Source organism: Streptomyces sp. NPDC052107 (genome assembly GCF_040680215.1).
Lineage (GTDB): Bacteria > Actinomycetota > Actinomycetes > Streptomycetales > Streptomycetaceae > Streptomyces.
Genome location: NZ_JBFAWG010000012.1, coordinates 166,423 through 223,644 on the forward strand (window position 1 = coordinate 166,423; position 57,222 = coordinate 223,644).

The window sequence follows — 57,222 nt, forward strand, 5'->3', positions numbered from 1 at the left end:
CGCCAACAAGCAGCGTCCGCTGTGGGCGTCGACCGGCGTGAAGGACCCGGCGTACCCGGACACGCTGTACGTCACCGAGCTCGTCGCGCCGAACACGGTCAACACCATGCCGGAGGCCACGCTGGAGGCCACCGAGGACCACGGCGAGATCAGCGGTGACACCATCGCCGGCACCTACGACCAGGCGCGCGCCGACCTCGACGCGCTGGAGAAGCTCGGCATCTCGTACGACGACGTCGTGCAGGTGCTGGAGGACGAGGGCGTCGAGAAGTTCGAGGCGTCCTGGAACGACCTGCTGAAGTCCACTCAGGCGGAGCTCGAGCGCCTTGCCCCTTCGGAGGGCTGAGTTGTCACCCCTTTCCGGTTCCGGAGCGAACCCGCTTCGTGACCCGGCCGACCGACGGCTCCCGCGTATCGCGGGGCCGTCGGGTCTGGTCATCTTCGGTGTCACGGGCGACCTGTCCCGCAAGAAGCTGATGCCCGCGGTGTACGACCTCGCCAACCGGGGTCTGCTGCCGCCGGGCTTCTCGCTCGTGGGCTTCGCCCGCCGCGAGTGGGCGAACGAGGACTTCGCACAGGAGGTCCACGACGCGGTCAAGGCGCACGCCCGTACGCCGTTCCGCGAGGAGGTCTGGCAGCAGCTCATCCAGGGGATGCGCTTCGTCCAGGGCACCTTCGACGACGACGACGCGTTCGAGCGGCTGCGCTCCACCATCGACGAGCTGGACAAGGCACAGGGCACGAGCGGCAACTTCGCCTTCTACCTGTCGGTGCCGCCGCGTTCCTTCCCGGTGGTCATCCAGCAGCTGAAGAAGCACGGGCTGGCCGACCAGTCGGGCGGTTCCTGGCGGCGCGCGGTCATCGAGAAGCCGTTCGGCCACGACCTGAAGTCGGCCGAGGAACTGAACGCGATCGTGCACGAGGTGTTCGAGCCGGACCAGGTGTTCCGGATCGACCACTACCTCGGCAAGGAGACCGTCCAGAACATCCTGGCGCTGCGCTTCGCCAACACGATGTTCGAGCCGATCTGGAACCGGTCCTTCGTGGACCACGTGCAGATCACCATGGCCGAGGACATCGGCATCGGCGGCCGTGCCGGTTACTACGACGGCATCGGCGCCGCCCGTGACGTCATCCAGAACCACCTGCTCCAGCTCATGGCGCTGACCGCCATGGAGGAGCCCGCCTCCTTCGACGCGGACGCGCTGGCCGCGGAGAAGGAGAAGGTGCTCGGCGCCGTACGGCTGCCGAAGGACCTGGGCCGCAGCACCGTGCGCGGGCAGTACGCGGGCGGCTGGCAGGGCGGCGAGAAGGTCATCGGCTACCTCGAAGAGGACGGCATCGACCGGAAGTCGAAGACCGACACCTACGCGGCGATCAAGCTGGAGATCGACAATCGTCGCTGGGCGGGCGTCCCCTTCTACCTGCGCACCGGCAAGCGCCTCGGCCGCCGCGTGACGGAGATCGCCGTCGTCTTCCAGCGGGCCCCGCACTCCCCCTTCGACACCACCGCGACGGAGGAGCTGGGCCAGAACGCGATCGTCATCCGCGTCCAGCCCGACGAGGGCGTCACCGTCCGCTTCGGCTCCAAGGTGCCGGGCACCTCGATGGAGATCCGGGACGTCTCCATGGACTTCGCCTACGGCGAGTCCTTCACGGAGTCCAGCCCGGAAGCGTACGAGCGCCTCATCCTGGACGTGCTGCTGGGCGACGCCAACCTCTTCCCGCGCACGGAGGAGGTCGAGCTGTCCTGGAAGATCCTCGACCCGATCGAGGAGTACTGGGACAAGCACGGCAGGCCCGCGCAGTACCAGTCGGGCACCTGGGGCCCCGCCGAGGCGGACGAGATGCTCGCACGAGACGGACGGAGCTGGCGCCGCCCATGAAGATGGACCTCACCGACACCACCGCCGGCGACATCAACAAGGCGCTCGTCCAGGGCCGCCGCGCCATCGGCACCCCCGCCGTCGGCATGGTCCTGACCCTCGTCATCGTCACCGACGAGGAGAACGCCTACGACGCCCTGAGGGCCGCCAACGACGCCTCGCGCGAGCACCCCTCGCGCACGCTGGTGGTCATCAAGCGGGTCTCCCGCAGCCCGCGCGAGCGCACCTCCTCGCGTTTGGACGCCGAGGTGCGGGTGGGCGCGGACGCGGGCACCGGCGAGACGGTCGTGCTGCGGCTGTACGGCGAGGTCGTGGGCCACGCCGACTCGGTCGTGCTGCCGCTGCTGCTGCCGGACGCGCCGGTGGTCGTGTGGTGGCCCGTGAACGCCCCGCTGGACCCGGCGAAGGACCCGCTGGGCGCGCTCGCCCAGCGCCGGGTCACCGACAGCTACGCCGCCGAGCAGCCGGTGCGGGAGCTGTCCGCCCGCGCCGAGGCCTACACGCCCGGCGACACCGACCTGTCCTGGACCCGGATCACGCCATGGCGTTCGATGCTCGCGGCGGCCCTGGACCAGGTCACCTGCCGGGTGACGGCCGTCGAGGTGGAGGGCGAGGAGTTCAACCCGAGCTGTGAGCTGCTGGCGATGTGGCTCGCGGACCGGCTGGACGTACCGGTGAAGCGGTCGCTGTCGGGCGGCCCGGGGCTCACCGCCGTCCGCATGGACACGAGCTGCGGCCCGATCGTCCTGGACCGCGCGGACGGCACGCTGGCCACGCTGTCCATCCAGGGCCAGCCGGCCCGCGCGGTCGCGCTGAAGCGGCGGGACACCGCCGAGCTGATCGCGGAGGAACTGCGCCGGCTCGACCCGGACGACACCTACGCGTCGGCGCTGCGCTACGGCGTGGAGCGGCTGAACACGGTTCCGGAACAGTCCGTTCAGGAGCCGGTGGCCGAGCTCCAGCCCGAAGAGGAAGCGGCCAAGGCACCGGCCACGAGGGCGGCGGCCAAGACCGCGAAGAAGGTACCTGCGAGGAAGGCGGCGGCGAAGTGAGCACTCCGCAGCTGGTCGTCCACCGCGACAAGGAACTGATGGCACAGGCCGCCGCGGCCCGCCTGATCACGAAGATCGTGGACGCGCAGGCCTCGCGGGGCACCGCGTCCGTGGTCCTCACGGGCGGCCGCAACGGCAACGGCCTGCTGGCCGCGCTGGCGGCGGCCCCGGCCCGGGACGCCATCGACTGGGGCCGGCTCGACCTGTGGTGGGGCGACGAGCGCTACCTCCCCGAGGGCGACCCCGAGCGCAATGTCACGCAGGCCCGCGAGGCCCTGCTCGACTCCGTCCCGCTGGACCCGGAGCGCGTGCACGCCATGCCCACCTCCGACGGCCCGTACGGCACGGACGTCGACGCGGCGGCGGAGTCGTACGCGGCGGAGCTGGCGAAGGCGGCCGGACCCGAGAACCACGGCTCGGTGCCCACCTTCGACGTCCTGATGCTGGGCGTCGGCCCGGACACCCACGTGGCCTCCCTCTTCCCGGAGCATCCGGGGGTACGGGAGACGGACCGCACGGTGATCGGCGTCCACGGCGCCCCCAAGCCGCCGCCGACCCGGATCTCCCTCACGCTCCCCGCGATCCGTTCGGCCCGCGAGGTCTGGCTCCTCGCGGCCGGCGAGGACAAGGCGGAGGCCGCGGCCATCGCCCTGTCGGGCGCGGGCGAGATCCAGGCCCCCGCGGCGGGGGCGTACGGCCGCTCGCGCACGCTGTGGCTGCTGGACGCGGCCGCGGCTTCGCAGTTGCCGAGATCGCTGTATCCGCCGGCTTCACCGTGAACCGGTGAACGGGTGAACTGCTGAACCCGCTCAAGAGCGAGGGCGGCAAGGGACGACGACTCCCCTGCCGCCCTCGTCGTGTGTCCTGACTCCCCCTCAAGCAAGTCCTTCACGATTTCCACGAAATATTCATATAGCACTCAACTTTTGTGTAAGCTCCTGGGCGCACCGATCGCACCACTGAGGGGGGACCTCATGCGCATACGCTTCGCGTTGGCCGCCACCGCCGCTGCCGGAACGCTCGCCGTCGCCGCCGCCGCACCGGCCCAGGCCACCGAGTACTCCTCCGCCCTGAAGATCACGGGCGTCCAGTACGACGCTCCGGGGCGGGACTCCAACAACTGCCGTACCGGCAACACCCGGGACGAGTACCTGACGATCAAGAACTACTCGCGCACCGCGACCGTCAACCTCAAGGGCTACTTCGTCAAGGACGCCACCGGCAACCGGTTCACGTTCGGCTCGAACCACTACCTCCAGCCCGGCGACTACGTGAAGCTGCGCGGCGGCAACGGCACCGACTCGGACGCGAACAACGTCGTCTACCGCCAGAACTGCAACTTCATCTGGAACAACGACAAGGACACCATCTACCTGTACAAGCCGTCCGGCGCCCACGCGGACACCCACGCCTACACCAAGTCCGGCAACGACCGGGACGGCAACGGTTACATCACCTTCCACGGCTGACGCCGCGCCGTTCCGGGAGGATGACCGTGAATCCGTACAACACCCCGCGGCGACCGGCCGACACCCGGCCGCTGCACCGGCGCAAGCGCGTGTGGGCCGCTGCGGTCGCCCTGTTCGCCGCGGGAGCGATCGGCGGGACCCAGTCGGCGCACGACGAGGCGGTCGCGAAAGCGACACCGGCGCCGCGGCCGACCGTGACCATGACCGTCACCGCCACGGCCACCGAGACCGCGCGGCCGAAGCCGGCACCGACGGTCACCAGGACCAGGACCGTGCACAGGCCCGGGCCGACCGTCACCGTCACCGAGGCCGCCTCCGGCACCGTGCGCAGTGACGACACCGGCAGCGGCAGCGGCACCTGCTCCATCGTCTCCAACGCCGGCAACTGCTACCAGGCGGGCCAGTTCTGCCGCAGCAGCGACCACGGGGCGACGACCAACACCGCGAGCGGTACGCCGATCACGTGTTCCTACAGCGGCAGTGCCTGGCGCTGGACGTACGCGTGAGCCGGGCGGGCTCGGTCACTTGACCGAGCCCGCCATCACGCCCTGGACGAAGTGCCGCTGGAAGGCGAAGAACACCGCCACCGGCACGATCAGGGACAGGAACGCGCCCGGGGCCAGTACGTCGATGTTGCTGCCGAACTGGCGGATCTGGGACTGGAGTTCCACGGTCAGGGGCTGGGAGGAGCTGTCGGCGAAGAGGAGGGCGACCAGCATGTCGTTCCAGACCCAGAGGAACTGGAAGATCGCGAGCGAGGCGATCGCCGGACGCCCCACCGGCAGGACCAGGCGGGTGAAGATGCGCCATTCGCTGCCGCCGTCCATCCGGGCCGCCTCCAGCATCTCCTTCGGCATCTCCGCGAAGTAGTTGCGGAGCAGGAACACGGCGAAGGGGAGGCCGTACGCCACGTGGAACAGGACGACTCCGGGGATCGTCCCGAACAGGCCCAGCGCGCCGAAGAGTTTGGCCACCGGCAGCAGCCCGATCTGGACCGGCACCACCAACAGGGCCACCACCAGCAGGAAGAGGGGCTCCCGGAAGGGGAAGTCCAGCCAGGCGAAGGCGTATCCGGCGAGGGCGGCGATGACCACGACGAGGGTCGTGGCCGGTACCGAGATCAGGACCGTGTTCCAGAAGGCCTGCGTCATGCCGGAGTTCTTCAGCAGGGCCGAGTAGTTGTCGAAGGACAGCCGGCCAGGGCCGGTGAGCGCCGTCCACCAGCCGCCCTTCGCGGTGTCCTGCGCCGAGCGCAGGGAGGACACGAAGAGGCCTGCGAGCGGAGTCAGCCAGACCAGGCCGACCACCACCAGGAAGGCCTGCACCAGGCCGTTGCCCAGGCCCCGCCTGATCGCGTTCATGGCCGAGTTCATCGCTGGCTCCTCATCGTTGACTGCGGCGGAAACGGCGGACGTTGAAGACCATCGCCGGGATCACCAGGAGCAGGAGCAGCACGCCCAGCGCGCTGCCGAGGCCCTGGTTGTTGCCGCCGCCGAAGGACACGAGCCACATCTGGGTGGCGAGCACCGTGGCGTCCTCCTGCACCGGTCCGGGCGCGATGATGTAGACGAGGTCGAAGACCTTCATCACGTTGATCACGAGGGTCACGAAGACGACCGTCAGCACAGGGGCCAGCAGCGGGACGGTGATCCTGCGGAAGATCTGCCACTCGTTCGCGCCGTCGATCCGCGCGGCCTCCAGCGCGTCCCGGGGCAGGGTCGACAGGCCCGCGCCGATCAGCACCATCGCGAAACCCGTCCAGATCCACAGGTACGCGCCGATGATCGCCGGGGTGACGAGGGTCGGGCCGAGCCAGGAGACGCCCTGGTAGGGCGGGGCGAAGTTGGACTGCGGGAGTTTCACCGTGTACGAGCCCGCGCGCAGCCCGGAGAGGCGGAAGGAACCGTCGGCCGCGGTGGTCGTGCTCGCGACCGTCCGCCCGTCGCGCACCGCCTGGACCTTCATTCCGGGCAGGCCGCTCTCCTTCGCGTCGACCTTGCCCTGCCTGCCTCCCCCGCCGGGCGTGAAGTCCAGGTAGACGACGCCCCGCAGCTCGCCGGGCGCGGCCTTGCGAGAGGCCGCCGCATCGGCGGGCTCGGCTCCCTTCGGCAGGTCCTTGGGCAGTACGCCGACCATAGGGAGCGTCACCGAGTGACCGGCGGAGGCGGTCGTACGGTAGGAGCCGTCGCGGTCCTGGGTCAGCAGGCCCTGGCGGCCGCGCGCCGTCGGGTACGACGAGGTGCCCTTGAAGGCGTCGTGCACGGAGACCACGGCCGCGTTCAGCACGCCCTTGTTCGGGTCCTCGTCGTAGGCGAGCCGGAAGATGATGCCGGCGGCCAGGAAGGACACCGCCATCGGCATGAAGAGCAGGAGCTTGAAGGCGGTGGCCCAGCGGACCTTCTCCACCAGCACGGCCAGGATCAGGCCGAGGCCGGTCAGCAGGGCCGGGGCCACCACCACCCAGATGGTGGTGTTGCGGATGGCCTTCAGGGTGGCCGGGTCGCGGAACATCTCGGCGTAGTTGCCGCCGCCCACGAACCGGGTGCCGGAGGCGTCGAAGAAGCTGCGGCCGACGGAGAACAGCACCGGGTAGACGACGAGCGCGCCGAGCAGGAGCAGCGCGGGGAAGACGAAGAGCAGGGCGATCAGCCGGGCGCGCCGCCGGCTGCGGCGCCCGCGCGCCTCGCCGGCGGCCCGCGGGCCCGCCTGCCGTTTCACAAAGGTGGTGGCGGTCATGATCGCTGCCGGTCAGCCCTGGTAGGCCTTGGCCGCCGCCGCTTCCAGCTTCGCCGCGGTGCCCTTCGGGTCCGACGGGTCGCGCAGGAAGTCCTGGAGCAGCTTCCACTCGCCGGCGCCCTTGGTGCCGCCGAAGGCCGCCGGGGCCTGGTCGGACATGTCGAAGCGGACCGAGTCGCCCGCGTCGATCAGAGACTTGGCGGTGGCACGGGTGACGTCGTCGCCGTAGGAGGCGTAGTCGAGCTTCTTGTTCGGGGACAGGAAGCCGCCCGCCTTCGCCCACACGGCCGCGGCCTCGGGGCTCGCCAGATACTCCAGGAGCTTCATGCCGGCCTTGGCGTTCTTGCCGTCCTTGAGGACGACCGCCGCGTCGCCGCCGCTGACGACGGGTGCCGTGCCGCCGTCGACCGCCGGGAACGGGAAGAAGTTCGCGTCCTTGCCGATGGTCCTGCCGAACTGGTCGTGCGCGACGCCGGCCACGAAGTCGCCCTCGTAGACCATGCCGGCCTCGGGCTTCGGCCCGAACACCTTCTCCACCGAGCTCGGGAAGTCGGTGTTCAGGGCCTCCTTCTGGCCGCCCGCGATCAGCTGCTTGTCCTTGAACAGCTTGCCGAGGGTGGTGAGGGCCTCGACCACGGACGGGTCGGTCCACTTCAGCTTGTGCGCGGCGAGGGCGTCGTACTTCTCGGGTCCGGCCTGGGAGAGGTAGATGTTCTCGAACCAGTCGGTGAGGGTCCAGCCGTCCTCACCGGCGACGGAGAAGGCGGCGAGCCCGGAGTCGGAGACGGTGTGCCCGGCCTTCAACAGCTCGTCGTACGTCGTCGGCGGCTTGACCCCGGCCTGGGTGAGCGCGGCGGGACTGTACCAGACGGTGGACTTGTGGGCGGCCTTGAAGTACAGGCCGTACGGGGTGCCGTCGACGCTGCCGTACGTCTTCCACACGGGCGCGTAGTCGGCGGTGATCGTCTGCTGGGCGGTGCCGGACAGCGGCTTGAGCCAGCCCTTCTTCGCGAACTGCTGCAGGACGCCGACCTGCGGGACCATCACGACGTCGGGCGCGTTGCCGCCCTCGATCTTGCTGCCGACGACCGTGGAGACGTTGTCGCCGGTGGAGATGAACTGCGTCTTGGCGCCGGTCTTGGCGGTGAAGGCGTCCAGGACCTTCTGGAAGTTCTTCTGCTCGCTGCCGGTCCAGACGCCGGCCACGGTGACGGTCTGGCCGCTGAGCGCCTTGTCGCCGCCGCCGGCCGAGACGGGCCCGCCGCCGCAGGCGGTCGCGCCGAGCGCCAGGGCGAGGGCGGTGCAGCCGGTGAGCAGGGTGGTACGTCGTCGCATCATCATCGATGTCCCTTCAAGAGGCGGTTGATCACAGGTCGGTGAGCCACCAGGCCGCCGTGGCGCCGGGCAGGACGCCGGGCGGGCAGGGGCCGCTGGAGAGCAGGGGGGCGCCGGAGACCGGGGCGGGCGCGGGGGCCGTACCGAAGTTGACGGCGCAGACCAGGCCGTCGCCGCGGGTGAAGGCGAGGACGCCGGGCGGGGTGTCCAGCCAGTGGAGCGTGCCCTCACCCAACTGGGGCAGGGTGGCGCGGAGTTGGAGGCCGTCGCGGTACAGGTGCCAGAAGGAGCGGGTGTCGGCGAGGGCGCGGTCGGTGGCGTACTCGGCGAAGTAGTCCGGCTGCGGCAGCCAGGGCTTCACACCGTCGACGCCGGAGGTGAAGCCGAACGGGGAGGCCTGGCCGGACCAGGGCAGCGGCACCCGGCAGCCGTCGCGGATGCGGGCGCGGCTGCCGGTGCGGCGGAATATCGGGTCGGTGAGGACGTCGTCGGGCAGGTCGACGACCTCGGGCAGGCCCAGTTCCTCGCCCTGGTAGATGTACGCGGCCCCGGGCAGCGCCAGCATCAGCAGCGCGGCGGCGCGGGCGCGGGCGGTGCCGAGTCCGCTGCCCTCGGGGGCGGGTTCGCCGTAGCGGGTGACGGTGCGGACCTGGTCGTGGTTGTTGAGGACCCAGGTGACGGTCGAGCCGGTGCCGGCGATGTCCTGCATGGCCTCGGAGACGACCTTGCGGAAGGCGTCGGCGTCCCAGGGGGCGCCGAGCAGGTCGAAGAAGAAGGCCTGGTGGAGTTCGTCCGGGCGGACGTACAGGGCGTGTTCGCGGGCGGTGGGGACGGAGACCTCGCCGACGAGGAGGCGTTCGCGGCCGTCGCGTGCGGTGTACTCCTCGCACACGGCGCGCCACCAGCGCCACACCTCGTGCACCTCGGGCTGGTTCCAGGCCAGGGGGTTGACCGAGTCGCGGGTGCGGGCGTCGGCCCCGGGGTCGTCGGAGTCGGGCAGTTCGGGGTGCTTGTAGAGGCCGGCGGCGACGTCGATGCGGAAGCCGTCGACGCCCCGGTCGAGCCAGAAGCGCAGGACGCGGTCGAACTCGGCGGCGACCTCGGGATCGCGCCAGTTCCAGTCGGGCTGCTCGGGCGTGAACATGTGCAGGTACCACTGGCCGTCGGCGACCCTGGTCCAGGCGGGGCCGCCGAACATGGCGTGCCAGTTGTTGGGCGGCTCGCTGCCGCCCGGGCCGCGGCCGTCGGCGAAGTGGAAACGGGCGCGGGCCGGGCTGCCGGGCGCGCTGTCCAGTGCCTCGCGGAACCAGGGGTGCTCGCTGGAACAGTGGTTGGGGACGATGTCGAGGAGCACCTTGATGCCGAGCCGGTGCGCGGCGCCCATCAGCAGGTCGAACTCGGCGAGGTCGCCGAAGAGCGGGTCGACGTCGCAGTAGTCGGCCACGTCGTAGCCGTGGTCGTGCTGCGGCGAGGGATAGAACGGGCTCAGCCAGATGCCGTCGACGCCGAGCTTCTTCAGATACGGCAGCCCGGCCCGGACACCGGCCAGATCGCCGACGCCGTCGCCGGTGCTGTCGAGAAAGCTGCGGACGTAGACCTGGTAGATCACCGCGTCACGCCACCAGTGGTACTTACTCAGCATGCATGCATGTTAGGGAGACGTGTCGTGAGGGTGTCAACGAAAAGAACGCAGGCTACTGGTGAGTTGAGGGTGCAAAATCGGACTTACCTAGGCATCGCGCGCCGAGATGAGATCCGGGCGTTACTTAACAAGTAACTATCGGCGGGCGATCGCGTCGAGCTCGCGCGCCAGCCGGCGCACGGCCTGCTCGGGCGTCTCCCGCCCGGTGAGCGCGTCCTGCATCACGGCCTGCACCACCAGGCTGACCTGGTCGTAGTGCGGGCTCTTGGGGCGCGGCCGGGCCGTGAGCACGGCGGTGCGCAGGGTCGGCAGATAGGGGAACCGCCGTACGAGTTCGGGGTCCTCGTAGAGCGCGGCGCGTACGGGAGGCAGCGCGCCCCGGGTGAGCACCTGGCGCTGCACGGGCGCGCTGGTGAGGTAGGCGATCAGTCGGGCGGCCGAATCGGGGTGCGCCGTATGGGAGTTGACGGCGAGATCGGAGCCGCCGAGCACACTGGTCCCCGGTCCGTCGGGTCCGGGCAGCGGTACGGCACCGATCTTTCCGGCGACCTTGGAGCCCCGGGCGGAGGCGACGGCGTAGGCGTAGGGCCAGTTGCGCAGGAAGAGCAGCCTGCCGTCCTGGAAGGCCTGCTTGGACTCCTCCTCCTTGTACGTCAGCGCCACCTTGGGTATCCAGCCCTCACGGACGCCACGCGCGAGGAAGCCGATGCCCTCGCGTGCGGCGGAGGAGTCGACGGTGACCCGGGTGCCCTCGTCGCCGAGGATCGTGCCGCCCGCCGAGTACACGGCCTCGGCCGCGTTCACGGTGAGGCCCTCGTAGGGCAGGAACTGGCCCGCGTAGCCGCCGAGTCCGTACTTCGGCGCGATGGTCTTCGCGTCGTGCTCCAGCTCGGCCCAGGTGCGCGGCGGCGGCACGCCCTCCTTGGCGAGGATGTCCTTGCGATACAGGAGAAGTCCGGCATTCGTGACGTACGGCACCGCGTACAGCCGGCCGTCGTAGGTGGCCGTGTCGACGACCGGCGGCAGGAAGCTCTTCAGCGGGAAGCGGTCCGGCGGCAGCGGGCGGATCCAGCCGGCCGCCGCGAACTCCGAGGTCCAGTTGACGTCGATGTTGAGGACGTCGAAGCGGCCCCGGTCACCGCCGCGCAGATCGGTGGTCATCTGGGCGTGGGTCTCGTCGGCGGAGTCGGGCAGTTCGACGAGGGTGACCTTCTCGCCGGGGTGGGTGCGGTTCCAGCCCTGGAGCAGCGGGGCGAGATAGCCGGTGAGGTCACCGGCGGTGGCCAGGGTGAGCGGGCCGCGGCCATCTCCCCCGCCCTCGTCGGCATGGGCGCCGGAGGCGACGTACCCGGTGAGGATCACGACGAGAACGAGGAGGCCCCTACCGGCGGCGCGTATCCACCGCATAGGTTCCTCCCTGAACACGTACACACGGCTCCGGGCTTCCTCGCCCGGGAGTCAGAGGCCATGTATACCTGTTAGGTATGGGCGATACTAGGGCCTGGAGCACATTGAGCAGACAGGAGGACAGCACGAGTGCGCCTGCCCCTCCTGGCACTCCTCGCCCGCGGCCCGGCCCACGGCTACGAGCTGAAGCAGGACCTTGAGCAAGTGCTGGGCTCCGCGTACCCTCAGCCCAACGTCGGCCAGATCTACGTCACCCTCGGCCGCCTCGAGAAGTCGGGACTGATCGAGGGCGAGGACGTCGAGCAGTCCAGCCGGCCCAACAAGAAGGTCTACCACCTCACCGACGCCGGGCGGGAGGCGCTGCACGCCTGGTTCGAGGAGACCGAGGACGAGCCGCGGGTGCGGGACGAGTTCTTCATGAAGCTCGCCCTCGCCCCGCAGACCGGTCTCGCCGACCAGATCGCCCTCATCAACCGGCAGCGGCGCCAGTACCTCAACACCATGCGCAACCTGTCGAAACTGGCCGCGGCCGAGAACCGCGACAACCGCATCGCCCATCTGCTCATCGAGGGCGCGATGCTGCATCTGCAGGCCGATCTCGACTGGCTGGAGCGGTGCCAGGAGGAACTGGAATGAGCGAGGACGCTACTGCGGTGCTGCGCGCCGAGGGTCTGGTGAAGACCCACCACGGCGAGGGTGCCCCGGCGCACGCCGTCCGCGGGGTCGACCTGTCCGTGGCGCGGGGCGAGTTCGTGGCGATCACCGGCCCGTCCGGCGCCGGCAAGTCGACGCTGCTGCATCTGCTCGGCGGGCTGCAGCGCCCCGACGAGGGCAGCATCTGGCTGGACGGCCGGTGCACGGACTCCTTCGGCGAGGCGCGCTGGGCGGTGGAGCGCCGCAAGGCCATCGGGATCGTGTTCCAGTTCTTCAACCTGGTGTCGAACCTGTCGGTCGCCGACAACGTCGAGCTGCCCGCCCTGCTCGCCGGGGTTCCGCCGAAGAAGGCCCGCGCCGAGCGGGAGGAGCTGCTGGCCGAGCTCGGGCTCGAGGGCAAGGAGCGCAGCATGCCGGGCGAGTTGTCCGGCGGTGAACAGCAGCGGGTCGCGCTCGCCCGGGCCCTGGTCAACCATCCGCCGCTGCTGCTGGCCGACGAGCCCGCCGGCAGCCTGGACAGCAAGGGCACGCGCGAGGTCATGCGGCTGCTGTCCCGCTTCCACGGACGCGGCCAGACGATCGTGCTGGTCACGCATGACGCCCGGCTGGCGAGCGCCGCCGACCGCGTGATCAGCTTCTTCGACGGCCGGATAGCCGACGACGCCACCCTGGACGGCACCCCGCCGCCCCGGCGCCGCGGCATCTCCGGTGTGCTGGAGCTGAGGGACTGACGGTGCTGGATCTCCGGGACGTACGAGCCACCCTGCGCTGGGCGCACTCGGACCTGCGCACCCACCGTGGCGAGGCGCTGTTCCTCGTGCTGGCCACGGCCGGGATCGTCGTCTCGCTGCTGCTGGCCACCGCCCTGTTCGGCTACGCGACCAACCCCTGGCAGCGCGTCTTCACACAGGCACGCGGGGCACATGTGTGGATCCACACCGTGCCGTCGGCCGACGCCCGCGGGCTGGCCCGGCTGGGTGGTGTCGAGTCCGTGGCCGGTCCCTACCGCACCGAGTCCGCCACCGTCGCCGTACGCGGCACCCGCGCCTCCGTGGAGCTGCGCGGCACGCCGCGGCCGCCCTCCGTCGGCCGGCCGCTGCTCACCGCCGGGCACTGGCTGGACACGGCCGAACCGGACGGTGTGGTGCTGGAGAGCAGCCTGGCCCGGGCGCTGCTGGCCGAGCCCGGGGACACCCTCACGCTGCCCGGTACGGCCCGCACCCTGACCGTCGAGGGCATCGCGGACAGCGCCGAGCCCCGCTACAGCACGGGCGAGCAGCCGGGGCTGGTGTGGGCCCTGCCCTCCGCCGTACGTGCTCCCGGCGGCCAGGTGATCGGGCTGCGCCTCGCCGACCCGGCCGACACGGACTACGCGGTGCAGCGTGCCGTCACGGTGCTGGGCGCGGGCGCGGTCGGCGAGGTCTCCACCTGGCAGCAGGCGCGCTCCGCGGCCCAGGGTGACAACCGGCTGTTCGGGCAGGTGCTCGGCCTGTTCGGTCTCGGCGCCCTGATCGCCGCGGGGTTCGCGGTGCACGGGGCGATCGCCACCCGCATCCGCGGCCATCTGCGGGACATCTCGGTGCTGAAGGCGATCGGCTTCACGCCCGGCCAGGTCGTCCGGATCTTCCTGCTCCAGCATCTGACGTACGCGCTGCTCGGCGCGATGGCCGCCGCGGCGCTCACCAAGACACTGGGCAACCGGATCCCCGGCCGGCTCGGTGACGCCGTGGGCGTGTGGCAGGGGCTTCCGGGGCACACCGTGGCGCTGTTCGTGGTACCCGTGGGCGCGGTGCTGTTCATCGGCCTGACCACGGGGCTCGCGGCGTGGCGGGCCGGTCGGGTGCCGCCGGTTCCGGTGCCACGCCCGGCCGCGACGGCCGGCGGCCGGCTGACCGGCCTCGCCCGGCGGGCTCTCGGGCTGCGGCTGCCGGCCGCGCTGGTCCTCGGCTGCCACAAGGCGTTCGCGGGGCGCGGCCGGTCGCTGGCCACCGTGGCCCGGCTGACGCTCCCGCTGCTGCTGATCGTGGTGGCGCTCAGCGCCTGGACCACGATCGACCGCTTCCACAGCAGCCCGGACCGCATGGGTGTGCCGACGGCCCTCACGGTCCGCTCCGACGGTGCCTTGGACACATCCGCCGTACGATCCCTGCTCACCGCGGATCACCAGGTCGCCGCCGCCTATCCGGGCGTCGAGGTCGCCGCGCTGGTCCCCGGTCAGACCGGCACCATCGCACTGCGCGGCGTCGGCACCCGCGCCGAACCCTACCCCTACGCCCTCGCCGAGGGCCGGACCGCACGCGGACCCGACGAGGCGGTGGCCGGCCAGGGCCTGCTGGACCTGCTGCACGCCCGGGTCGGCGACTGGGTGCGCATGACGGTGGGCGACCGGCCGCAGATCCTGCACATCGTGGGCCGCAGCATCGAACCGCAGAACGCCGGCCGGGTGGTGACCACCTCCCTGGACACCCTCCGCGAGAACGACCCCGCGCTGACCCCCGCCTTCTACGAACTGCGGCTGCGTTCCGGTACCGACCCGCAGCACGTGGCCGGCGCACTGGCCCGGGCCGGCCGGGGCCACCTCGACGTGCACACGGTGACGAACCCGGCCGACGGTCTGTCCCCGCTGCGCGGAGTGGTCGCCGGGCTGATCGCCGTACTGGCCCTGATCGGGCTGGTCGAACTGCTCACCGCCATCGGCGGCAGCGTCCGCGAGGGCGAGCGGGACGTGCTGGCGCTGAAGGCGATCGGCATGTCCCCACGGCAGATCACCGCGATCACCGTCACCGCCACGAGCTGTACGGCCCTGGCCGCGGTGATCGCCGGCACGGCGCTGGGACTGCCGCTGGGCCGCCGGCTGATCGACGCCCAGGGCGGCTCCAGCGGCATCGGCGCCGGGATCGCCCAGTCCCCCTCGCCCGCGCTGCTGCTCGTGCTGGGCGCGGCAGCCGTGCTCGGGGCGGCGGGCCTCGCCGCGCTGCCCGCGGCCCGCGCCGCGCGCAGCCGCCTCGCGGACACGCTGAGCGCGGTGGCCTGAGCCCCGGCTCCGGCGGGCCGGAGACAGAAACCTGCCAGTGGGACGTGTCAGCCGGCGTCCTGCCACACGTCGGGGTTCGCCCGGATCTTCGCGAGCAGCCCGGAGAACACATCGCCGTCGAACAGCACGCCGTTGTACTCGGCGGGGACGCGAATGCCGTCGATCTCGGCGGTGGGGGTACCGGGGCCCTTCACTTCGCCCGCCTCCTCGTACGCCTTCTCCGACCGGATCACGAACGAGCGGTACTTCATGGTCTTCACGGCCGAGTCGAAGTCCGGCCCGCGCAGTCCGGGGACCCGGCCCGCCAGCTTGAGCAGATACCCGTCGGTGAACCCGTCGACGCTCTCGGCGGGCTGGTGGGCGTAGAGGACGTCGTGGTATTCGGCGAACTTGCCCTCGTCCAGCGCGGCCCGCAGGGCGTTGACCGCCTTGCGGGAGCCGGAACCGGTGAGCCGGTCGTCGAGGAAGGAGGCGAGGGTGTACTCGGTCTTCGTCTCCCGCCGGATGGTCGCCGAGCGCAGCCGCGGAGCGCCACCGGTGGTCTCGAACTCCTTGCACACCGGGCACCGCGGGTCCTCGTACAGGTGCACGGTCACCGGGGCTGCCGGATCCCCGACCGTGATGGTCGTCCCGTCCTTGCCCAGTCGCTCCGGAACGTCCGACAGCCCGGAGTAGGCCGAGCCGGCCGTGCTCGTGGCCCGGCCGTCCTTGGACTCCGCCGGCTGGTGTCCGCTGCCGCAACCGGCCACCGACACCCCGATGACGGCGGCCGCGACCGCCGCGGCGAACCCTCTGTGCGCCATGCGCTTCCTCCCCTGAAGATCACCCGAACCTTAAGGGATGTGCAAAGAGAACACACAGAAAAAGTCGCCGCGACGGCTCGGCGGGCGAATCAGCCGCGGCCGCGCAGCTCCCGGTACTTCCCGACCAGCGCCTTGGTCGAGGCGTCGAGGCCGGGGACCTCCACCCCCTCGGTGAGCGCCGGCTCGACCCGCTTGGCGAGGACCTTGCCCAGCTCCACGCCCCATTGGTCGAAGGAGTCGATGTTCCACACCGCGCCCTGCACGAACACCTTGTGCTCGTAGAGGGCGATCAGCTGGCCGAGGACGGACGGGGTCAGTTCCTTCGCCAGGATGGTCGTCGTCGGCCGGTTGCCCCGGAAGGTCTTGTGCGAGACCAGTTCCTCGGGGACGCCCTCCGCGCGGACCTCCTCGGCACTCTTGCCGAAGGCGAGGGCCTGCGTCTGGGCGAAGAAGTTGGCCATCAACAGGTCGTGCTGCGCCTTGAGTTCACCGCTCAGCTCGCCCACCGGCTCGGCGAAGCCGATGAAGTCCGCCGGGATCAGCTTGGTGCCCTGGTGGATCAACTGGTAGTAGGCGTGCTGGCCGTTGGTGCCCGGCGTGCCCCACACGACCGGTCCGGTCTGCCACTCGACCTGCCGGCCGTCCCGCGCCACGTACTTGCCGTTGGACTCCATGTCCAGCTGCTGCAGGTAGGCGGTGAACCTCGACAGGTAGTGGCTGTACGGCAGGACGGCGTGCGACTGGGCGTCGTGGAAGTTGCCGTACCAGATGCCCAACAGGCCGAGAAGCAAAGGCGCGTTGGCCTCGGCGGGCGCGGTGCGGAAGTGGTCGTCGACCAGCCGGAAGCCGTCGAGCATCTCCCGGAACCGGTCGGGACCGATGGCGATCATCAGGGACAGGCCGATCGCGGAGTCGTACGAGTAGCGGCCGCCGACCCAGTCCCAGAACTCGAACATGTTGTCCGGGTCGATACCGAACTCGGTGACCTTCTCGGCGTTCGTGGACAGCGCCACGAAGTGCTTGGCGACCGCCGGCTCGTCGCCGAGCGCGTCCACCAGCCACTTCCGCGCGGAGGTGGCGTTGGTGATGGTCTCGATGGTGGTGAAGGTCTTGGAGGCGATGATGAACAGCGTTTCGGCCGGGTCCAGGTCCCGCGTGGCCTCGTGCAGGTCGGCGCCGTCCACGTTGGAGACGAAGCGGACCGTCAGAGCGCGGTCGGTGAAGCTGCGCAGCACCTCGTAGGCCATCGCGGGGCCGAGGTCGGAGCCGCCGATGCCGACGTTGACCACGTTCCTGATGCGCTTGCCGGTGTGGCCGGTCCAGGCGCCGGAGCGGACGCGGCCTGCGAAGTCGGCCATCTTGTCGAGGACGGCGTGCACCTTCGGGACGACGTTCTCCCCGTCGACCTCGATCACCGCGTCGCGCGGGGCACGCAGCGCGGTGTGCAGGACCGCACGGTTCTCGGTGACGTTGATCTTCTCGCCGCGGAACATCGCGTCCCTGAGCCCGAACACGTCCGTGGCGGCGGCCAGCTCGCGCAGCAACCGCAGCGTCTCGTCGGTGACCAGGTGCTTCGAGTAGTCGAGGTACAGATCGCCGACCTGGAGCGTGTACCCCTCACCGCGCCTGGGGTCGTCGGCGAACAGGTCCCTGAGATGGGTGTCGGCCAGTTCCTCCCGGTGCTTGGCGAGAGCGGTCCATTCGGGCGTCTGGTTGAGCCTGGTACGGCCGTCTGCGTTCATTTCCGACTTCCGCCTTCTTTCGTGCCTGTCCCAGCTGTTCCAACCTATTTGATCAGCGCGCGGCGCGAGCCGTCGTCACGTCGTCCTGCGGCGCAACAACAGGTACGTCCGGCTTGCGGGCCGGTATCAGCGCGGTGACGGACAGGACGAAGAAGGCCGCCGTCAGCAGGGCCGGCGTGTTGCGGCCCCAGGCCGTGGCCACGGCGCCGCCGAGCAGGGCGCCCAGCGGGGCTCCGGCGACGGCGAGGGTGCGGAAGGCGGAGCTGACCCGGCCGAGCAGTTCGGCGGGGGTGCGCTGCTGCATCAGGGTCGTGGTGTTGACGTTCCAGAGCATGCCCATGCAGCCGAACACGGCAAGGGCGGCCACCAGCGCGGTCAGGCTGCGCACGGAGCCCATGACGACGAGCGCGCCGATCTGCAGGGCGCCGGCGAGCAGCACGGTCCGCAGGGGGCCGAGCCGGGCCATGACCCACCGGTTGAGCGCTCCGCCGGCCAGACCGCCGACGGTGTACGCGGTCGTCGCCGCCGCGTACCCGGCCGTGCCCGCGTGCAGCCAGCCGGTCACCAGGATCACGAGGGTGGCGATCAGTGCCCCCATGCCGGTGTTGCACAGTGCCGTGGCGGCGCACAGCCCGCGCAGGGCCCGGTCGTGCCACAGGGTGCGCAGTCCGGCGGCGATCTCGCGGCGCAGGCTGCCGCCCGCCGGCCTTGCCGTGCGCTCGGGTGCGTCGGTCCGCAAGGAGGCGACCAGCGCGGCGGCCACGAGGAAGGTGGCGGAGTCGGCCGCGAAGGGGACAGCGGCTCCGGCGGCGATCAGCGCCGGCACGACGGGCGCCCCCAGCAGGCCGCCGGCGATCCGCTGCCCCGTCATCAGCCGGGCGTTGGCACTGCCGAGCGCCTGCCGGTCCACCAGGGCCGGCAACAGGGCCGTGGCGGCGTTGTCGAACACCGTCTGGAGGGTGGTCAGGGTGAAGGCCAGGACGATGAGCAGCGCGATCGAGGCGTGTCCCCAGGCGACGGCCACCGCGAAGGAACCCATGAGCAGCCCGCGCGCGGCGTCCACGGTCCACATCGCGCGCCGCTGGTCGACGCGATCGGCGACCGCGCCGCCGAGGAGCCCGAAGACGATCCAGGGCAGATAACCACACGCGGTGACCGAGGCGATGAGCAGCGGCCGGTCGGTCAACGAGGCGGCGAGCAGCGGGAGCGCGGCTGCGCGCAGGGCGTCCCCGAACCGGGAGACCACGGCGGCCGTCCACAACCGCCCGAAGCCCCCGCGCCACTCCGGCGCGTGCCTCTCCCCCGTCTCGACCACTGTCGGAACTCCCCCCGCACGGTTCTCGCCTGCACGAAAACCGTAGAGGGCACCACTGACAATCGGTCGGGCCGGTGCGGAGCGATACGGCTCCGGCCAGGCACCTCAAGGCGCCCGGCCGGTCTCAACTCCTAGATCTCGCCCCGCAGTTTGGCGAGCGCCTCGGCGAGGATCGCCTCGCCGTCCGCGTCGCTGCGCCGCTCCCGTACGTACGCGAGGTGCGTCTTGTACGGCTCGGTGCGCGGCGGGTCCGGCGGGTTGTCCCGGTCCTGGCCGGCCGGGAAGCCGCAGCGCGGGCAGTCCCAGGTGTCGGGGACCTGCGCGTCGCTGGCGAAGCTCGGCTGCGTCTCGTGCCCGTTGGAGCACCAGAAGGAGATGCGCAGCCGCGGCGCGGACTCGCCGCGCTCGGCCTCGCCCATCGGCCCCGCCCCGACCCGGCTTCCTCGGATCGCGTTGCCACTTGCCACGGTCGTAACTCCCTGCGTGATGGTGCCGCGAAGCGAGTCGGCGTTCCGCTTCGCCGCGAGCGCCTCAGTCTACGTAAGGCCCAACGCGCGTCCAGTCATTGGAGTTACCAGCCCCACATCCAGACGCAAGCCCCATGATAGGCCGCGCCCAGGAGCGCGTACCGAACATGGGGCCATACGTACCGAATATGCGTGATGTGTGTGCTGCGCGGGTGTCGTCAGCTGTTCGTCTTCACCAGGACGCCGAGGACGATGATGCACGCGAACCACAGCAGGCCGACCACGATGGTGATCCGGTCCAGGTTGCGCTCGGCGACCGAGGAGCCGCCGACGGAGGACTGCATGCCGCCACCGAACATGTCGGAGAGGCCGCCGCCCTTCCCCTTGTGCATCAGCACCAGCAGCATCAGCAGCAGGCTGAAGACGATCAGGGCGATCGAGAACCCCAAAACCACGGCTGGACCAACTTCCTCGGATACGGATGGACGACGGGGGCACAGCACGTCGGCTGTGCCCCCGCAAGGGTACGACGTATCGCCGCTACCGCCTACTCGCGGCGTGCGTCACTGATCGCGGAAACGCACGATCTTGACGAACTCGTCGGCGTCCAGCGAGGCGCCCCCGACCAGGGCGCCGTCGATGTCGGCCTGCGCCATGATCTCGGCGACGTTGCCGGCCTTCACGGAGCCGCCGTACTGGACGCGGACCTTGTCGGCCACGTCCTGCGAGTACAGCTCGGCGATCTTGGCGCGGATGGCGGCACAGACCTCCTGGGCGTCCTCGGCGCCGCAGACCTTGCCGGTGCCGATGGCCCACACGGGCTCGTAGGCGATCACGATCGTCTCGGCCTGCTCGGCCGGGAGGTCCTTCAGACCGCCCTCGACCTGGGCGAGGGTGTGGCTGACGTGGTTGCCCGCCTCACGGACGTCCAGCTCCTCGCCGACGCACAGGATCGGGGTGAGGCCGTGCTTGTAGGCGGACTTGACCTTGGCGTTCACGAGCTCGTCGGTCTCGTTGTGGTACTGGCGGCGCTCGGAGTGGCCGATGACCACGTAGGTGCACTTCAGCTTGGCCAGCATCGGGCCGGAGACCTCACCGGTGTAGGCACCGGAGTCGTGCTGCGAGATGTCCTGGGCGCCGTACTTGATCTTGAGCTTGTCTCCGTCGACCAGGGTCTGCACCGAGCGCAGGTCGGTGAAGGGCGGCAGGACGGCGACCTCGACGGCCTCGTAGTCCTTGTCGGCCAGGGCGAAGGCGAGTTTCTGGACGTGCGCGATGGCCTCGAGGTGGTTGAGGTTCATCTTCCAGTTGCCCGCCATCAGCGGCGTGCGCGTGCTCATCGAGGTCAGTCCTCCAGTGCGGCGAGGCCGGGGAGCGTCTTGCCCTCGAGGTATTCGAGGGAGGCGCCGCCACCGGTCGAGATGTGGCCGAATGCGTTCTCGTCGAAGCCGAGCGTACGCACGGCCGCGGCGGAGTCACCGCCGCCGACGACGGTGAAGCCGTCCGAGTCGACGAGGGCCTGGGCGACGGCCCGGGTGCCTTCGGCGTAGTCGGGGTGCTCGAAGACGCCCATGGGACCGTTCCAGAAGACGGTCGCGGCGTCGGTGAGCTTCGAGGCGTACAGCTCTCGGGTCTTCGGGCCGATGTCCAGCCCCTCCTGGTCGGCGGGGATCTTGTCCGCGTCGACCACGTCGTAGTCGGCCGGCGCCTTGGTCTTCAGGTCCGGGAACTCCCGGGAGACCAGGACGTCGACGGGGAGCACCAGCTCGACGCCCTGCTTCTCGGCGCGCTCCATGTACTCGGCGACGGTCGGGATCTGGTCCTCCTGCAGGAGGGAGATGCCGACCTCGTAGCCCTTGGCCTTGAGGAAGGTGTAGGCCATGCCGCCGCCGATGAGCAGGCGGTCGGCCTTGCCGAGCAGCTGGTCGATGACGGCGAGCTTGTCGGAGACCTTGGCGCCGCCGAGCGCGACGACGTAGGGGCGCTTGACGTCCTCGGTGAGCTGCTTCAGGACGCCGACCTCTGTGGCGATGAGGTAGCCGGCGTAGTGCGGCAGCCTGGCCGGGAGGTCGTACACGGAGGCATGCCCCCGGTGCACGGCGCCGAAGCCGTCACCGACGTAGACGTCGGCGAGGGCGGCGAGCCGGTCGGCGAAGGCGCCGCGCTCGGCGTCGTCCTTGCTGGTCTCGCCGGGGTTGAAGCGGAGGTTCTCCAGGACGGCGACCTGGCCGTCCAACAGGCCGGCGACCGCGTCCTGGGCGGACTGGCCCACGGTGTCGGTCGCGAAGGCCACGGCGGAGCCGAGGAGTTCACCCAGGCGGGAGGCGGCCGGCGCGAGGGAGAAGGCGGGGTCCGGGGCGCCCTTGGGGCGGCCCAGGTGCGAGGCGACGACCACCTTGGCGCCCGCGTCCGCGAGGGCCTTGACGGTGGGCAGCACAGCGCGGATCCGGCCGTCGTCGGTGATGGTGCCGCTCTCCAGCGGCACGTTGAGGTCGGCGCGGACGAAGACCCGCTTGCCGCTCACGCCGGCGGCGAGAAGTTCGTCGATCGTCTTCATTGAGTGGACTCCAAAGGAGGGCTCGTGGTGCACCTGATCGTAAAAGGACGTGGTCCATACGCGAGACAGGGCCCGGACAGCGCGGCGGTGCGCTGCCCGAGCCCTGCTCTCACTTCAAGGTCCTGCTGCCGCTGTTCGCGGCGATCAGAGCTGGTTGCCGACGAAGACCGTGAGGTCGACGAGGCGGTTGGAGTAGCCCCACTCGTTGTCGTACCAACCGATGACCTTCACGTTCTTGCCCTCCTGGACCATGGTCAGGGAGGAGTCGAAGGTGCAGGACGCCGGGGCGTTGACGATGTCGGAGGAGACGATCGGGTCCTCGGTGTAGTCGAGGAGGCCCTTCAGCTCGCCCTCGGCGGCCTTCTGGAAGGCGGCGTTGACCTCTTCCTTGGTGACCTCACGGGACAGTTCGACCACGAGGTCGGTGACCGAGCCGGTCGGGACCGGGACGCGCATGGCGAGGCCGTCCAGCTTGCCCTTGAGCTGCGGCAGCACCAGGGCGGTGGCCTTCGCGGCACCGGTGGTGGTCGGGATGATGTTCTCGGCGGCGGCACGGGCGCGGCGCAGGTCCTTGTGCGGGAAGTCCAGGATGCGCTGGTCGTTCGTGTACGCGTGCACCGTGGTCATCAGACCCTTGACGATGCCGAAGTTCTCGTCGAGGACCTTCGCCATCGGCGCCACACAGTTGGTGGTGCAGGAGGCGTTGGAGATGACGTGGTGGTTCGCCGGGTCGTACTTGTCCTGGTTGACGCCCATCACGATGGTGATGTCCTCGTCCTTGGCCGGGGCCGAGATGAGGACCTTCTTGGCGCCGCCGGCGAGGTGCTTGGCGGCGTCTTCCTTCTTGGTGAAGATGCCGGTCGACTCGATGACGATGTCGACGCCCAGCTCGCCCCACGGGATGTCGGCCGGGTTGCGCTCGGAGAGCACCTTGATGGTGTGGCCGTCCACGGTGATGGTGTCGGCGGTGTGGGAGACCTCCTGCTTGAGGCGACCCAGGATCGTGTCGTACTTGAGCAGGTGAGCGGTGGTCGCGGTGTCACCCAGGTCGTTGACAGCCACAACCTCGATGTCCGCCCCCTGCTCCAGCAGCGCGCGGAAGTAGTTACGCCCGATGCGGCCGAAGCCGTTGATGCCTACGCGGATCGTCACGAACCGATCTCCTCGTTGGTACGCCGGCCATGCGGTGCCGGCGAGCTCTGTTTGGGATGTCCCCGACCACCACCGACCCTACCTCTCCGAGGGCCCCGGGGTGACATCGAGATGGCCCATACACGGGCAGGCGTTCCGTACCCGTCAGTAGGGTACGGAACGTCCCGGAACGGCAGTGGATTCACTCGTATTTAGTACGGAATGCCGGGCGGTTTTTGCGCCGTCTTCACTCGTTCGTGAGCGGGTCGGCTCACTTGATCAGGGCCTCTTCCGCGCACCGTTGAGAGGGCTCCCGCTCACCTGTTGGAACAAGGTGAGCGGGATCTGTCAACGTGGCGGCCCTCACCCGCCGAGCGCCGCGAACGACTTCCTCATCAGAGCTGCCCGGTCGGCCGCCGACGGCACCTGTTCCAGGCCGAAACCGAGCAGCACGGTGTCGTCCGTGGTGACCGCTCCGTACGTCTGGAACAACGCGCCGGAGCGCGCCCAGTCCTTCAGCACCGGCGGGCTGCCCGCGGGCGGTCCGGCCACGTGCCATGCGCCCATCGACGACTCGAATCCCTCGGTCTCCTTCGCCGTCCCGCCGACGACGAGCGAGGCGTCGTCCGCGAGCACGCCGTGTCCGCCGGTGCCCGGGTCGGTGATGTAGCCGATCGAGACCTCGACGGACTTCCCGGCGTAGGCGCTCAGGTCGAAGGTGACCTGCTGCCAGCCGCCGGAGCTGCCGGTGACGCTGTTCCAGGAGCCGGTCGTACCCGTCGCGGTGCAGGCGTTGTTCGCGAGCGTCAGATAGTGCTTCAGCCACGGATGCTCGGCGATCAGGAACCCCTGCCCGCAGTCCGCCGGCACGGCCGTCTTCGTGGCGCCCGAGGCCTCCGGCAGCGTGGTCCAGTCGTCGGCTCCCACGGTGTGCGCCTCGATCACCGCGTGGTCGTAGCCCGGCTCGGTGTCCCACAACAGCCGCGTGCGCAGGGCCGGCTTGTCGGCGGCGCCGACGCCGGTGAGGTCGATGGTGCGGGTGAGGCGCTTGTAGGCGTCGTCGGTGTGCACGGCGGCGGCCATGTAGGAGCCGGCGTACGGCCCGTAGGGACTGACCGTCCCGGCGAACCGGCCCGCGCCCGCGCTCGTGAACTGCGGGTACGCGGACACCGGTAGCTCGTCGGAGGTGACGCCGTAGGTGCCGGCCGCCTCCAGCGGATTGCCGGGCGCGTCGCCGAGGGCGCCGGCGTAGCCGTCCAGGGCGCCGGAGCCGGTGAAGCCGGTGGCTCCCTTGGTCGACGTACGGCTGTAGGCGCCCAGGTAGTACTGGCTGAAGTCGTCGGAGAGGGTGCCGTCGCCGAGGTCGACGCTGCCGCCGGCCAGCTCACCGGCCTCGATCAGCCGGCCGCCCTCGTTGAGGTAGGCGCGCAGCTGGAGCTGGGTGGCGTTGCCGGGGCCGTTCGCGCCCGAGTAGTGCACGACCGTCCGGAAGTGCTTCAGCACGCCGAGCGCGTCCGGCGCGCCCTGCGTGGCGACGTCCCACACGATCGCCCGGTGCCCGGTCGCCTTCACCGCGTCCGCGTACTTCTGCGCCTGCGTGGCGGCCGCGCCCTCTTCGGCGACGACGAGGGTGTCGGCCTTGGGCCGCCCGGCGACGGTGTACGTGAAGTGCGAGCTCGAGACCTTCCTGCCGCCCTTCGTCTCGCCGGTGAACCACACCTCGACCTTGTCGCCCGGCGCGCCGCCCCGCACCTTGGCCCGGTACTCGTCGAAGTACAGGTCGTCCCGGCCGCCGTAGGTCTTGCCGCCCTCCCAGCGCCGCAGCGCCCGGTCGTGCGTACGGCCGCCGTTGACGCGGTACTTCAGCTCCTTGTCGCGGATCGCTCTGCGGACGACGACGGAGACCTCCTGGTCCGCGCCCCGGGCGTACGACGTGGGGAACGTGGCCGGGGTGAAGTCGGCGGCGCTCAGCCCGACCGCGGAGACCGGCCGGTCCGGGTGCACGGCGGTCTCGGCGACGGAGAGCGCGAACGGGACGTTCTTTTCGAACTCCTGCCGGATCAGCTTCTCGTCGTCGGGGAAGTTGAAGACCGACTGGCAGTCCTCCGGCTTCCAGGCGTCGTTCGGGTCGATCTGTGACGCGGTCTGGCAGGTCGACATCTCGGGGGTGAACATCGCGATGCCGTTGACGTTCGACGCGTGCCCGTCGGCCTCGCCGTTTGTGGTGTACAGCTCCGAGGAGACCTGCGAACGGTAGCCGGGGATGGCCGGGTTGTCCGGGGTGCCGGCGAGCGCCTTGTAGAGGACGTCGTCCGGGGTGGGGGTGGCGACCTGCCAGCCGACGCCGTAGAGGAGGAGTTCGGCGGCGGAGTGGTAGTTGACGGCGTAACGGAATCCGACGCGCTTCTCGAAGCCGTCCAGCGCCTTGGTCTCGGGCTCGGACTCGGCGCTCGCGCCGCGGTACGTCTCGCTGGTCGGGTCGGGGGACGAACCCTCGTCGTCGTAGCCCCACTTGTAGGGGAAGTTGCGGTTGAGGTCGACGCCGTCACCCGTGCCGATGACACCGTCGCCGTTGACGTCCCGCAGGTTCTTGCGCCACAGGCGGGTCGTGGAGTTCTTGAACGTGTAGTCGTAGCCGTCGGGATTGGCCGAGATGACGAACCACAGCTCGGTCGAGTCGACGATCCTCCGGATGCGCTTGTCGGTCTTGTAGCGGTCCAGGTAGAAGTGCATCAGGCGCCGGGTCATCTCCGGTGTGATCCACTCGCGCGCGTGCTGGTTGGACATGTACAGCACGGACGGCTTGGAGCCGTCCTTCGTCTTCCTGGCGTCCCTGGTCAGTTTGAGGGCGAGGATGTCCTGGCCGTTCACCGTCCTGCCGATGGACTCGACCTTGGTCAGGCCGGGGTTGGCCTGGGCGGTGCGGAGGATCTCCTCCTTGAGCCCGCCGCTTCCGCCGTAGGGGCGGAACACGCCCTGGGACGCCTTGTCGATGCGCGCCTCCGCCCTGGCCGGGACGGTGTGCTCGGTGAGGTCGACGCCCTGTTCACGGAGCTTCGCCGCCTGCCGGCCGGTGAGGTAGACCTCGACCTCGGACTTACCGCTTCCGGTGACCTGCTCGGCGAGTTCGTCGCCGTCCTGGCCGGCCTTGAGAAGCAGGGGTACCTGCTCCTTGGTGACGTCGGCGCGGAACACCTCGACCGCGTCCGGGTCGGACTTCGCCGGACTTCCGCTCTGTGCCTGGGCTACGGGTGCGAGGCTCGCTCCGCCGATCAGGAGCGCGCCGACAGCGAGGATCGATCTCGCTCTGTGTCTCATGAACCCCCCTAGCGGTGGTCCGCCACAACGGCGAACAGGTTGCCAGGCTCATGTCAGACAGCGATCGAGTCAAGAGCGCCTCACGGCCACTCAAATGAAGGTTTGTCAGGCATGCGAAAGCCGGCGCCCAAGCCCCGGCTGGGCCTCGGCACCGGCCTGTTGATGTGGCCGGTCAGCCGGCCAGGTTGTCCGCCAGCTCCTCGCTGAGGTTGGCCTCCGTGCCCGGGATGCCCAGGTCGGCGGCGCGCTTGTCGGCCATGGCCAGCAGGCGGCGGATACGGCCCGCGACCGCGTCCTTCGTCAGCGGCGGGTCGGCGAGCGCGCCCAGCTCCTCCAGGGAGGCCTGCTTGTGCTCCATGCGCAGGCGTCCGGCGGCGGCGAGGTGCTCGGGGACCTCGTCGCCCAGGATCTCCAGCGCCCGCTGCACCCGGGCACCGGCGGCCACGGCGGCCCGGGCCGAGCGGCGCAGGTTGGCGTCGTCGAAGTTCGCGAGCCGGTTGGCCGTGGCGCGCACCTCGCGGCGCATCCGGCGCTCCTCCCAGGCCAGCACCGACTCGTGCGCGCCGAGCCGGGTCAGCAGCGCGCCGATCGCGTCGCCGTCGCGGACGACCACCCGGTCCACGCCCCGCACCTCACGGGCCTTGGCGGCGATGGACAGCCGGCGGGCGGCGCCGACCAGCGCCAGCGCGGCCTCGGGCCCCGGGCAGGTCACCTCCAGGGAGGAGGAACGGCCGGGCTCAGTCAGCGAACCGTGCGCCAGGAAGGCCCCGCGCCAGGCCGCCTCCGCGTCGCACGTGGCCCCGGAGACCACCTGCGGGGGCAGGCCGCGGATCGGGCGGCCCCGGCCGTCCACGAGTCCCGTCTGGCGGGCCAGCTGGTCACCGCCCGCGACGACCCGCACGACATAGCGCGAGCCGCGGCGCAGCCCGCCGGGCGCCATCACGATCAGCTCGGAGCTGTGGCCGAAGATCTCCAGGATGTCCCGCTTGAGCCGGCGGGCCGCCATCGCGGTGTCCAGCTCCGCCTCGATCACGATGCGCCCGCTCACCAGGTGAAGGCCGCCGGCGAACCGCAGAATGGCGGAGACCTCCGCCTTCCTGCAGCAGGTCCGGGTGACGGGAAGCCGGGAGATCTCGTCCTTCACCGCTGCCGTCATCGCCATGGGCCGATCCTTCCATGCATCCGAAAAATACGGTCGTACGCGGCGGCCAACAGCTCCGGGTCGTGCCGGGGTGTTCCGTCGGTCCGGGCCACCGGCGCCAGCTCGACCGCGGCTCCCAGCCGCTTGGCGGCCTCGGTGAGCGAGTCGCGGTCGAGCACGGCGGCCTCGTCGGCCAGCACCACGTCCAGGGCGAGTTTAGGGGCGTGTCGCCCCAAAACCTCCAAATGACGCTGCGGGGAGAAGCCCTCGGTTTCTCCCGGCTGCGGGGCGAGGTTCAGCGACAGCACCTTGCGCGCCTTGGTCGTCATCAGGGCGTCCAGCAGCTCGGGGACGAGCAGATGCGGGATCACCGAGGAGAACCAGGAGCCCGGGCCGAGCACGACCCAGTCCGCGTCCAGGACCGCCGCCACGGCCTCGGGGACCGCCGGCGGGTCGTTCGGCACCAGGTGCACCGACTGGACCTCGCCTGGCGTGAGGGCGACGTTCGCCTGCCCGCGCACCGTGTCCACGTCGTCCGGGCGCTCCGGGTCGTGCCCCTTGACCAGGGCCTGCAGCTCCAGCGGCACGGCGGACATCGGCAGCACCCGCCCGTGCGCGCCGAGCAGCTTGCCGACCAGGTCCAGGGCCTGGACGTGGTCGCCGAGCTGCTCCCACAGGGCGACGATCAGCAGATTGCCGACCGCGTGCTCGTGCAGATCGCCCTTGGACTGGAAGCGGTGCTGAATGACCCGGGCCCAGGTCTGGCCCCACTCGTCGTCGCCGCACAGCGCGGCCAGCGCCTTGCGCAGGTCGCCAGGCGGCAGCACGCCCAGCTCGTCACGGAGCCGGCCGCTGGAGCCGCCGTCGTCGGCCACGGTGACGACGGCGGTGAGGTCGCCGGTGATCCGGCGCAGCGCGGCGAGCGAGGCGGACAGGCCCATGCCGCCGCCGAGCGCGACCACCTTGGGCTGTGCGCCCCGGCGGCGGGGCCGGCCACCGCGGGCCTCGGCGGGGCGGGCCGTCCCCTCGGCCGTGGCACGGCTGGAGCGCCCCTCCGGCACCATCCGGCGCAGCATGCCGAGCCGCCGTGTACGTTCCGTCATTCCCGTCCCATGTCCCGGTGTACGACCACCGTCTCCACACCCTCGGCCGCGAGGCGCGCGGCGAGCTTCTCCGACATCGCGACCGAGCGGTGCTTACCGCCGGTACAGCCGATGGCGATAGTCACATACCGCTTGCCCTCGCGCCGGTAGCCGGCGGCGATGAGCCGCAGCAGTTCGGCGTACCGGTCGAGGAAGTCCTTCGCGCCCGGCTGGTTGAAGACGTACGCCGACACCTCCTCGTTCAGACCGGTGAACGGGCGCAGCTCCGGGACCCAGTGCGGGTTGGGCAGGAACCGCATGTCCGCGACCAGGTCGGCGTCGACCGGGAGGCCGTACTTGAAGCCGAAGGACATCACGGTGGCCCGCAGCTCGGGCTCCTCCTCGCCGGCGAACTGGGCGTCCATCTTGGCGCGCAGCTCGTGCACGTTCAGGCTGGAGGTGTCGATCACCAGGTCGGCGTCGCCGCGCAGCTCGCGCAGCAGCTGGCGCTCGGCGGCGATGCCGTCCACGATGCGGCCGTCGCCCTGCAGCGGGTGCGGGCGGCGCACCGACTCGAAGCGGCGCACCAGGGCGTCGTCGGAGGATTCGAGGAAGACGATCCGCCGGGTGACGCCCCGGGTGTCGAGGTCGGCGAGGGATTCGCGCAGATTGTCGAAGAAGCGCCGGCCGCGCACGTCCACGACGACCGCGATCCGCGCCACGTTGCCCTGCGAGCGGGCGCCCAGCTCCACCATGGTGGGGATGAGAGCGGGCGGGAGGTTGTCCACGACGAACCAGCCGAGGTCCTCCAGACACTTAGCCGCCGTCGACCGTCCCGCTCCGGACATGCCGGAGATGATCACCAGCTCGGGGATGGCCGCTTCCGGGCTCGAGGCCGACGTGCCGTCCGTGCTCACCTGTGCTCCGTTTTCCTGGGCCGCGGGCTGCTCGCCCGCCGCGGAGTGCGGCTGATCCTGCCCCGCTTCCCTGTGGGCCCGATCTCGCTCCGCTGTGGGCTGTGCTTCGTGCTCCGTCATCTCTCCTGCCCCCGTCGTTCGTCCGGGCGGCCCGCGGTTACGGGCTCCCCCGAGGAACCCGCCGTCGTATCGGGTTCCTCGTCATCAATGATCTCTCCAGTCGCCGTGTTCACGGCGGGTGCGGCCGGAGCCGCCTGGGCGAGGGCCGCGGCGATGGTCTCGGCCGTCTTCCGGCCTATCCCGGGCACCCCCTGGATCTCTTCGATTGTGGCGGACCGCAGCTTCTTCACCGAGCCGAAATGCTTGATGAGCGCCTGTTTGCGGGTCTCGCCGAGGCCGGGGACGTCGTCCAGGGGGCCGGCCCGGAAGCGTTTGGCGCGCTTGGTGCGCTGGTAGGTGATCGCGAACCGGTGGGCCTCGTCGCGAACGCGCTGGAGGAGGTAGAGGCCCTCGCTGGTGCGGGGCAGGACCACCGGGTCGTCGTCGCCGGGCAGCCAGACCTCCTCCAGGCGCTTGGCGAGGCCGCAGACGGCGATGTCGTCGATGCCCAGCTCGTCCAGTGCGCGCCAGGCCGCGGCGACCTGCGGCTGCCCGCCGTCGACCACGACGAGCTGGGGCGGATAGGCGAACTTCTTCGGACGACCGTCGTCGTTGAGGGAGTTGGTGATCTCGTCCGGGCCGGTGAGCGTGCCGTCGCCGTCGGTGAGGGCGTCCTCGGTGCCGGAGCCGTCGGCCCACTCCCCCGTCCTCTCCTTCTCCGCGAGGTACCGCTTGAAGCGGCGGGTGATCACCTCGTGCATGGAGCGGACGTCGTCCTGACCGGCGAAACCCTTGATCTGGAAGCGGCGGTACTCGCTCTTGCGCTGCAGGCCGTCCTCGAAGACGACCATGGAGGCGACCACGTCGTCCCCCTGGAGATGCGAGATGTCGTAGCACTCGATGCGCAGCGGGGCGCTGTCCAGGTCGAGGGCCTCGGCGATCTCCTCCAGGGCACGCGAGCGCGTGGTCAGGTCGGAGGCGCGCTTGGTCTTGTGCAGCGCGAGCGCCTGCAGGGCGTTGCGCTGCACGGTCTCCATGAGCGCCTTCTTGTCGCCGCGCTGCGGGATGCGCAGCGAGACGTTCGCCCCGCGGCGGCCGGTCAGCCACTCCTGGGCCGGCTCGACGGGCTCGGGCAGCGCCGGGACCAGGACCTCCTTGGGGACGGCGTCCCCGGTCTCCTCGCCGTAGAGCTGCTGCAGGGCGTACTCGACCAGGGCGCCGGTAGTGATCTCCTCGACCTTGTCGGTCACCCAGCCGCGCTGGCCGCGCACCCGGCCGCCGCGCACATGGAAGATCTGTACGGCCGCCTCCAGCTCGTCCTCGGCGACGGCGATGAGGTCGGCGTCCGTCGCGTCGGCGAGCACGACGGCGTTCTTCTCCATGGCCTTCCTCAGGGCCTCGATGTCGTCGCGCAGCCGCGCCGCACGCTCGTATTCCATCTCCTCGGCCGCCTCCATCATCTGCTTCTCCAGACGGCGGAGGTAGGTCCCGGTGCGGCCGGCCATGAAGTCGCTGAACTCCTCGGCCAGCTCCCGGTGGTCCTCGGGGGTGATCCGGCCGACGCAGGGGGCGGAGCACTTGCCGATGTAGCCGAGCAGGCAGGGGCGGCCGGTGCGGGCGGCGTTCTTGAACACGCCGGCCGAGCAGGTGCGCACCGGGAACACGCGCAGCAGCAGGTCGACGGTGTCCCGGATGGCCCACGCGTGGGCGTACGGCCCGAAGTACCGGACGCCCTTCTTCTTGTGACCGCGCATCACCTGCACGCGCGGGAACTCCTCGTTCATCGTCACCGCGAGGTAGGGGTAGCTCTTGTCGTCGCGGTACTTGACGTTGAACCGGGGGTCGTACTCCTTGATCCAGGAGTACTCCAGCTGGAGGGCCTCGACCTCCGTGGACACAACGGTCCACTCCACGGACGCGGCGGTGGTCACCATCGTCCGGGTGCGCGGGTGCAGGTTCGCCAGGTCCTGGAAGTAGTTCGCCAGGCGCTGGCGCAGGCTTTTCGCCTTTCCGACGTAGATCACCCGGCGGTGCTCGTCACGGAACCTGTACACCCCCGGGGAGTCCGGGATCTCACCCGGCCTGGGGCGGTAGCTGGAGGGGTCGGCCATGTCTCACACCCTACTGGCGAGCACCGACACCGCGTCGGGCCTGTGCACAACGCCTACGCCGTGCCGCTCAGCCGTCCACAACCCATCCGGTGCCGGCCGGCGGCACGCCCGTGCGGATCATGTGCCGCACGATACGGAACGCCTCGTCGAGCGGCACGGTGTCCTCGTCGGGGTACGTGTCGCACTGCCCGTTCGCCAGCCGGAAACCCACGCTGACCCCTCCGGATCCCGCGGAGACGGCGTGGGCTTCCGGGTCGTCCTCTCCGTCGAGAAGCATCACCAGCGCGCGTTCGCTGTTGCTCACCACGGACAGCCGGCGCCCGGCGGAGCCGGTCAGCCAGGTTTCGACCGTCGAAAGTCCACGTCTCCGTCACGCGTCGGTCTTCCCATCGGCCGGCTCGGGCGGGCCTGACGCTCGCGGCCGCGGGCTCCGGCGCGCAGACGCGGCCCGGCCACGGGTGGTCGTGGCGGGTTAGAGGTGTTGTCGGGGTCTGGTCAACACGCTTCAATGCGGGGGAACTCGGGGCCGTGCACGCACGCGTGCGAACGCGGCGTGCACAGCCAGGGCGTCCACGACGCCCACGGGGGTGGCCCCGCACACCAGCGCAGGCGGTCTGACCAGCCGTAGCGACACCACACAGAAAGGCGCCCCGGCATGCGGCATGCCACAGAGCACGCGCACCTCCCCATCGCGGAACTGGACACGGCCCTGCGGGGCGGCCCCTTCCATGTGGCGCTGCGCGCCGCGATCGCCGCACGCGGGCTGCCGCTCCAGCGCGTCCAGCACCATCTGTCCCGGCACGGGGTCAAGGTCGGTGTCACCAGCCTGAGTTACTGGCAGCAGGGCGCCCGCCGCCCTCAGCGCCCGGAGTCGCTGCGGGCCGTACGGGCGCTGGAGGAGATCCTCCAGCTGCCGGACGAGTCACTGATCCGGCTGCTCGCCGCGGCCGACGGGCGCGCGGCGGGCGGCCGCCCGGCGGGGCGCTCCTACCGCTCCCTGATCGAGGCCTCGGACGTCCTGGACCGGCTCCGGGCCGAGCTGGGATGGTCCCTCGACGGCGGGCTGCACACCGTGGGCCACCACGAATGCGTCCGCATCGGCGCCCGGCGCGAGCTGGCCGGCCGCGAGGCCCACCACATCGTGCGGGCCCACCGCGACGGCGTCGACCGCTTCGTCGCCGTTCACCACGGCGACCCCGGCTGCCGCCCGCACGACATCCGGGTGCGGGCGCTGGAGAACTGCCGCACCGGACGCGTCCGCTGGGACCAGGACACCGGCGTACTGGCCGCGGAGCTGCTCTTCGACACCCGGCTGCGCACCGGCGACACCTTCCTCTTCCGGTACGGCATCGAGGACGGCACGGCCGGGCCCAGCCGCGAGTACCTCCACCGCTTCGGCTTCTCCGGCGGCCAGTACGCCCTCCAGGTGCGCTTCGACGCGGCCGCGCTGCCGGCCCGCTGCCACCGTTTCACCCAGCACTCGACGGCGGCCCCCCGCACCGGCCGCCACGAACTGCCGGTCACCGGCCCCCACCACTGCGTCCACGTGGTTGAGCCACGGATACGGCCGGGGATCGTCGGGATCGCTTGGGAATGGGAGTGATACCGGAGCAGGTGTGAGTCTGTTGAGACGGTTCGGATGAGTGGGACGAGCTGGGCGCGGGGGGTGTGGATATGCCGGGCGCGGGGCGATGGGCGTGGGTCAGCGGGGCGTGCGCCCCGCAGGCGTGGGCGCTGGGCGTGGCGCGCGGGGAGGCGAGCGCGCGGGGCGGGGTGGGGTGGGGCGGGGCGGCTCGGCGGTACCTGTGGTGACACAGGGGCGCGGGTGACGGCCCGGGAAGTGTGGCGCGGCGCTCGACGACAGCGGGGCCTGGGGGGGACCGGGGGCAAGGAGCCGAGGGGTCGGCGAGGACCGGAGGCCGAGGGCCGGGGATCCAGAGCCGGGAGCCGCGGACCGGGGACCAGAGCCGGGGCGCTAGGGCCCGAGGGCCCAAGCCGCGCCGGGCCGAGGCTGGGGCCCAGCGGGGACGCGGCTGCCCGATGCGGCGGCGTGGCGGCACGGCCGCGCCGGGGCATGACGGCGCGCAAGGCTGCGCCGGCGGTGTTGCGCGGCCGTACACCCCGTTCACGCGCCCAGGGCGTCAGCGTGGCTGTCCGTTCAGGCGCCCGGGCCGGCGATGATCCTGCCGTTCGTGGTCTTCACCGGCAGCTCGGTCAGGGGCTCGGTGGCCGGTGACTGGACCACCTTGCCCGTGACCGCGTCGAACTGGCTGCCGTGGCAGGGGCAGATCAGGGTCGTCCCCTGGAGCGTGTTGATGGGGCACCCCGCGTGCGTGCAGATCGTGCTGTAGGCCTTCAGCGCGCCGCTCCCGTCGCGGCTGACGACGACGTTGTGGTCCCGGTAGAGCTTGGCGCCGCCCTTCGACACCTCGTTCTCGGCGCCGAGGTCGACCGGCGCGGTCGGGGTGGCCGCGACCGAGCTGCCCTGGCTCGGCGCCGCGCATGCGGCCAGGCCGAGCCCGGCGACCGGGACCACAGCGGCCCCTCGAAGGACGGTACGACGGCTCGCGGACGGTCGGGCGGGCATCTGGGACTCCACTGCTCGAGGGGTGTGCGTCGTGACGATACCCGGGCACGAGCGCCGGCCCCGGGGCGGGGGCGACGACCGCAGGGACGGGGGCGGGGTGTGGCAGTGAGGAGCGAAGGGGCGCTCTGGGAAGACCGTGCGGTCGACGTAAACGCTTACGCAAGCGTTTACGCAGGGGCGGTCAATGGGATAGCGTCCCGGCCGGAAGGCCTTCGCCCCGGTCGCGGTGCAGGAGGGAGACACGATGCCCACCATGGCGGACGTCGCGCGGAGCGCAGGGGTCTCCGTGGCGACCGTCTCTCACGTCCTGAACGGCACCCGCCCGGTGCTGCCCCACACCCGCCAAGCCGTGCTGGACGCCGTCGACGCCCTCGGCTACACCCCCAACACCCTGGCGCGGTCCCTGGTGACCTCCCGCACCCGCTCCATCGGGCTCGCGGTGTCGGCGATCAGCAACCCGTACTTCACGGAGATCCTGCAGGGCGTCGAGGCCGCCGTCCTGGAGGCGGGCTACAGCCTGCTCATCGCGGACCCGCACGACGACCCCGGGCACGAACGCAAGGTCGTGCAGCTCCTCCATGAGCGCCGGGTGGACGGCGTGATCGTCGCTCCCTCCGCGCGTCCGCACGAACTCGTCGGCTATCTCCGCCGCCACGCCGTGCCGACCGTGTTCCTGGACCGGGTGATCGACACCGACGTGTCGGACCGCTCTGTGGTGGGTGGTGGAGCGGGCGCCGCCCCCGACGAGGACACGCCCTGGTACGACCAGGTATGCGCCGACAGCGCCGAGCCGACCGCCCGTCTGGTCACCCATCTCGCCGGGCTGGGCCACCACAGGATCGGCCTGGTCGCGGGCCTGCCCGGGCTCAGCACCACCAGTGAGCGTGTCTCCGGCTACCGGGACGGCCTCGGCGCCGCCGGCCTGGACCTCGATGAACGGCTTTTGGTGTCCGGCAACTCCGAGTCCACCGGTGCCGAGCAGGCCACGGCCGCCCTGCTCGCCCTCCCCGAACCGCCCACGGCACTCGTCACGGCCAACAACGCCATGACCATCGGCGCCCTGCGCGCCCTGCGCCGGCACGGCCTGTCCGTCCCGGACGACATCGCCCTGTGCTGCTTCGACGACTTCGCCTGGGCCGATCTGTTCTCACCCCGGCTCACCGCCATCGCCCAGCCCAGCAGGGAGTTGGGCGCGCAGGCCGTCCGGGTGCTCCTGGACCGTCTCGACGAGCCGCGCCGGCCGACCCGGACCGTGCGACTGCCGTGCGCGTTCGTCCATCGCACGTCCTGCGGGTGCCCGGAGGCGCCGGGCGGGTCCGAGGAGTCCGGGCACACCGCATCATCCACGCCGTCGCAGAAGGGAACCGCCTCGTGATCGTCGTCGCCGGTGAGGCACTGATCGACCTGGTACCGCAGGGCTCCGGAGCCCTAGCGGCCCTGAAGCCGGCGCTCGGCGGCGGCCCGTACAACACCGCCGTGGCCCTCGGCCGGCTCGGCTCCCGCACCGCGTTCTGCTCCCGGACGTCGCACGACGCCTTCGGTGAGGCCCTGCTCGACGGGCTGCGGCGCGCTGGGGTGGACGTGTCGGGCGTGCAGCGCGGAACGGAGCCGACGACGCTGGCGGTGGCCACGATCGACGACGGTGGCTCGGCCGCCTATTCCTTCTATGTCGACGGCACCGCCGACCGTCTGTTCACCGCCCCCACCGCGATGCCCGCCGGCACCCGCGCGGTGTCCTTCGGTACGTGCTCGCTCGTCCTGGAACCGGGGGCGAGCGCCTATGAGGAGCTGATGCGCGCGGCGGCCGGGCAGCGGCTGTTCACCGCGCTCGACCCCAACATCCGGGCGGGACTGATCCCGGACGCGGACGCCTACCGGGCGCGTTTCAAGAGCTGGCTGCCCTCGGTGACGTTGCTGAAGCTGTCCGCGGAGGACGCCGAGTGGCTGGGCGGCACCCCGCGCGAGTGGCTGGCCGCGGGACCGGCGGCCGTGGTGGTGACCCGGGGCGGGGACGGTCTGACGGCGTTCACCCGGGACGGCGCGGAGTACTCCGTACCGGGCGAGAGGGTCGCCGTGGTGGACACCATCGGCGCCGGTGACACGGTGAACGCGGCCTTGCTGCACGGGCTTTCCACCCTGGACGCGCTGTCGGAGGAAGCGCTCGCCGCCCTCGGGACGGAGGGCTGGACGCGGCTGCTGCGCTTCGCGGCACGCGCGGCTGCGATCACCTGCTCGCGGGCTGGGGCCGAGCCGCCGTTCGCGGCCGAGCTCGGCGAACTGTGAGCGGCCCCTTTTCTCTCTGCTGTTTTCCTCTCTGCTGTTGTCAAGGTGCGGCCGGACCCGTGGTGCGGGGGACCTGGCGGACCTCGGAGCCGGGGTGGCTGATGGTGGAACGAGTGGCGCCCCGCGGGGAGTTCCCGCGGGGCGCCACTTTTCTGGTGATGTGTCAGGCCTTGCGTGCCCGCGTCGTCTTCTTCGCGGTCGTCGACTTCTTCGTGACCGCGTCGGCCTTCTTGGTCGCCGTGTTGTTGGCCCTGGCCGTCACCGTCTTCTTCGCCGCCGTCTTCGCGGCGGCCGTCCTCTTGGCCGTGCCGGCCCGCGGCGCCTTCACCGGTTCGGCGTCGCTGATGCGGTCGGCACCGAGGATCTCGCGCAGGAACTTGCCGGTGTGGCTGGCCGGCACCCCGGCGACCTCCTCGGGCGTGCCCTCGGCGACCACGAGTCCACCGCCGGCGCCGCCCTCCGGACCCATGTCCACGATCCAGTCGGCGGTCTTGATCACGTCGAGGTTGTGCTCGATGACGATGACCGTGTTGCCCTTGTCGACCAGGCCGCCGAGGACCTTCAGCAGCTTGCTGATGTCCTCGAAGTGCAGACCGGTGGTCGGCTCGTCCAGGACGTAGACCGTGCGTCCGGTGGATCGCTTCTGCAGCTCGCTGGCCAGCTTCACGCGCTGGGCCTCACCGCCGGAGAGCGTGGTCGCGGACTGGCCGAGGCGGACATAGCCGAGGCCGACGTCCTTCAGCGTCCTCAGGTGCCGGGAGATGGCCGGGACGGCCTCGAAGAAGTCGGTGGCCTCCTCGATCGGCATGTTCAGCACGTCGGCGATGGACTTGCCCTTGTAGTGGACCTCCAGAGTCTCCCGGTTGTACCGGGCGCCGTGGCAGACCTCGCACGGGACGTAGACGTCCGGGAGGAAGTTCATCTCGATCTTGATCGTGCCGTCGCCCGCGCAGTTCTCGCAACGGCCGCCCTTGACGTTGAAGGAGAAGCGACCGGGCTGGTAGCCGCGGACCTTCGCCTCGGTGGTCTCGGCGAACAGCTTGCGGATGTGGTCGAAGACGCCGGTGTACGTCGCCGGGTTGGACCGCGGGGTGCGGCCGATCGGCGACTGGTCGACGTGCACGACCTTGTCGACCAGGTCGTCGCCGTCCACGCGCGTGTGCCGTCCGGGGACGTTCCTCGCGCCGTTCAGCTCGCGGGCCAGGTGTGTGTACAGGATGTCGTTGACCAGCGTCGACTTGCCGGATCCGGAGACGCCAGTGACGGCCGTGAACACGCCCAGCGGGAAGGACACGTCGATGTCCTGAAGGTTGTTCTCACGGGCGCCGTGCACGGTGAGCTTGCGGGACGGGTCGCGGGGACGGCGGATGTCCGGAAGCGGGATCGCCTTGCGGCCCGAGAGGTACGCGCCGGTCTGCGACTCGGTGTTGGCGAGCAACTCCGTGAGGGAGCCGCTGTGCACGACCTTGCCGCCGTGCTCGCCGGCGCCGGGGCCGATGTCCACGACCCAGTCGGCGACCTTGATGGTGTCCTCGTCGTGCTCCACGACGATGAGCGTGTTGCCCATGTCGCGGAGCCGGACCAGGGTCTCGATCAGCCGGTGGTTGTCCCGCTGGTGCAGGCCGATGGACGGCTCGTCCAGGACGTACAGGACGCCGACGAGGCCGGAGCCGATCTGGGTGGCCAGACGGATGCGCTGGGCCTCGCCGCCGGACAGCGTGCCCGCCGCGCGGTTCAGCGAGAGGTAGTCGAGGCCGACGTCGACCAGGAAGCGCAGCCGCTCGTTGACCTCCTTCAGCACCCGCTCGGCGATCTTCTTGTCACGGTCGCTCAGCTTCAGCCGACCCAGGAAGTCCGCGCAGTCGCTGATCGACATCGCGGAGACCTCGGCGATCGACTTCTCCATGATCGTGACCGCGAGGACGATCGGCTTCAGGCGCGTGCCCTCACAGGAGGGGCAGGGCACCTCGCGCATGTAGCCCTCGAAGCGCTCGCGGCTGGCGTCGCTCTCGGCCTCGCTGTGCCGGCGCTTCACGAACGGCACCGCGCCCTCGAAGGGCGTGGTGTACACGCGCTCGCGGCCGTACCGGTTGCGGTAGCGGACCTCGATCTGGGTCTTGTGGCCGTAGAGCAGGGCCTTCCTGGCCCGCTGCGGCAGGCCCGCGAACGGGATGTCCGTGCGGAAGCCGAGCGCGTCCGCGAGGGCACCGATCAGGCGGCCGAAGTAGTCCTTGGTGTGCCCGTGCGACCAGGGGTGGATGGCGCCCTCGTCCAGGGTTTTTTCCTCGTCCGGGACGATCAGCTCGGGGTCCACCTCCATGCGCGTGCCGATGCCGGTGCAGTCGGGGCAGGCGCCGAAGGGAGAGTTGAAGGAGAAGGAGCGAGGCTCCAGCTCCTCGAAGGACAGGTCGTCGTACGGGCAGTACAGGTGCTCGGAGTACATGCGCTCGCGCTCGGGGTCGTCCTCGGGGAGGTCGACGAAGTCGAGCACGACCATGCCGCCGGACAGGCCCAGGGCGGTCTCCACCGAGTCGGTGAGGCGGCGCTTGGCGGACTCCTTCACCGTGAGGCGGTCCACGACCACCTCGATGGCGTGCTTCTCCTGCTTCTTCAGCGTCGGCGGGTCGGACAGCTGGATGGTCTGCCCGTCCACGCGCGCGCGGGAGTAGCCCTTGGTCTGCAGGTCGGCGAAGAGGTCGACGAACTCGCCCTTGCGCTCGCGCACGAGCGGCGACAGGACCTGGAAGCGGCTCCCCTCCGGCAGCTCCAGGACCTTGTCGACGATGGCCTGCGGCGACTGGCGGGAGATCGGGCGGCCGCACTCGGGGCAGTGCGGCTTGCCGATGCGCGCGAAGAGCAGACGCAGATAGTCGTAGACCTCGGTGATGGTGCCGACCGTCGAGCGCGGGTTGCGCGAGGTCGACTTCTGGTCGATGGAGACCGCCGGGGACAGGCCCTCGATGAAGTCGACGTCCGGCTTGTCCATCTGGCCGAGGAACTGCCGGGCATACGAGGAGAGCGACTCCACGTACCGGCGCTGGCCCTCGGCGAAGATCGTGTCGAAGGCAAGGGAGGACTTGCCCGACCCGGACAGGCCCGTGAAGACGATGAGCGAGTCACGCGGCAGGTCGAGCGAGACATTCTTCAGGTTGTGCTCGCGCGCGCCACGGACGATGAGACGGTCGGCCACGCCGGTCCGCACCTTTCTTGAGAGAAGTGACAGGGGCGGGGCCCCCGTGCTTCTTCAGACTAGGGGGAGCCACTGACAACGCCGGTCGGATTCTCCGGTTGCATAACAATCCCCGGCCATCCAGCATGCCCGACGCCGCCTCCGACGATATAGCACGTGCTTTCGATTTGCGGCCGACGTTCACCACCTTCACCCGAAGGTGTGGTGGGGCTAATGTCAGGCCCATGATTGATCACGCTCATGACCTGGCATGTGTACGTGACGCGACCGAACGACTCCTCACCGCGGTCGCCAAACTGGACAACGCGTCGCTCGGCGAGCCGTCACGGCTTCCGGGCTGGACCCGCGGGCACATCCTCGCCCACGTCGCCCGCAACGCGGACGCGCTCGTGAACGTTCTCGAGGGCCGCACCATGTACGCGAGCGCCGAGGCGCGGGACGCCGACATCGAGCGTGACGCCCCGCGTCCCCTCGACGACCAGCTCACCGACCTGCGCGAGAGCGCGGCCCGCTTCCAGGCGACGGGGGACGTGCCGGCGGACTGGTCGCGCACGGTGGAGCTGCGCAACGGGGTCACCGACTCGGCGTCCCGCGTGCCGTTCCGGCGGTGGGCCGAGGTCGAGCTGCACCACGTCGATCTCGGTGTCGGGTACGAGCTGGAGGATCTTCCGGCCGAGTTCACGGACCGGGAGATCGCCTTTCTGGCGGAGCGCTTCGCCGGGCACAAGGAGGTGCCCGCGACCGGCCTGAGCGCAGGCAATGGCCGGATCTGGACCACGGGCGGCGGAGCGGAGGGCGGACCGGTCGGGGTCGAGGGTACGACCGCCGACCTGCTCGGCTGGCTCGCCGGGCGACGCGACGGCTCCGGCCTCACCGCGAACGGCGAGCTGCCGAAGCTGCCTCCGTTGTAGGTCTCGGAGGGTCCGCGGGTCCCCTCCGCTATAGGCTGATCGTCATGACGTACACCGGAGAGGTCAGGGTCGGCGGACCGGCGGATGTGCACGAGCTGAAGGACCTGATGATCACGAAGATCGCGGTCGGCCCGATGGACAACAACGCCTATCTGCTGCGCTGCCGGGCCACCGACGAGCAGCTTCTGATCGACGCCGCCAACGAGGCGCAGACACTCCTCGGCATGATCGGTGACGACGGCATCGCGTCCGTCGTCACCACGCATCAGCACGGCGACCACTGGCAGGCGCTCGCCGATGTCGTCGCGGCCACGGGCGCGCGTACCTACGCCGGCCGCGAGGACGCCCCCGGCATCCCCGTGCCCACCGATGTCCTCGTGGACGACGGCGACACCATCAGGGTGGGACAGGTGGAGCTGATCGCGCGACATCTCGTCGGGCACACTCCGGGTTCGATCGCGCTGGTCTACGACGACCCGCACGGCCACCCGCACGTCTTCACCGGCGACTGCCTCTTCCCGGGCGGCGTCGGCAACACGCGCAAGAATCCGAAGGCCTTCGCCAGCCTGATCCACGACGTGGAGACGAAGATCTTCGACGTGCTGCCCGATGAGACCTGGGTCTACCCCGGGCACGGCAACGACACGACCCTGGGCGCGGAGCGGCCGCAGCTGCCGGAGTGGCACGCGCGCGGGTGGTGAGCGGCGGGCGCATTCTCTCCTGAGTGCCGGGCACGTTGTCCGCCGCGCGCCCCGTGTGAACGTTTCACACGCGCCGGGGGCGCGTACGCGCTCCCCGCTCGCCCTGTCACGCGGTCAACTGGCGGCAAACCCGCAGAGGGTGACGGCGCCTCTGCGGCAGGGCCGCCGGTCTTCAACCCCGCCCTCGGCCGGCGGCCCAGGCCGAGGGCCCGGGCCGTGAGGGATGTTCACACGACCGCAACACCCGTTCCCAGTATGCGGACAGTTATGGTCGTGACCTGGACAAACGCGGGGTTCGCTGCCAATCTCCCGCCATGTACACAGCCCCTCGTGTCCTGCGCCGTGCGGCAGCCGCCGCCACCGTAGCCCTGCTCGCCACCGCCGTCGGCTGTGCTCCGCAGCCGGAGGAGAAGGCATCGGCCTCCCCCTCCGGCTCGGCCGCGAAGAGCTGCGCCAAGGGCGAGTTGGCCACCAAGACGTCCGGAAAGCTGACGATCGCGACGGACGAACCGGCGTACGAGCCCTGGTTCAAGGACGACAAGCCCGCGAACGGCAAGGGCTTCGAGTCGGCGGTCGCCTACGCCGTGGCCCGGCAACTGGGTTATGGCCAGGGCGCGGTCGTCTGGCAGAGCGTGCCGTTCAACAAGGCGTTCGCTCCCGGCGAGAAGACCTTCGACTTCGACATCAACCAGGTCTCGATCAGTGCCGAGCGCAAGAAGGCCGTCGACTTCTCCTCGGGCTACTACGACGTGCGCCAGGCAGTCATCGCGCTGAAGGGCAGCAAGGCCGCCGAGGCGACGAGCGTCGCGGACCTGAAGGGCCTCAAGCTGGGCGCCCAGGTGGGCACGACGAGCCTCGACTACATCAGCGACGTGGTGAAGCCGTCGCAGCAGGCGGCCGCGTACTCCAAGAACGACCAGGCCGTCTCCGCGCTCAAGAACGGTCAGGTGGACGCGATCGTCGCCGATCTGCCGACCGCCTTCTACGTCACCTCGGCCCAGGTGACCAACGCCAAGATCGTCGGCCAGTTCGAGAACAAGGGCGGAACGCCCGAGCAGTTCGGGCTCGTCCTCGACAAGGGCAGCGGCCTCACGTCGTGCGTGACGTCGGCCGTGGACGCCCTGCGCAAGGACGGCACGCTGGCGAAGCTGGAGCAGCAGTGGCTGTCCGACGCCGTCGACGCTCCGGTGCTCAAGTGACGGTCACGATGGAGGAGTCCGGGGCGGACTCCGGCAAGGACGACATGCGCGACGGGTACGTCCCGTCCGAGCGGCGACTGGAGCGCGAGCGTCACAAGCACGCGCGTGCCCGCCGCGCGACGGCGATCGCCGCCGTTTCGACCCTGGTCACCGGCGTCGTCCTCTATCTGGTCGTCGTCAACGCGCCCGGCTGGCCGCGTACCAAGGAGACCTTCTTCGACGGGCAGTACGCGCGTGAGGCCTTCCCCAAGGTCCTCGAAGGGCTGTGGCTCAACGTCCGGCTGCTGCTGATCTGCGGCGTGCTGGTGCTCGTCCTGGGCATGCTGATCGCCATCGCGCGCACCCTGCCCGGGCCCGTGTTCTTCCCTCTGCGGGTGCTGGCGGCCGCGTACACGGACTTCTTCCGCGGACTGCCGCTGATCATCAACCTGATGATCGTGGTCTTCGGGGTGCCCGCACTGCGCCTCCAGGGCGTGACCGTCGATCCCGTCCTGCTCGGTGGTACGGCGCTGACACTGACCTACTCCGCTTACGTCGCCGAGGTCTTCCGCGCCGGCATCGAGTCCGTGCACCCCTCGCAGCGCGCGGCGGCGCGCTCGCTGGGCCTGACCAACCGTCAGGCGCTGCGGTACGTGGTGCTTCCCCAGGCGGTACGGCGTCAGGTGCCGCCTCTGCTGAACGACCTCGTGTCCCTCCAGAAGGACACCGGGCTCGTGTCGATCGGCGGCGCGATCGACGCCGTACGGGCGGCCGACATCATCGCCCAGCGCAGCCTCAACTACACGCCGTACATCGTCGCGGGCCTGGTCTTCGTCGCACTGACCATTCCGATGACCCGGTTCACGGACTGGGTGACGGCCCGGATGGACCGGCAGCGGGCCCAGGGAGGATCGCTATGAGCGACGCAGTCGCACCCGTGCTGCGCATGGAGTCCGTCCGCAAGACCTTCGGCGGCTCCGTCGTGCTGCGGGACGTCGGTCTGGAGGTCGCCCCGCACACGGTGACCGCGCTGATCGGCGCCTCCGGCTCGGGCAAGTCCACGCTGCTGCGCTGCGCCAACCTCCTGGAGGAGATCGACGACGGCGCGATCTGGCTGGACGGTGAGGAGATCACCGATCCCCGTGTCGACCAGGACGCGGTCCGGCGCCGGATCGGCGTGGTCTTCCAGGCGTACAACCTCTTCCCGCACATGACCGTGCTGGACAACATCACGCTGGCGCCCCGCCGGGTGCACGGCGTCTCCCGCGCGGAGGCCGAGGAACGGGCCAGGGAGTTGCTGGAGCGCCTGGGACTGGGCGCCAAGGCGGATGCCTACCCGGACCGGCTCAGCGGCGGCCAGCAGCAGCGTGTGGCAATCGTGCGGGCGCTTGCCGTACGGCCCCGGCTGTTGCTGCTGGACGAGATCACGGCGGCGCTCGATCCCGAACTCGTGGGCGAGGTGCTGGAGGTCGTGCGGGATCTGAAGGACGACGGCATGACCATGGTGCTGGCGACGCACGAGATGGGCTTCGCACGGGACGTCGCCGACCAGGTTTGTTTTCTGGACGGTGGCGTCGTGCTGGAGCGCGGCACCGCCGAGCAGGTCTTCGGCGACCCGCAGCAGGAGCGCACGCGGCGCTTCCTGCGGCGGATCGTGGAGGCGGGCCGGCTGTGACGGCCCCGGACTACGTCATGGCCTAGGCCTCGGCCTGGGCCGCGCCCACCAGGGCGGCAACCCGCTCCACACCGAAGACGTAGCCCTGCACCCCGCATCCGGCGATCACGCCGTCGGCGCGAAGCGAGACATAGGAGTGATGCCGGAACGACTCGCGCTGGTGGATGTTCGAGATGTGCACCTCCAGCACGGGCATCCCGTCGCAGGTGTTCAGTGCGTCCAGAATCGCGACTGACGTGTGGGAGTAGGCGCCGGGGTTGATGACGATCCCGCAGTGGTTCAGGCGCGCCTCGTGGATCCAGTCGACCAGCTGACCCTCGTGGTTGGACTGCCGGAAGTCCACGGTGCCGCCGTGCGCGGCCGCGGCCTTGGCGCACATCGCCTCGATGTCGGCCAGGGTGTCCCTGCCGTAGATCTCGGGCTGGCGCTGGCCGAGCAGGTTCAGGTTGGGCCCGTTGAGGATCATGATCGGGGCGTTGGCCAGGGTGCGGGGCACGTTTCCTCCGGTCCGTTCGGGGCGGTACGTCGACGACCGCCGCTCGCACCCGGTCTATCACGGTGGCCGGAGCGCATGGCGGGCCGCGTGCGCCGGAGGCCTCGGCGGCGCACGCCACGGTCGCCCGATCGCCTCCGCGCGCCCGTAACTGTTGATCACGGTGGGTGGTTGACGCGGCATGCAGCCTGTATGTGCCGTGAGCGCCCCTTCGATGCCGAGAATCGCCGCCGCGTCCCTGGCGGGGACCGCGATCGAGTTCTACGACTTCTTCGTCTACGGAACCGCGGCGGCCCTGGTCCTGGGGCCGCTGTTCTTCCCGACGTTCTCGCCGGTCGCGGGGACGCTGGCGGCGTTCGTGACGTTCGGGGTGGGGTTCGTGGCCCGGCCGCTGGGCTCGGTGGTGTTCGGGCATCTCGGCGACCGGCACGGGCGGCGGCCGGTGCTCGTCGCCTCTCTGCTGCTCACGGGCGCCTCGAGCGTCGCGGTGGGCTGCGTGCCGTCGTACGGGACGATCGGCGTCGCCGCGCCCCTGTTGCTGCTCGTGCTGCGCTTCCTGCAGGGTCTCGGGCTCGGCGGAGAGTGGGGCGGAGCCGTGCTGCTGACCGCCGAGCACGCGCCGGCCGCGCGACGCGCCCTGTGGTCGAGCTTCCCTCAAGTAGGGCCTGCGGTCGGCTTCGTGCTCGCCAACGGGGTGATGCTCGCGCTGTCGACGGCCCTGCCCGACGCGGAGTTCGCGCAGTGGGGATGGCGCGTGCCGTTCTGGGTCGCCGGCGCGCCGGCGCTCGCCGGGCTGTGGTTGCGCTCGTCGCTCGCCGAGAGCCCCCGGTTCCTGGAAATCGACGACCACGCGCGCGTGCCGCTCGTCGAGGTCGTACGGCATCACGGGCGGCTGGTGCTGCTGACGGCCGGCGCGCTGGCCATCGGGTACGCGGTGTTCTACGCGGTGACGACCTGGTCGCTGGCGTATGCGACGGAGCGGCTCGGGGTGAGCCGGACGGTGATGCTGACTTGTGTCATGGCCGCGGTGGTCGTGAAAGGGGCCCTCACGCCCTTGGTGGCGCTGCTCGGCGACCGCTATGGGCGGCGCCCGATGTGTCTGACGGGGTGCGCGGCCTGCGTGGTGTGGATGCTCCCGATGGTGGCACTGCTGGCCACCGGCCAGCCGCTGTTGATGTTCCTGGGCATCCTGGGCGCTCTGATCGCCTTTGTCACCATGTTCGCGGTCATCGCCGCCTACCTGCCGGAACTGTACGAGGCGCGGGTGCGCTGCACCGGCGCCGCGGTGGGCTACAACCTCGGCGGGGTCCTCGGCGGCGCGCTCACCCCGATCGTGGCCACGGCGCTCGCGGAACAGAGCGGGCGTGTGCCCTGGGCCGTGGGCGTGTATCTGACGGGCATCGGGCTGATCAGCCTGGTGTGCTTCGCGCTGCTTCCGGAGACGCGGCCGGTGCCCGTGCCGGCGGTGGAGCCGGCGACGGGCTGATCGGCCGGGGCCCGGGACTACGACGACGGGCTACAGGTCTCCTGTAGAGGGACCGACGGGTGGGCGCGCTAAGGGCTGATGGCCAGCTCCAGGTAGGCCGCGAAGAGCACCAGGTGGACACCACCCTGCAGGGGCGTGGCCCGTCCCGGCACCACTGTCAGGGAGCTGACCACGATGGTCAGTGCGAGCAGCAGCATGTGCGTCGAACCGAGGCCGAGGACGAGTGGTCCGGACAGCCAGATGGAGGCGAGGGCGACGGCCGGGATGGTCAGGCCGATGCTGGCCATGGCCGAGCCGAGTGCGAGGTTGAGGCTGGTCTGCACCCGGTCGCGGCGTGCGGCGCGCAGCGCGGCGATCGTCTCCGGCAACAGCACGAGCAGGGCGATGATCACACCGACGACGGCCTGGTGCAGTCCGGCCGCCGCCACGCCTGACTCGATGGTGGGCGACACGCCCTTGGCCAGGCCGACCACGCCGATCAGGGCGAGGGCGAGCAGGCCGAGGCTGTTCCAGGCGGTCCGCGCGGACGGGGGCCGGGCGTGGTCATCGGCGGTGATGACCTCGCCCTGCCGGGTGATCGGCAGGAAGTAGTCGCGGTGGCGCACGGTCTGGGTGGCCACGAACAGTCCGTACAGGATCAGCGAGGACAGCGCGGCGAAGGTCAGCTGCACCGAGGAGAACTCGGGTCCCGGCTTGCTGGTGGTGAAGGTCGGCAGCACCAGGCTGAGCGTGGCGAGCGTCGCCACGGTCGCCAGGGCCGCGCCGGTGCCTTCGGGGTTGAAGACCGCGGTGCCGTGCCGCAGCGAGGCGACGAGCAGACAGAGCCCGACGATGCCGTTGCAGGTGATCATCACCGCGGCGAAGACGGTGTCCCTGGCCAGGGTGGAACTCTTGTCGCCGCCGTCCGCCATGAGGGTGACGATCAGGGCCACCTCGATGATCGTGACGGCGACGGCGAGCACCAGGGAGCCGAAGGGCTCGCCGACGCGGTGGGCGATGACCTCGGCGTGGTGGACGGCCGCCAGGACGGAGCCGGCGAGCACCAGGGTCACCAGGGCGACGGCCGCGCCGGGCAGGTTGCGGCCCCAGGTGAAGACCAGGAGGACGACCGCGAAGGCGGGCACGAGGGTTGTCCACTGCCGGGTGAGCGCCCTGAGCCGAGTGATCATGCGGCGATGGTCGCAGAGACGTACAGAGTTCGCATTCCGCTCTTTTCGGATACTTCTTGTCTCCTTTCCGATACCTCTCGTCCTTTCCGCCGCGGGGCCCGGCACCGGCGGGAGCGGGTGTCTGCTTCGCGCAGTCCCGCTCCCGCCTGGGCCGCACCTGCCGCAGGCCTGGTCAGGCGTCGACGCTGTCCTTGGCAGCGGCTTCGCCGCCCGTGTGCGCCGCCTCGACGGCGGCCTGCTTCCTGGTGGCCATCAGGCTGGTGATGGTCGTGACGACCAGGACCGCGCAGATCACGCCGAGCGAGACCGGGATGCTGATCTCGGGGACGTGGACGCCGGACTCGTGCAGGGCGTGCAGCACCAGCTTGACGCCGATGAAGCCGAGGATGACCGACAGGCCGTACGAGAGGTGGACCAGCTTCTTCAGCAGGCCGCCGATGAGGAAGTACAGCTGTCGCAGACCCATGAGGGCGAAGGCGTTGGCGGTGAAGACGATGTACGGGTCCTGGGTCAGACCGAAGATCGCGGGGATGGAGTCCAGGGCGAACAGGACGTCCGTGGTGCCGATGGCGAGCATCACGACCAGCATCGGGGTCATGACCCGCTTGCCGTTCTGCCGTATCCACAGCTTGGTGCCGTGGTACCGGTCGGCCACACCGAACTTGCGCTCCGCGGCCTTCAGCAGCTTGTTCTCTTCGTACTCCTCGTCCTCCTCGTCCGCGCGGGCCTCCTGGACGAGCTTCCAGGCGGTCCAGATCAGGAAGGCGCCGAAGAGGAAGAAGACCCAGGAGAAGCTGGCGATGATCGCGGCTCCCGCGGCGATGAAGACGGCCCGCAGGACCAGCGCTATGAGCACGCCGACGAGCAGAACACGCTGCTGGTACTGCGCGGGCACCGCGAACTTCGCCATGATCAGGACGAAGACGAAGAGGTTGTCGACACTCAGCGACTTCTCGGTGATGAATCCCGCGAAGAACTCGCCGGCCGGCTGTCCACCACCGAACACGAGAAGGCCGAGACCGAACAGCCCGGCCAGGGCGATCCAGACGCCGGTCCAGATACCGGCTTCCTTGATCGACACCGTATGGGGCTTGCGCCCGATGAAGAAATCGACCGCGATCAGGGCGGCAAGGCCCACGATGGTCAGGACCCACAGGGTCATGGAGACTTCCACTGCACCTCCGGCATTACGTAACGGCAAACACGCCAGCGTCGTCGCTGCCGGAGGTCTCTTCCACCCGCGTCGGGCCGACGCCCCGGGACCGGAACCGGTCCGTACTGACGGGTGCGCCGCAGTCAGGGAGTACTCCCCTCCGTACGGAAGACAGTACCCCAATCACCAAGGAAAGGTAAAGTAAAAAGTAAAATAAAGACCAAAGCACCTGGTCAACTGCCTTTACTTGCGCTTGGTCAGGGCCTTGGACACCTCGGTGAGCACCTGGTGCACGACCTGGCTCCCGGCCGGCACCAGCGACGGTTCGTAGGTCCAGGCGTGCCCCACCCAGGGGTCGGCGAAGTGATCGTCGGGCACCGGGGTGAGTCGCATCAGCGAACGCCACAGCGGATCGAGCAGGGGGCCGTAGGCGGCGGCGTCCTCGCGGTCCGCCACCAGCAGGAGGTGCACACCGACGTCGGGCCCCTCGTCGGCGAGATAGCGCAGCCGGTTCACCGCACGGTCGTCGAAACCGTGCGGGAAGTCGTTGACGATCAGCAGCTGACGCGCGGTGTCGACATCGGCCGGCAGCGATTCGGGCGCGCCGCCGCGCACCGCCATCTGCACCAGGTCGACTCGCCGGGTGAGCCGCTCCAGCATCTCCGTCACCCCGGCCGCGCCGGTGGCGGGAGGCGAGGCGAGCACGCCGGTCCGCGTGAGCGGGGCGAACGCCGTGGCCCCGGTGCCGGCCGGGTCGATGATCCGCACGGCGAAGTCCCCCGCCGGATGCACGGCGAGCAGCCGCGCTGCGAGCACCACCGCCGCCTCCATGGCCAGGTGCCGCAGCTCGGTGGAGTCCGGAAAACCGTCGGATGCCGCCGCCGGGCCGCTGTCGAGCCACAGGCCCCGTTCCAGCGGCAGCCTGACCAGCAAAGGAATGCGCAGCAACCCGCTCTCGGGCAGATGAAGGTCGCCGAGGCGCAGGGCCATCGGCGGCTCAGCGGGCACACGGTAGCCGTGCCAGACGGGGTTGTCCCAGCGGGCGTAGGCCGGCGGAAGCGCGGGCTCGACCACCTCCGACTCGGCGGTGAGCTGGCCGAGGTCACGGTCGAGGACGGCGCGCGCCTGGTCCACCAACTGCGTCCGGCGGACGTGGGCCGCCTCGCGCGCGGCGTCGCCCGCGGTGCCGAGCCGGCCGCGGGGGTCGGTGAGGGCCTGGTCGAGCTCCTTCTCCAGGCGGGAGTCGGCGAAGCCGACGGCACTGCGGTACGCGGCGGTCGTACGGGCCAGGTCCTCGAACATGCCCCAGACCTGGTTGTACAGCCGCTCCTCCATCGACCAGCCCACGGCGTCGCCCGCGACGGGCTGCGCGGGCCGGTCGTCGGCGGCCGGAGCCACCGGTGGCGGTGTGTCGTGCGGGCGACGGCCCGGGTGTGTGTAGTCGACCCGGGTGCCGGGGTCTCGCGAGGCTGTGCCGCCGGATGCCTCGGTGTCGTACGGGTTCCGCGCGTCGTTCGGCGGTGCCGGATCCCGCTCCTGCTCCGGCTGCTGCGGAGCGTAGGAGGGCGTCGGCCGGGCCGTCCCGGACGCGGGGGTGTTCTGGGGCTCGGGTGCGTCGGTGTCGTACGGCCCGGCAGCCGGCGTGACGCGCGCGGCGGAGGCGGACGTGTCGTGCGGCAGGGCCGTAGAGGTGTCCTGCGGCGAGCGGGCCGAAGTCCCGTGCCCTGACGGTGTGGAGGTCGGTGTCGGCAGCGTACGGGACGGGCCGTGGGCGGCCGCATCGCCCGGGGCGGCAACCCCGCCAGGGGCCGCCGCCTCGCCGGGGGCCGTCTCCGCACGAGCGGCGGCCGCGACAGCGGCGGCCTCGCGCAGGCCCTGGTCGGCGAGGAGCGCGGTGAGCCCGGCCGCGTAACCCTGGCCCACCGCACGCACCTTCCACGCGCCCTGTCTGCGGTACAGCTCCAGAGCGAGCACGGCCGTCTCGCTGTCCAGCCCGGTGAGGGTGTAGCAGGCGAGTTCGGTGCCGTCGAGGCCCTCGACCGTCATATGCGGGGCGGCGACGGCACCGAACCGGAGCGGTGCCCCGGCCTCGGTGGGCAGGGCGAGGAAGACGCTGACGCGGTGGACGGCCTCGGGAAGGGCGCCCAGGTCGACGGCGAGCCGGTGTCCAGTGGCGGCGCGCCGGGGCACCTCGACACCGGGCAGGGTGGGGGCGCCGGGGTGGGCCACCCACTGGGCGCCGTGGACCGTGCCGTTCTCGTCGCCGAGTGTGGCTCCGGCCAGGACCGGCGCCCCGGCCGAGATCCGGATCGCCAGCCGGACCTGGGACAGCGGGTGGTTCTGCCCCCGCACCAGCTCGGCCGTCATCGCCGTCGCCCCCCTGTGTCGTTGTCGTCCTGTCCTGCGCTCCGCCGGTCGAGCGGGTGGTCCTACAGGTGCTTCTGGATCTCCGGCATCAGGTCTTGGAACGTACGGCCGTAGGCCGCGGCGCCCAGGGCGGTCATCGTCCAGCCGGAGCCCACGCGGTGCACCTTCGCCATGATCTGGGCGGTGTAGTCGCCGCCGCCGTCCAGCGTGTAGCGGGCCAGTTCCTGGCCGTTGGTCTCGTCCACGAGACGGCAGAACGCGTTCTGCACCTCCTGGAAGGTCTGCCCCGTGAAGGAGTTCACGGTGAAGATGATCTGGTCGATGTGGACCGGAACGCGCTGCAGGTCCACGAGGATCGCCTCGTCGTCACCGCCCTGTCCGGCGCCGCCGATGAGGTTGTCGCCGGTGTGGCGGACCGAACCGTCGTCGCTCACCAGGTGGCGGAAGAAGACGACATCGACCGGCTGGCTCTCGGCGAAGAGGACGGCCGACGCGTCCAGGTCGATCTCGCGCGTGCGGGACCCGAACAGACCGCGCCGCTTCGCCGCCTGCCAGCCGAGCCCCATACGGACCGCGGTGAGGGTGCCCCCGTCCTTCTTCTCCAGGCTGATGGCCTGACCCTTGCTCAAGTTGACGGACACCGCTGAATCCCCTCTCGAAGGTCCCCTGTTGCCGCACAGTGCGCGGTTGTCCAGAACCCTACGCAGGGGCACCGACAGTGCCGAACCCCGGCCCGCGCTTTGTGTCGGTGTTGCAACACTTGGCCCATATACCGAGGTCCGGCAGGGTGGCGGGGCTCAGGCGAGACCGGCCTCCCGCATCTGGCGCAGTTCCTTCTTCATCTCCGAGACCTCGTCACGCAGCCGGGCCGCGATCTCGAACTGCAGCTCCGCGGCGGCGGCGCGCATGCGCTCGGTCATCTCCTCGATCTGCTCGGCGAGTTCGGCCGCCGGGCGGTCCGTGGGAACCGTGGCCGCCGCCTTGCCCTTGCCGGCCTTCGCGGTCTTGGCCGCCTTGTCCCCCAGCGCCGGGACGGGTGCCTTGGCGCCCTTGCCGTCCTTGGACTTGCGGTAGCCGGAGCCGAGCAGCTGCTCGGTGTCGACCTCCTCGCGGGCGATCTGCGCGACGATGTCGTTGATCTTCTTGCGCAGCGGCTGCGGGTCGATGCCGTTGGCCTTGTTGTAGGCGACCTGCTTCTCCCGGCGGCGGTTGGTCTCCTCGATGGCCTTCTCCATCGCCGGGGTGATCTTGTCGGCGTACATGTGGACCTGGCCGGAGACGTTGCGCGCCGCGCGGCCGATGGTCTGGATCAGCGAGGTGCCCGAGCGCAGGAAGCCTTCCTTGTCGGCGTCCAGGATCGCCACCAGGGACACCTCGGGCAGGTCGAGACCCTCGCGCAGCAGGTTGATGCCGACCAGGACGTCGTACTCACCGGAGCGCAGCTCGCGCAGCAGCTCGACGCGGCGCAGGGTGTCGACGTCGCTGTGCAGGTAGCGCACCTGGATGCCGAGCTCCAGGAAGTAGTCGGTGAGGTCCTCGGCCATCTTCTTGGTGAGCGTGGTGACAAGGACGCGCTCGTCCTTCTCGGTGCGCTTGCGGATCTCGTGCACCAGGTCGTCGATCTGGCCCTCGGTGGGCTTGACGACGACCTCGGGGTCGACGAGGCCGGTGGGGCGGATGATTTGCTCGACGACGCCGTCTCCGCGGGAGAGCTCGTACTTGCCCGGGGTCGCCGACAGATAGACGGTCTGGCCGATCCGCTCCTGGAATTCCTCCCACTTCAGCGGGCGGTTGTCCAGGGCGGACGGCAGCCGGAAGCCGTGCTCGACCAGGGTGCGCTTGCGGGAGGCGTCGCCCTCGTACATCGCGCCGATCTGCGGGACGGTGTTGTGCGACTCGTCGATGACGAGCAGGAAGTCGTCCGGGAAGTAGTCGAGCAGGGTGTTGGGCGGGGAGCCGGGCAAGCGGCCGTCGAAGTGCATCGAGTAGTTCTCCACGCCGGAGCAGGTGCCGATCTGGCGGAGCATCTCGATGTCGTACGTGGTGCGCATCCGCAGGCGCTGGGCCTCCAGGAGCTTGCCCTGCTTCTCCAGCTCGGCCAGGCGCTCCCCCAGCTCCTTCTCGATGTCGATGACAGCCCGCTCCATGCGCTCGGGGCCGGCGACGTAGTGGGAGGCGGGGAAGACGTACAGCTGCTGGTCGTCGCTGATGATCTCGCCGGTGAGCGGGTGCAGCGTGGACAGTGCCTCGATCTCGTCGCCGAACATCTCGATGCGGACGGCCAGCTCCTCGTAGACCGGGAAGATCTCGATGGTGTCGCCGCGGACCCGGAAGGTGCCGCGGGTGAAGGCCATGTCGTTGCGCGTGTACTGGATGTCGACGAAGCGGCGCAGCAGCTCGTCCCGGTCGATCTCGTCGCCGACCTTCAGGGGGACCATCCGGTCCACGTACTCCTGCGGAGTACCGAGGCCGTAGATGCAGGACACCGAGGCGACCACGATGACGTCACGGCGGGTGAGCAGCGAGTTCGTCGCCGAGTGGCGCAGCCGCTCGACCTCCTCGTTGATGGAGGAGTCCTTCTCGATGTAGGTGTCCGACTGCGGGACGTAGGCCTCGGGCTGGTAGTAGTCGTAGTACGAGACGAAGTACTCGACCGCGTTGTTCGGCAGGAGCTCGCGGAACTCGTTGGCCAGCTGGGCGGCCAGCGTCTTGTTCGGCGCCATCACGAGGGTGGGGCGCTGGAGCTTCTCGATCATCCACGCCGTGGTGGCGGACTTGCCGGTGCCGGTCGCGCCCAGCAGGACGACGTCCCTCTCACCGGCCTGGATGCGCTTGGCGAGGTCGGCGATGGCCGTCGGCTGGTCGCCGCTGGGCTGGTAGGGGCTGACGACCTCGAAGGGCGCCACCGTGCGTTCGATCTGGGAAACGGGCCGCATGTCATCCACCGTACGACCCCGCACTGACAACGGGTCCGGATCAGCGGTTCTGCGGGGTCCGGGAGACGGGGTGCTCGGGCCGGTGCCCCTCGTGGAGGGCGGGACTCCGGTGAGGGTGGGAGGCGACGGCGGAGGCGGGGACACCCGGTTTGTGCTCGACGGGCCTGGGGACGGGCCGACCCGTGATCATCAGCGGGTCGAAGATCACCAGGACGCCCGCGAGGAGCAGGAAGGCGAGCGGGCCGATCAGCATGGGCGCGAGCACGGACGCCTCCGGCGCGCCTCCGCCGGTGTGTGAGGTGCCGTCGAGGTGGACGCCGAGGGCGGCCATGCCCGTGTAGTGCATGCCGCTCACCGCGAGCCCCATGACGAGGCTCGCCCCCACGCTCCACATGAAGCCCCGGACGCGTCCGGCGGCCCACAGCGCGGCGGTGGCGGCCACGACCGCTATGACGACGGAGGCGGCGACGGTGAGCGTGTTGTAGGTGAACCGCCCGTGGAAGTGCACGCCGGCCATGCCGAGGTAGTGCATCGAGGCGACGCCCAGACCGGTGATCGTGCCACCGGTGAACAACGCGGTGCCGGTGGCGCCCCGGTAGCCGACGATGAAGATCCCGAGACCGACCATCACGATGGCGAGGCCGAGGCTGGCGTAGGTGATCGGCTTGTCGTAGTGGACCGGCGTCTCCTTGATCGCGAAGCCCATCATGGCGACGAAGTGCATGGTCCAGATGCCGGAGCCGATCGCGGCCGAGCCGAGGGCCAGCCAGGCGGGCCGGCGCGAGTGCGTGACCAGCAGGGACCGGGTGGTGCAACGCAGGCCGAGGGCGCCGCCGAGGCAGGCCATCAGATAGGCCACCAATGGAGTGACGGCCCCGTAGCTGAATCCGTCGACCGTGCCTTGCATCCGCGGCTGCCCTTCCGCCCTGTTGCGTCCCGGAATCCTTGAAATGTTCCCCCGGCCCAGGACCGCCGCGGCGGTCAGGGTTGTCGCAGAGAGTATGACCCCCACCGGAATGGTCGAACGATTTTCCGGCAAAGAAACACGGCCTTGCCGCAGTTGTGCGGCACCGGTGCGCGGACTTGGGACATATCCATTCCGTCTGTGGGCATCGTGCGCTCGGGTCCTGTTGACCGTCTGCTGGCACCCTGGTTGCTGTCCGTGTTCGCTATACGCGAGGAGTCTGCATGCACGCGCGCGTAGTTGCCGCCACGGTGGCCGCGGTCCTGGGGACGGCGGCACTGCTGAGCCCCGGCTCCGACGCCCGGGCCGGCGGCGTCGGCGAGCCCACGGTGGTCGCCCACCGGGGTGCCTCCGCCTACGCTCCCGAGAACACGCTGGCCTCGATCGACAAGGCAGCGCAGCTGGGCTTCTCCTGGGTCGAGAACGACGTCCAGCGCACCAAGGACGGCGAGCTGGTCGTCATCCACGACGACAGCCTGCAGCGCACCACGAACGTCGAGCGGGTCTACCCAGACCGGGCGCCGTGGAAGGTGAAGGACTTCACCGCGGCCGAGATCGCCCGGCTGGACGCGGGCAGCTGGTACTCCCCCGCCTACGCGGGCACGCGCGTGCCGACGCTGGAACAGTACATGCGCCGGGTCGAGCACAACCACGAGAAGCTGCTCCTGGAGATCAAGAACCCGGAGCTGTATCCGGGCATCGAGCAGCAGACCCTGAAGCTCCTCGGGAACGAGGGCTGGCTGGACCACAAGCACCTGGACCGGCTGATCGTGCAGAGCTTCAGTGCCGACAGCATCCGGACCGTGCACGAGCTGAAGCCCGCGATCACCACCGGCTATCTCGGCTCGCCCACCGTGGCGCAGCTGCACCAGTACGCGGGCTTCACCGATCTCGTCAACCCGTCGTACGGCTCGCTCTCCAAGGCGTACGTCGCGGCTGTGCACGCCTTCGACGGGCCGCACGGCAGGCCGCTCGAGATGTTCGCCTGGACGGTGAACGACGCGGCGACCGCGCGCAAGATCGCGGGCTACGACGTGGACGGGATCATCACCAACAGGCCCGACGTTGTGCGGGCGGCGCTCGCCTCGGACTGAGTGCGGCGGGCATTGTCAGTGGCGGGCCGTACCGTGGGCGCATGGACAGCCATGGGCAGGATGAGTAGCAGGTCGTGTGGGCCGTGGTGGGCACGGACATCGGGCCGCTGATGCTGGCGGCCACGCGTGACGGCCTGGTCAACGTCGTCTTCCACGCCACGGACGCGGTGTGCGACCGCGCCCTGGAGCGGCTCGCGGCCCGGCTGGGCGCGGCTCCCGTGGAGGATCCCGACTCGCCGCTGCTGGCGGAGGCCATACGCCAGCTGCGGGCCTACTTCGCGGGCGAGCGGCACGACTTCGACCTGTCGCTGGACTGGTCGCTGATCTCGGGCTTCAACCGGCAGGTGCTGCGCGAGCTGGCGACCGGTGTGCCGTACGGCACGGTGGTGGGGTACGGCGATCTCGCCGGACGGGTCGGGCAGCCGGACGGCGCGCAGGCGGTCGGCGCGGCCATGGGTGCCAATCCACTGCCCGTGGTCGTGCCCTGTCACCGGGTGGTGGAGAGCGACGGCGGGATCGGCGGCTTCGGAGGCGGACTGGAGACCAAGCGGCAGCTGCTCGCCCTGGAGGGAGTGCTGCCCGAGCCGCTGTTCTGACCGCCCTGCTGTTCGTCCCTGACCGGTCCCGGCCATCGGTGTCCGACCGGTCCCGGCTACTCGTCGTAGTGCCGGGCCTCGAAGACGTTGGCGTCGGGGTCGCGGAAGTAGAAGCTGCGCGTGGCGTTGCCGCGGGCGCCGGACAGGTCGTGGTCGATGCCCGACAGGGCGACGCCGTGTTCCTGCAGGCGGGCGCGGAGGGCGTCGAAGGCGTCGGCCGGCAGGGACAGGCAGATGTGGTTGACGGGGTGGCCGGCGCTCTCGGCCGCACCGGGCAGCATCTGCATGCGTGCGGCCATGGTGAGCGGGGCGAGGTCGAGGATGGTCTCCTCGTTGACGCGTACAGAGGGGAAGGCCACCTTTCCCTCGGCGAACTCGGCGACCTTGATCGGTTCGAGACCGACGGCCTCCTGGTAGAAGCCGGCCGCGGCCACGGGATCGGCCACCCACAGGACGACATGGTCGAGACGCGTGCTGTTCCTGGTCATGCGCCCAGGCTGGTGGCGTCCCGCGCGGTCCGCAAGGGCGACAGGCCGTAGGC

Annotated in this window: 49 protein-coding genes (1 of these 49 only partly in view); 20 read left to right on the top strand and 29 right to left on the bottom strand. The window is 70.5% G+C overall.

Annotated elements, in window-relative coordinates:
• The 6 genes from tal to AB0M27_RS16635 all read left to right on the top strand — a co-directional run.
• Window positions 1-346, top strand: partial view of a transaldolase gene (tal, locus tag AB0M27_RS16610; protein ID WP_365722240.1) — the 3' end only. 773 nt of this gene lie to the left of the window's left edge; 346 of the gene's 1,119 nt are visible here — the last part of the coding sequence; its start codon lies beyond the left edge, outside the window; the stop codon is at window positions 344-346.
• A gap of 1 nt (window position 347) precedes the next feature.
• Window positions 348-1,886: a glucose-6-phosphate dehydrogenase gene (zwf, locus tag AB0M27_RS16615; RefSeq protein WP_365722242.1), complete on the top strand. Its 1,539-nt coding sequence runs from the start codon at window positions 348-350 to the stop codon at window positions 1,884-1,886.
• Window positions 1,883-2,938 (top strand): glucose-6-phosphate dehydrogenase assembly protein OpcA, encoded by a 1,056-nt coding sequence (opcA, locus tag AB0M27_RS16620; protein WP_365722244.1) that lies wholly within the window; start codon window positions 1,883-1,885, stop codon window positions 2,936-2,938. The genes zwf and opcA overlap by 4 nt, the downstream gene beginning before the upstream one ends.
• Window positions 2,935-3,717, top strand: a complete 783-nt coding sequence (gene pgl, locus AB0M27_RS16625) for a 6-phosphogluconolactonase (protein ID WP_365722246.1) — start codon at window positions 2,935-2,937, stop codon at window positions 3,715-3,717. Before opcA ends, pgl begins: the two co-directional genes overlap by 4 nt.
• A 195-nt stretch (window positions 3,718-3,912) precedes the next feature.
• Window positions 3,913-4,407, top strand: coding sequence for a lamin tail domain-containing protein (locus tag AB0M27_RS16630; protein WP_365722248.1), 495 nt, complete (start codon window positions 3,913-3,915; stop codon window positions 4,405-4,407).
• A gap of 20 nt (window positions 4,408-4,427) precedes the next feature.
• Window positions 4,428-4,913, top strand: coding sequence for a hypothetical protein (locus AB0M27_RS16635; protein WP_365722250.1), 486 nt, complete (start codon window positions 4,428-4,430; stop codon window positions 4,911-4,913).
• 15 nt (window positions 4,914-4,928) lie between these two features.
• On the opposite strand, the gene AB0M27_RS16640 is transcribed toward AB0M27_RS16635, so the two are convergent.
• From AB0M27_RS16640 to AB0M27_RS16660, 5 genes are all read right to left on the bottom strand, one after another.
• Window positions 4,929-5,768 (bottom strand): carbohydrate ABC transporter permease, encoded by an 840-nt coding sequence (locus tag AB0M27_RS16640; protein ID WP_365722353.1) that lies wholly within the window; start codon window positions 5,766-5,768, stop codon window positions 4,929-4,931.
• A gap of 22 nt (window positions 5,769-5,790) precedes the next feature.
• On the bottom strand, window positions 5,791-7,143 hold the full coding sequence (locus tag AB0M27_RS16645; protein WP_365722252.1) for an ABC transporter permease subunit: 1,353 nt from the start codon (window positions 7,141-7,143) through the stop codon (window positions 5,791-5,793).
• A gap of 12 nt (window positions 7,144-7,155) precedes the next feature.
• On the bottom strand, window positions 7,156-8,481 hold the full coding sequence (locus AB0M27_RS16650; RefSeq protein WP_365722355.1) for an extracellular solute-binding protein: 1,326 nt from the start codon (window positions 8,479-8,481) through the stop codon (window positions 7,156-7,158).
• Window positions 8,482-8,509: 28 nt separating this feature from the next.
• Window positions 8,510-10,120 (bottom strand): glycoside hydrolase family 13 protein, encoded by a 1,611-nt coding sequence (locus AB0M27_RS16655; RefSeq protein WP_365722254.1) that lies wholly within the window; start codon window positions 10,118-10,120, stop codon window positions 8,510-8,512.
• Between the two features lie 135 nt (window positions 10,121-10,255).
• Window positions 10,256-11,527, bottom strand: coding sequence for an ABC transporter substrate-binding protein (locus AB0M27_RS16660; RefSeq protein ID WP_365722256.1), 1,272 nt, complete (start codon window positions 11,525-11,527; stop codon window positions 10,256-10,258).
• Window positions 11,528-11,656: 129 nt separating this feature from the next.
• Here AB0M27_RS16660 and AB0M27_RS16665 point away from each other — a divergent pair, with 129 nt between their 5' ends.
• Genes AB0M27_RS16665 through AB0M27_RS16675 form a run of 3 tightly spaced genes read left to right on the top strand, consistent with a single transcriptional unit; the run spans window position 11,657 to window position 15,215 of the window.
• Complete coding sequence (locus AB0M27_RS16665) at window positions 11,657-12,163, top strand: PadR family transcriptional regulator (protein ID WP_365722258.1); 507 nt, start codon at window positions 11,657-11,659, stop codon at window positions 12,161-12,163.
• The gene (locus AB0M27_RS16670) at window positions 12,160-12,912 is read left to right on the top strand and encodes an ABC transporter ATP-binding protein (RefSeq protein ID WP_365722260.1); all 753 of its coding nucleotides are present in this window, start codon (window positions 12,160-12,162) and stop codon (window positions 12,910-12,912) included. The genes AB0M27_RS16665 and AB0M27_RS16670 overlap by 4 nt, the downstream gene beginning before the upstream one ends.
• A 2-nt stretch (window positions 12,913-12,914) precedes the next feature.
• Window positions 12,915-15,215, top strand: coding sequence for an FtsX-like permease family protein (locus AB0M27_RS16675; protein WP_365722262.1), 2,301 nt, complete (start codon window positions 12,915-12,917; stop codon window positions 15,213-15,215).
• Window positions 15,216-15,262: 47 nt separating this feature from the next.
• Here AB0M27_RS16675 and AB0M27_RS16680 read toward each other — a convergent pair whose 3' ends face one another.
• The 14 genes from AB0M27_RS16680 to AB0M27_RS16745 form a co-directional block, all read right to left on the bottom strand.
• The gene (locus AB0M27_RS16680; protein ID WP_365722264.1) at window positions 15,263-16,018 is read right to left on the bottom strand and encodes a thioredoxin domain-containing protein; all 756 of its coding nucleotides are present in this window, start codon (window positions 16,016-16,018) and stop codon (window positions 15,263-15,265) included.
• 89 nt (window positions 16,019-16,107) lie between these two features.
• A complete protein-coding gene (pgi, locus tag AB0M27_RS16685) occupies window positions 16,108-17,760 on the bottom strand; it encodes a glucose-6-phosphate isomerase (RefSeq protein ID WP_365722266.1) in 1,653 nt (550 codons plus the stop codon).
• A 52-nt stretch (window positions 17,761-17,812) separates the two neighbouring features.
• Window positions 17,813-19,075, bottom strand: coding sequence for an MFS transporter (locus AB0M27_RS16690; RefSeq protein ID WP_365722268.1), 1,263 nt, complete (start codon window positions 19,073-19,075; stop codon window positions 17,813-17,815).
• Between the two features lie 131 nt (window positions 19,076-19,206).
• Window positions 19,207-19,542: an RNA polymerase-binding protein RbpA gene (locus tag AB0M27_RS16695; protein ID WP_003957010.1), complete on the bottom strand. Its 336-nt coding sequence runs from the start codon at window positions 19,540-19,542 to the stop codon at window positions 19,207-19,209.
• A 218-nt stretch (window positions 19,543-19,760) separates the two neighbouring features.
• The gene (secG, locus tag AB0M27_RS16700) at window positions 19,761-19,997 is read right to left on the bottom strand and encodes a preprotein translocase subunit SecG (RefSeq protein ID WP_365722270.1); all 237 of its coding nucleotides are present in this window, start codon (window positions 19,995-19,997) and stop codon (window positions 19,761-19,763) included.
• 108 nt (window positions 19,998-20,105) lie between these two features.
• Window positions 20,106-20,882, bottom strand: coding sequence for a triose-phosphate isomerase (gene tpiA, locus AB0M27_RS16705; RefSeq protein WP_365722272.1), 777 nt, complete (start codon window positions 20,880-20,882; stop codon window positions 20,106-20,108).
• A gap of 5 nt (window positions 20,883-20,887) precedes the next feature.
• Complete coding sequence (locus AB0M27_RS16710; protein ID WP_365722274.1) at window positions 20,888-22,099, bottom strand: phosphoglycerate kinase; 1,212 nt, start codon at window positions 22,097-22,099, stop codon at window positions 20,888-20,890.
• Window positions 22,100-22,243: 144 nt separating this feature from the next.
• Window positions 22,244-23,251 (bottom strand): type I glyceraldehyde-3-phosphate dehydrogenase, encoded by a 1,008-nt coding sequence (gene gap / locus AB0M27_RS16715; RefSeq protein ID WP_365722276.1) that lies wholly within the window; start codon window positions 23,249-23,251, stop codon window positions 22,244-22,246.
• Window positions 23,252-23,593: 342 nt separating this feature from the next.
• Entirely contained in the window at window positions 23,594-26,548 is a 2,955-nt protein-coding gene (locus AB0M27_RS16720; protein ID WP_365722278.1) for a M14 family zinc carboxypeptidase, read from the bottom strand.
• A 172-nt stretch (window positions 26,549-26,720) separates the two neighbouring features.
• Window positions 26,721-27,710 carry a DNA-binding protein WhiA gene (gene whiA / locus AB0M27_RS16725; protein ID WP_030583311.1) on the bottom strand — a complete coding sequence of 330 codons (990 nt, stop codon included), beginning with the start codon at window positions 27,708-27,710 and terminating at the stop codon, window positions 26,721-26,723.
• Window positions 27,701-28,792 carry a uridine diphosphate-N-acetylglucosamine-binding protein YvcK gene (gene yvcK / locus AB0M27_RS16730; protein ID WP_365722281.1) on the bottom strand — a complete coding sequence of 364 codons (1,092 nt, stop codon included), beginning with the start codon at window positions 28,790-28,792 and terminating at the stop codon, window positions 27,701-27,703. Before yvcK ends, whiA begins: the two co-directional genes overlap by 10 nt.
• Complete coding sequence (gene rapZ, locus AB0M27_RS16735) at window positions 28,789-29,808, bottom strand: RNase adapter RapZ (RefSeq protein ID WP_365722283.1); 1,020 nt, start codon at window positions 29,806-29,808, stop codon at window positions 28,789-28,791. The genes yvcK and rapZ overlap by 4 nt, the downstream gene beginning before the upstream one ends.
• Complete coding sequence (gene uvrC, locus AB0M27_RS16740) at window positions 29,805-31,898, bottom strand: excinuclease ABC subunit UvrC (protein ID WP_365722285.1); 2,094 nt, start codon at window positions 31,896-31,898, stop codon at window positions 29,805-29,807. The genes rapZ and uvrC overlap by 4 nt, the downstream gene beginning before the upstream one ends.
• 67 nt (window positions 31,899-31,965) lie before the next feature.
• The gene (locus AB0M27_RS16745) at window positions 31,966-32,202 is read right to left on the bottom strand and encodes a hypothetical protein (protein ID WP_365722287.1); all 237 of its coding nucleotides are present in this window, start codon (window positions 32,200-32,202) and stop codon (window positions 31,966-31,968) included.
• Between the two features lie 351 nt (window positions 32,203-32,553).
• On the opposite strand from AB0M27_RS16745, the gene AB0M27_RS16750 reads away from it, so the two are divergent.
• Window positions 32,554-33,501 (top strand): hypothetical protein, encoded by a 948-nt coding sequence (locus tag AB0M27_RS16750; RefSeq protein ID WP_365722289.1) that lies wholly within the window; start codon window positions 32,554-32,556, stop codon window positions 33,499-33,501.
• A gap of 555 nt (window positions 33,502-34,056) precedes the next feature.
• Here the strand turns inward: AB0M27_RS16750 and AB0M27_RS16755 are convergent.
• A complete protein-coding gene (locus AB0M27_RS16755; RefSeq protein ID WP_365722291.1) occupies window positions 34,057-34,485 on the bottom strand; it encodes a Rieske (2Fe-2S) protein in 429 nt (142 codons plus the stop codon).
• 244 nt (window positions 34,486-34,729) lie between these two features.
• Between AB0M27_RS16755 and AB0M27_RS16760 the strand changes: the two genes are divergently transcribed.
• Both AB0M27_RS16760 and AB0M27_RS16765 read left to right on the top strand, forming a co-directional pair.
• Entirely contained in the window at window positions 34,730-35,860 is a 1,131-nt protein-coding gene (locus AB0M27_RS16760) for a LacI family DNA-binding transcriptional regulator (protein ID WP_365722293.1), read from the top strand.
• On the top strand, window positions 35,857-36,768 hold the full coding sequence (locus tag AB0M27_RS16765; protein ID WP_365722295.1) for a carbohydrate kinase: 912 nt from the start codon (window positions 35,857-35,859) through the stop codon (window positions 36,766-36,768). Before AB0M27_RS16760 ends, AB0M27_RS16765 begins: the two co-directional genes overlap by 4 nt.
• A 163-nt stretch (window positions 36,769-36,931) precedes the next feature.
• On the opposite strand, the gene uvrA is transcribed toward AB0M27_RS16765, so the two are convergent.
• A complete protein-coding gene (gene uvrA / locus AB0M27_RS16770; RefSeq protein ID WP_365722297.1) occupies window positions 36,932-39,958 on the bottom strand; it encodes an excinuclease ABC subunit UvrA in 3,027 nt (1,008 codons plus the stop codon).
• Window positions 39,959-40,182: 224 nt separating this feature from the next.
• Between uvrA and AB0M27_RS16775 the strand changes: the two genes are divergently transcribed.
• From AB0M27_RS16775 to AB0M27_RS16795, 5 genes are all read left to right on the top strand, one after another.
• Window positions 40,183-40,869, top strand: coding sequence for a maleylpyruvate isomerase family mycothiol-dependent enzyme (locus tag AB0M27_RS16775; RefSeq protein WP_365722299.1), 687 nt, complete (start codon window positions 40,183-40,185; stop codon window positions 40,867-40,869).
• 44 nt (window positions 40,870-40,913) lie between these two features.
• A complete protein-coding gene (locus AB0M27_RS16780; RefSeq protein ID WP_365722301.1) occupies window positions 40,914-41,570 on the top strand; it encodes an MBL fold metallo-hydrolase in 657 nt (218 codons plus the stop codon).
• 314 nt (window positions 41,571-41,884) lie between these two features.
• Window positions 41,885-42,769 (top strand): ABC transporter substrate-binding protein, encoded by an 885-nt coding sequence (locus tag AB0M27_RS16785; RefSeq protein ID WP_365722303.1) that lies wholly within the window; start codon window positions 41,885-41,887, stop codon window positions 42,767-42,769.
• Window positions 42,766-43,668 carry an amino acid ABC transporter permease gene (locus tag AB0M27_RS16790; protein WP_365722305.1) on the top strand — a complete coding sequence of 301 codons (903 nt, stop codon included), beginning with the start codon at window positions 42,766-42,768 and terminating at the stop codon, window positions 43,666-43,668. The genes AB0M27_RS16785 and AB0M27_RS16790 overlap by 4 nt, the downstream gene beginning before the upstream one ends.
• Window positions 43,665-44,423 carry an amino acid ABC transporter ATP-binding protein gene (locus tag AB0M27_RS16795; RefSeq protein WP_365722307.1) on the top strand — a complete coding sequence of 253 codons (759 nt, stop codon included), beginning with the start codon at window positions 43,665-43,667 and terminating at the stop codon, window positions 44,421-44,423. The genes AB0M27_RS16790 and AB0M27_RS16795 overlap by 4 nt, the downstream gene beginning before the upstream one ends.
• 22 nt (window positions 44,424-44,445) lie before the next feature.
• Here the strand turns inward: AB0M27_RS16795 and aroQ are convergent, their stop codons facing one another.
• Entirely contained in the window at window positions 44,446-44,919 is a 474-nt protein-coding gene (gene aroQ, locus AB0M27_RS16800; protein WP_365722309.1) for a type II 3-dehydroquinate dehydratase, read from the bottom strand.
• A 211-nt stretch (window positions 44,920-45,130) separates the two neighbouring features.
• On the opposite strand from aroQ, the gene AB0M27_RS16805 reads away from it, so the two are divergent.
• Window positions 45,131-46,402, top strand: a complete 1,272-nt coding sequence (locus AB0M27_RS16805) for an MFS transporter (protein ID WP_365722357.1) — start codon at window positions 45,131-45,133, stop codon at window positions 46,400-46,402.
• Between the two features lie 68 nt (window positions 46,403-46,470).
• On the opposite strand, the gene AB0M27_RS16810 is transcribed toward AB0M27_RS16805, so the two are convergent.
• From AB0M27_RS16810 to AB0M27_RS16835, 6 genes are all read right to left on the bottom strand, one after another.
• Window positions 46,471-47,571, bottom strand: a complete 1,101-nt coding sequence (locus AB0M27_RS16810; RefSeq protein WP_365722311.1) for an ionic transporter y4hA — start codon at window positions 47,569-47,571, stop codon at window positions 46,471-46,473.
• Window positions 47,572-47,743: 172 nt separating this feature from the next.
• Window positions 47,744-48,745 carry a TerC/Alx family metal homeostasis membrane protein gene (locus AB0M27_RS16815; protein ID WP_365722314.1) on the bottom strand — a complete coding sequence of 334 codons (1,002 nt, stop codon included), beginning with the start codon at window positions 48,743-48,745 and terminating at the stop codon, window positions 47,744-47,746.
• A gap of 222 nt (window positions 48,746-48,967) precedes the next feature.
• A complete protein-coding gene (locus tag AB0M27_RS16820; RefSeq protein WP_365722316.1) occupies window positions 48,968-51,091 on the bottom strand; it encodes a TerD family protein in 2,124 nt (707 codons plus the stop codon).
• Between the two features lie 62 nt (window positions 51,092-51,153).
• Complete coding sequence (locus tag AB0M27_RS16825) at window positions 51,154-51,732, bottom strand: TerD family protein (protein ID WP_365722318.1); 579 nt, start codon at window positions 51,730-51,732, stop codon at window positions 51,154-51,156.
• A gap of 156 nt (window positions 51,733-51,888) precedes the next feature.
• A complete protein-coding gene (gene uvrB, locus AB0M27_RS16830; RefSeq protein WP_365722320.1) occupies window positions 51,889-54,027 on the bottom strand; it encodes an excinuclease ABC subunit UvrB in 2,139 nt (712 codons plus the stop codon).
• Window positions 54,028-54,067: 40 nt separating this feature from the next.
• Window positions 54,068-54,934 carry an MHYT domain-containing protein gene (locus AB0M27_RS16835; RefSeq protein ID WP_365722322.1) on the bottom strand — a complete coding sequence of 289 codons (867 nt, stop codon included), beginning with the start codon at window positions 54,932-54,934 and terminating at the stop codon, window positions 54,068-54,070.
• A gap of 281 nt (window positions 54,935-55,215) precedes the next feature.
• Here AB0M27_RS16835 and AB0M27_RS16840 point away from each other — a divergent pair, with 281 nt between their 5' ends.
• Window positions 55,216-56,085 carry a glycerophosphodiester phosphodiesterase family protein gene (locus AB0M27_RS16840; RefSeq protein WP_365722325.1) on the top strand — a complete coding sequence of 290 codons (870 nt, stop codon included), beginning with the start codon at window positions 55,216-55,218 and terminating at the stop codon, window positions 56,083-56,085.
• Window positions 56,086-56,159: 74 nt separating this feature from the next.
• The gene (locus AB0M27_RS16845) at window positions 56,160-56,681 is read left to right on the top strand and encodes a methylated-DNA--[protein]-cysteine S-methyltransferase (RefSeq protein ID WP_365722327.1); all 522 of its coding nucleotides are present in this window, start codon (window positions 56,160-56,162) and stop codon (window positions 56,679-56,681) included.
• 56 nt (window positions 56,682-56,737) lie between these two features.
• Here the strand turns inward: AB0M27_RS16845 and AB0M27_RS16850 are convergent, their stop codons facing one another.
• On the bottom strand, window positions 56,738-57,169 hold the full coding sequence (locus AB0M27_RS16850) for a VOC family protein (RefSeq protein WP_365722329.1): 432 nt from the start codon (window positions 57,167-57,169) through the stop codon (window positions 56,738-56,740).
• Between the last annotated feature and the right edge of the window lie 53 nt (window positions 57,170-57,222).

Excerpts from the sequence above, each read along its gene's own strand:
- AB0M27_RS16835 (WP_365722322.1), bottom strand. The coding sequence starts at position 54,934 with ATGCAAGGCACGGTCGACGGATTCAGCTACGGGGCCGTCACTCCATTG.
- AB0M27_RS16760 (WP_365722293.1), top strand. The coding sequence starts at position 34,730 with ATGCCCACCATGGCGGACGTCGCGCGGAGCGCAGGGGTCTCCGTGGCG.
- whiA (WP_030583311.1), bottom strand. The coding sequence starts at position 27,710 with ATGGCGATGACGGCAGCGGTGAAGGACGAGATCTCCCGGCTTCCCGTC.
- AB0M27_RS16820 (WP_365722316.1), bottom strand. The coding sequence starts at position 51,091 with ATGACGGCCGAGCTGGTGCGGGGGCAGAACCACCCGCTGTCCCAGGTC.
- AB0M27_RS16680 (WP_365722264.1), bottom strand. The coding sequence starts at position 16,018 with ATGGCGCACAGAGGGTTCGCCGCGGCGGTCGCGGCCGCCGTCATCGGG.
- AB0M27_RS16640 (WP_365722353.1), bottom strand. The coding sequence starts at position 5,768 with ATGAACGCGATCAGGCGGGGCCTGGGCAACGGCCTGGTGCAGGCCTTC.
- AB0M27_RS16780 (WP_365722301.1), top strand. The coding sequence starts at position 40,914 with ATGACGTACACCGGAGAGGTCAGGGTCGGCGGACCGGCGGATGTGCAC.
- AB0M27_RS16630 (WP_365722248.1), top strand. The coding sequence starts at position 3,913 with ATGCGCATACGCTTCGCGTTGGCCGCCACCGCCGCTGCCGGAACGCTC.
- AB0M27_RS16660 (WP_365722256.1), bottom strand. The coding sequence starts at position 11,527 with ATGCGGTGGATACGCGCCGCCGGTAGGGGCCTCCTCGTTCTCGTCGTG.
- AB0M27_RS16650 (WP_365722355.1), bottom strand. The coding sequence starts at position 8,481 with ATGATGCGACGACGTACCACCCTGCTCACCGGCTGCACCGCCCTCGCC.
- tpiA (WP_365722272.1), bottom strand. The coding sequence starts at position 20,882 with ATGAGCACGCGCACGCCGCTGATGGCGGGCAACTGGAAGATGAACCTC.
- AB0M27_RS16810 (WP_365722311.1), bottom strand. The coding sequence starts at position 47,571 with ATGATCACTCGGCTCAGGGCGCTCACCCGGCAGTGGACAACCCTCGTG.
- AB0M27_RS16655 (WP_365722254.1), bottom strand. The coding sequence starts at position 10,120 with ATGCTGAGTAAGTACCACTGGTGGCGTGACGCGGTGATCTACCAGGTC.
- AB0M27_RS16670 (WP_365722260.1), top strand. The coding sequence starts at position 12,160 with ATGAGCGAGGACGCTACTGCGGTGCTGCGCGCCGAGGGTCTGGTGAAG.
- rapZ (WP_365722283.1), bottom strand. The coding sequence starts at position 29,808 with ATGACGGAGCACGAAGCACAGCCCACAGCGGAGCGAGATCGGGCCCAC.
- AB0M27_RS16645 (WP_365722252.1), bottom strand. The coding sequence starts at position 7,143 with ATGACCGCCACCACCTTTGTGAAACGGCAGGCGGGCCCGCGGGCCGCC.
- pgi (WP_365722266.1), bottom strand. The coding sequence starts at position 17,760 with ATGAACGCAGACGGCCGTACCAGGCTCAACCAGACGCCCGAATGGACC.
- AB0M27_RS16795 (WP_365722307.1), top strand. The coding sequence starts at position 43,665 with ATGAGCGACGCAGTCGCACCCGTGCTGCGCATGGAGTCCGTCCGCAAG.
- uvrC (WP_365722285.1), bottom strand. The coding sequence starts at position 31,898 with ATGGCCGACCCCTCCAGCTACCGCCCCAGGCCGGGTGAGATCCCGGAC.
- AB0M27_RS16840 (WP_365722325.1), top strand. The coding sequence starts at position 55,216 with ATGCACGCGCGCGTAGTTGCCGCCACGGTGGCCGCGGTCCTGGGGACG.
- AB0M27_RS16755 (WP_365722291.1), bottom strand. The coding sequence starts at position 34,485 with ATGCCCGCCCGACCGTCCGCGAGCCGTCGTACCGTCCTTCGAGGGGCC.
- AB0M27_RS16805 (WP_365722357.1), top strand. The coding sequence starts at position 45,131 with ATGCCGAGAATCGCCGCCGCGTCCCTGGCGGGGACCGCGATCGAGTTC.
- AB0M27_RS16850 (WP_365722329.1), bottom strand. The coding sequence starts at position 57,169 with ATGACCAGGAACAGCACGCGTCTCGACCATGTCGTCCTGTGGGTGGCC.
- uvrB (WP_365722320.1), bottom strand. The coding sequence starts at position 54,027 with ATGCGGCCCGTTTCCCAGATCGAACGCACGGTGGCGCCCTTCGAGGTC.
- AB0M27_RS16775 (WP_365722299.1), top strand. The coding sequence starts at position 40,183 with ATGATTGATCACGCTCATGACCTGGCATGTGTACGTGACGCGACCGAA.
- opcA (WP_365722244.1), top strand. The coding sequence starts at position 1,883 with ATGAAGATGGACCTCACCGACACCACCGCCGGCGACATCAACAAGGCG.
- AB0M27_RS16720 (WP_365722278.1), bottom strand. The coding sequence starts at position 26,548 with ATGAGACACAGAGCGAGATCGATCCTCGCTGTCGGCGCGCTCCTGATC.
- yvcK (WP_365722281.1), bottom strand. The coding sequence starts at position 28,792 with ATGACGGAACGTACACGGCGGCTCGGCATGCTGCGCCGGATGGTGCCG.
- AB0M27_RS16785 (WP_365722303.1), top strand. The coding sequence starts at position 41,885 with ATGTACACAGCCCCTCGTGTCCTGCGCCGTGCGGCAGCCGCCGCCACC.
- AB0M27_RS16710 (WP_365722274.1), bottom strand. The coding sequence starts at position 22,099 with ATGAAGACGATCGACGAACTTCTCGCCGCCGGCGTGAGCGGCAAGCGG.
- AB0M27_RS16750 (WP_365722289.1), top strand. The coding sequence starts at position 32,554 with ATGCGGCATGCCACAGAGCACGCGCACCTCCCCATCGCGGAACTGGAC.
- AB0M27_RS16635 (WP_365722250.1), top strand. The coding sequence starts at position 4,428 with ATGACCGTGAATCCGTACAACACCCCGCGGCGACCGGCCGACACCCGG.